Source organism: Planococcus chinensis (assembly GCF_020071995.1).
Classification (GTDB): domain Bacteria; phylum Bacillota; class Bacilli; order Bacillales_A; family Planococcaceae; genus Planococcus; species Planococcus chinensis_A.
Genome location: NZ_JABWTK010000005.1, coordinates 1 through 57671 on the forward strand (window position 1 = coordinate 1; position 57671 = coordinate 57671).

The 57671-nt window shown below is 47.1% G+C and carries 49 protein-coding genes, 1 tRNA gene, 2 rRNA genes and 1 riboswitch (1 of these 53 running past the window's edge); of the genes, 45 read left to right on the plus strand and 7 right to left on the minus strand.

Annotated elements, in window-relative coordinates; translation table 11 throughout:
• From HU147_RS09355 to tsaD, 7 genes are all read left to right on the plus strand, one after another.
• Positions 1 to 124 (plus strand): 23S ribosomal RNA (locus HU147_RS09355); the annotation flags it as partial.
• Between the two features lie 59 nt (positions 125 to 183).
• A 5S ribosomal RNA gene (gene rrf / locus HU147_RS09360) occupies positions 184 to 299 on the plus strand.
• An 11-nt stretch (positions 300 to 310) separates the two neighbouring features.
• Positions 311 to 383 (plus strand) — tRNA-Asp (locus HU147_RS09365).
• Positions 384 to 557: 174 nt separating this feature from the next.
• Entirely contained in the window at positions 558 to 1013 is a 456-nt protein-coding gene (tsaE, locus tag HU147_RS09370) for a tRNA (adenosine(37)-N6)-threonylcarbamoyltransferase complex ATPase subunit type 1 TsaE (protein ID WP_224075989.1), read from the plus strand.
• Entirely contained in the window at positions 1010 to 1705 is a 696-nt protein-coding gene (gene tsaB, locus HU147_RS09375) for a tRNA (adenosine(37)-N6)-threonylcarbamoyltransferase complex dimerization subunit type 1 TsaB (protein ID WP_224075990.1), read from the plus strand. The genes tsaE and tsaB overlap by 4 nt, the downstream gene beginning before the upstream one ends.
• Positions 1702 to 2157, plus strand: a complete 456-nt coding sequence (gene rimI / locus HU147_RS09380) for a ribosomal protein S18-alanine N-acetyltransferase (protein ID WP_224075991.1) — start codon at positions 1702 to 1704, stop codon at positions 2155 to 2157. The genes tsaB and rimI overlap by 4 nt, the downstream gene beginning before the upstream one ends.
• Complete coding sequence (tsaD, locus tag HU147_RS09385) at positions 2150 to 3169, plus strand: tRNA (adenosine(37)-N6)-threonylcarbamoyltransferase complex transferase subunit TsaD (RefSeq protein WP_224075992.1); 1020 nt, start codon at positions 2150 to 2152, stop codon at positions 3167 to 3169. The genes rimI and tsaD overlap by 8 nt, the downstream gene beginning before the upstream one ends.
• 410 nt (positions 3170 to 3579) lie before the next feature.
• Here the strand turns inward: tsaD and HU147_RS09390 are convergent, their stop codons facing one another.
• A complete protein-coding gene (locus HU147_RS09390; protein ID WP_224075993.1) occupies positions 3580 to 5520 on the minus strand; it encodes an ABC-F family ATP-binding cassette domain-containing protein in 1941 nt (646 codons plus the stop codon).
• Positions 5521 to 5696: 176 nt separating this feature from the next.
• Between HU147_RS09390 and HU147_RS09395 the strand changes: the two genes are divergently transcribed.
• Positions 5697 to 6329 carry a redox-sensing transcriptional repressor Rex gene (locus tag HU147_RS09395; RefSeq protein WP_036812144.1) on the plus strand — a complete coding sequence of 211 codons (633 nt, stop codon included), beginning with the start codon at positions 5697 to 5699 and terminating at the stop codon, positions 6327 to 6329.
• Positions 6330 to 6398: 69 nt separating this feature from the next.
• Here HU147_RS09395 and HU147_RS09400 read toward each other — a convergent pair whose 3' ends face one another.
• Complete coding sequence (locus HU147_RS09400; protein WP_224075994.1) at positions 6399 to 7184, minus strand: CPBP family intramembrane glutamic endopeptidase; 786 nt, start codon at positions 7182 to 7184, stop codon at positions 6399 to 6401.
• Positions 7185 to 7378: 194 nt separating this feature from the next.
• Here HU147_RS09400 and groES point away from each other — a divergent pair, with 194 nt between their 5' ends.
• The 11 genes from groES (at position 7379) to HU147_RS09455 (ending at position 20402) form a co-directional block, all read left to right on the plus strand.
• Positions 7379 to 7663, plus strand: coding sequence for a co-chaperone GroES (groES, locus tag HU147_RS09405; RefSeq protein WP_036812147.1), 285 nt, complete (start codon positions 7379 to 7381; stop codon positions 7661 to 7663).
• Between the two features lie 185 nt (positions 7664 to 7848).
• Positions 7849 to 9480 (plus strand): chaperonin GroEL, encoded by a 1632-nt coding sequence (gene groL, locus HU147_RS09410; protein WP_224075995.1) that lies wholly within the window; start codon positions 7849 to 7851, stop codon positions 9478 to 9480.
• A gap of 198 nt (positions 9481 to 9678) precedes the next feature.
• Entirely contained in the window at positions 9679 to 10032 is a 354-nt protein-coding gene (locus HU147_RS09415) for a YolD-like family protein (RefSeq protein ID WP_224075996.1), read from the plus strand.
• 563 nt (positions 10033 to 10595) lie between these two features.
• Entirely contained in the window at positions 10596 to 11570 is a 975-nt protein-coding gene (locus tag HU147_RS09420; RefSeq protein WP_224075997.1) for a tRNA dihydrouridine synthase, read from the plus strand.
• 414 nt (positions 11571 to 11984) lie between these two features.
• Positions 11985 to 14966, plus strand: a complete 2982-nt coding sequence (locus tag HU147_RS09425) for an FG-GAP repeat domain-containing protein (protein WP_224075998.1) — start codon at positions 11985 to 11987, stop codon at positions 14964 to 14966.
• A 2-nt stretch (positions 14967 to 14968) separates the two neighbouring features.
• Positions 14969 to 16501, plus strand: a complete 1533-nt coding sequence (locus HU147_RS09430) for an amino acid adenylation domain-containing protein (protein WP_224075999.1) — start codon at positions 14969 to 14971, stop codon at positions 16499 to 16501.
• A 34-nt stretch (positions 16502 to 16535) separates the two neighbouring features.
• Entirely contained in the window at positions 16536 to 16778 is a 243-nt protein-coding gene (locus tag HU147_RS09435; RefSeq protein ID WP_036812185.1) for an acyl carrier protein, read from the plus strand.
• Between the two features lie 14 nt (positions 16779 to 16792).
• Complete coding sequence (locus tag HU147_RS09440; RefSeq protein WP_224076000.1) at positions 16793 to 17272, plus strand: GNAT family N-acetyltransferase; 480 nt, start codon at positions 16793 to 16795, stop codon at positions 17270 to 17272.
• Between the two features lie 8 nt (positions 17273 to 17280).
• Positions 17281 to 18408: an MBOAT family O-acyltransferase gene (locus tag HU147_RS09445; protein ID WP_224076001.1), complete on the plus strand. Its 1128-nt coding sequence runs from the start codon at positions 17281 to 17283 to the stop codon at positions 18406 to 18408.
• 21 nt (positions 18409 to 18429) lie between these two features.
• The gene (locus HU147_RS09450) at positions 18430 to 19311 is read left to right on the plus strand and encodes a hypothetical protein (protein ID WP_224076002.1); all 882 of its coding nucleotides are present in this window, start codon (positions 18430 to 18432) and stop codon (positions 19309 to 19311) included.
• A gap of 323 nt (positions 19312 to 19634) precedes the next feature.
• The gene (locus HU147_RS09455; protein WP_224076003.1) at positions 19635 to 20402 is read left to right on the plus strand and encodes an aquaporin; all 768 of its coding nucleotides are present in this window, start codon (positions 19635 to 19637) and stop codon (positions 20400 to 20402) included.
• 51 nt (positions 20403 to 20453) lie between these two features.
• On the opposite strand, the gene HU147_RS09460 is transcribed toward HU147_RS09455, so the two are convergent.
• The gene (locus HU147_RS09460; protein ID WP_224076004.1) at positions 20454 to 21041 is read right to left on the minus strand and encodes a TetR/AcrR family transcriptional regulator; all 588 of its coding nucleotides are present in this window, start codon (positions 21039 to 21041) and stop codon (positions 20454 to 20456) included.
• A 129-nt stretch (positions 21042 to 21170) separates the two neighbouring features.
• Between HU147_RS09460 and HU147_RS09465 the strand changes: the two genes are divergently transcribed.
• The 11 genes from HU147_RS09465 to HU147_RS09515 all read left to right on the plus strand — a co-directional run bounded on the left by HU147_RS09465 (position 21171) and on the right by HU147_RS09515 (position 33002).
• Positions 21171 to 21566 (plus strand): MFS transporter permease, encoded by a 396-nt coding sequence (locus HU147_RS09465; protein WP_224076005.1) that lies wholly within the window; start codon positions 21171 to 21173, stop codon positions 21564 to 21566.
• Positions 21567 to 21686: 120 nt separating this feature from the next.
• Positions 21687 to 22547 (plus strand): glycerophosphodiester phosphodiesterase, encoded by an 861-nt coding sequence (locus tag HU147_RS09470; RefSeq protein ID WP_224076006.1) that lies wholly within the window; start codon positions 21687 to 21689, stop codon positions 22545 to 22547.
• Between the two features lie 182 nt (positions 22548 to 22729).
• Positions 22730 to 22939: a hypothetical protein gene (locus HU147_RS09475; RefSeq protein ID WP_036802011.1), complete on the plus strand. Its 210-nt coding sequence runs from the start codon at positions 22730 to 22732 to the stop codon at positions 22937 to 22939.
• Between the two features lie 313 nt (positions 22940 to 23252).
• A complete protein-coding gene (locus HU147_RS09480) occupies positions 23253 to 24386 on the plus strand; it encodes a sugar ABC transporter substrate-binding protein (protein ID WP_224076007.1) in 1134 nt (377 codons plus the stop codon).
• An 86-nt stretch (positions 24387 to 24472) separates the two neighbouring features.
• Entirely contained in the window at positions 24473 to 25993 is a 1521-nt protein-coding gene (locus HU147_RS09485) for a sugar ABC transporter ATP-binding protein (RefSeq protein WP_224076008.1), read from the plus strand.
• Positions 25994 to 26004: 11 nt separating this feature from the next.
• Entirely contained in the window at positions 26005 to 27180 is a 1176-nt protein-coding gene (locus HU147_RS09490; protein WP_224076009.1) for a sugar ABC transporter permease, read from the plus strand.
• Between the two features lie 127 nt (positions 27181 to 27307).
• Positions 27308 to 28288, plus strand: a complete 981-nt coding sequence (locus HU147_RS09495; RefSeq protein WP_224076010.1) for a sugar ABC transporter substrate-binding protein — start codon at positions 27308 to 27310, stop codon at positions 28286 to 28288.
• The gene (locus HU147_RS09500; protein ID WP_224076011.1) at positions 28285 to 29751 is read left to right on the plus strand and encodes a sensor histidine kinase; all 1467 of its coding nucleotides are present in this window, start codon (positions 28285 to 28287) and stop codon (positions 29749 to 29751) included. The genes HU147_RS09495 and HU147_RS09500 overlap by 4 nt, the downstream gene beginning before the upstream one ends.
• Positions 29726 to 31270: a response regulator gene (locus HU147_RS09505; RefSeq protein WP_224076012.1), complete on the plus strand. Its 1545-nt coding sequence runs from the start codon at positions 29726 to 29728 to the stop codon at positions 31268 to 31270. The genes HU147_RS09500 and HU147_RS09505 overlap by 26 nt, the downstream gene beginning before the upstream one ends.
• 13 nt (positions 31271 to 31283) lie before the next feature.
• A complete protein-coding gene (gene xylF / locus HU147_RS09510; RefSeq protein WP_224076013.1) occupies positions 31284 to 32357 on the plus strand; it encodes a D-xylose ABC transporter substrate-binding protein in 1074 nt (357 codons plus the stop codon).
• Between the two features lie 150 nt (positions 32358 to 32507).
• Complete coding sequence (locus tag HU147_RS09515; RefSeq protein WP_224076014.1) at positions 32508 to 33002, plus strand: DUF1456 family protein; 495 nt, start codon at positions 32508 to 32510, stop codon at positions 33000 to 33002.
• Positions 33003 to 33091: 89 nt separating this feature from the next.
• Here HU147_RS09515 and HU147_RS09520 read toward each other — a convergent pair whose 3' ends face one another.
• A complete protein-coding gene (locus HU147_RS09520; protein ID WP_224076015.1) occupies positions 33092 to 33898 on the minus strand; it encodes a YwqG family protein in 807 nt (268 codons plus the stop codon).
• Positions 33899 to 34074: 176 nt separating this feature from the next.
• Between HU147_RS09520 and HU147_RS09525 the strand changes: the two genes are divergently transcribed.
• The 5 genes from HU147_RS09525 to metH all read left to right on the plus strand — a co-directional run bounded on the left by HU147_RS09525 (position 34075) and on the right by metH (position 42023).
• On the plus strand, positions 34075 to 34677 hold the full coding sequence (locus HU147_RS09525) for a hypothetical protein (protein WP_224076016.1): 603 nt from the start codon (positions 34075 to 34077) through the stop codon (positions 34675 to 34677).
• The gene (locus tag HU147_RS09530) at positions 34674 to 35474 is read left to right on the plus strand and encodes a hypothetical protein (protein ID WP_224076017.1); all 801 of its coding nucleotides are present in this window, start codon (positions 34674 to 34676) and stop codon (positions 35472 to 35474) included. The genes HU147_RS09525 and HU147_RS09530 overlap by 4 nt, the downstream gene beginning before the upstream one ends.
• 57 nt (positions 35475 to 35531) lie before the next feature.
• Positions 35532 to 36392 carry a DUF6920 family protein gene (locus tag HU147_RS09535; RefSeq protein WP_224076018.1) on the plus strand — a complete coding sequence of 287 codons (861 nt, stop codon included), beginning with the start codon at positions 35532 to 35534 and terminating at the stop codon, positions 36390 to 36392.
• A gap of 171 nt (positions 36393 to 36563) precedes the next feature.
• Positions 36564 to 36670: riboswitch (SAM riboswitch) on the plus strand.
• A gap of 72 nt (positions 36671 to 36742) precedes the next feature.
• Positions 36743 to 38602, plus strand: coding sequence for a bifunctional homocysteine S-methyltransferase/methylenetetrahydrofolate reductase (locus HU147_RS09540; protein WP_224076019.1), 1860 nt, complete (start codon positions 36743 to 36745; stop codon positions 38600 to 38602).
• On the plus strand, positions 38583 to 42023 hold the full coding sequence (gene metH / locus HU147_RS09545; protein ID WP_224076020.1) for a methionine synthase: 3441 nt from the start codon (positions 38583 to 38585) through the stop codon (positions 42021 to 42023). Before HU147_RS09540 ends, metH begins: the two co-directional genes overlap by 20 nt.
• A 275-nt stretch (positions 42024 to 42298) precedes the next feature.
• Here metH and HU147_RS09550 read toward each other — a convergent pair whose 3' ends face one another.
• Together HU147_RS09550 and HU147_RS09555 are read right to left on the minus strand one after the other, a co-directional pair.
• On the minus strand, positions 42299 to 43909 hold the full coding sequence (locus tag HU147_RS09550) for a glycoside hydrolase family 43 protein (RefSeq protein WP_224076021.1): 1611 nt from the start codon (positions 43907 to 43909) through the stop codon (positions 42299 to 42301).
• Positions 43910 to 44149: 240 nt separating this feature from the next.
• A complete protein-coding gene (locus HU147_RS09555) occupies positions 44150 to 45340 on the minus strand; it encodes an ROK family protein (protein WP_224076022.1) in 1191 nt (396 codons plus the stop codon).
• Positions 45341 to 45603: 263 nt separating this feature from the next.
• Between HU147_RS09555 and HU147_RS09560 the strand changes: the two genes are divergently transcribed.
• The 3 genes from HU147_RS09560 to HU147_RS09570 all read left to right on the plus strand — a co-directional run bounded on the left by HU147_RS09560 (position 45604) and on the right by HU147_RS09570 (position 48718).
• Positions 45604 to 46899 carry an extracellular solute-binding protein gene (locus tag HU147_RS09560; RefSeq protein WP_224076023.1) on the plus strand — a complete coding sequence of 432 codons (1296 nt, stop codon included), beginning with the start codon at positions 45604 to 45606 and terminating at the stop codon, positions 46897 to 46899.
• A gap of 103 nt (positions 46900 to 47002) precedes the next feature.
• Positions 47003 to 47881, plus strand: a complete 879-nt coding sequence (locus tag HU147_RS09565) for a carbohydrate ABC transporter permease (RefSeq protein ID WP_224076024.1) — start codon at positions 47003 to 47005, stop codon at positions 47879 to 47881.
• Positions 47882 to 47896: 15 nt separating this feature from the next.
• Positions 47897 to 48718, plus strand: coding sequence for a carbohydrate ABC transporter permease (locus tag HU147_RS09570; protein ID WP_224076025.1), 822 nt, complete (start codon positions 47897 to 47899; stop codon positions 48716 to 48718).
• A gap of 58 nt (positions 48719 to 48776) precedes the next feature.
• Here the strand turns inward: HU147_RS09570 and HU147_RS09575 are convergent, their stop codons facing one another.
• Positions 48777 to 49406: a YesL family protein gene (locus tag HU147_RS09575; RefSeq protein ID WP_224076026.1), complete on the minus strand. Its 630-nt coding sequence runs from the start codon at positions 49404 to 49406 to the stop codon at positions 48777 to 48779.
• 273 nt (positions 49407 to 49679) lie between these two features.
• On the opposite strand from HU147_RS09575, the gene xylA reads away from it, so the two are divergent.
• The 7 genes from xylA to HU147_RS09610 all read left to right on the plus strand — a co-directional run.
• Complete coding sequence (gene xylA / locus HU147_RS09580) at positions 49680 to 51017, plus strand: xylose isomerase (protein WP_074509988.1); 1338 nt, start codon at positions 49680 to 49682, stop codon at positions 51015 to 51017.
• A 34-nt stretch (positions 51018 to 51051) separates the two neighbouring features.
• Positions 51052 to 52551: a xylulokinase gene (gene xylB, locus HU147_RS09585; RefSeq protein ID WP_224076027.1), complete on the plus strand. Its 1500-nt coding sequence runs from the start codon at positions 51052 to 51054 to the stop codon at positions 52549 to 52551.
• A 415-nt stretch (positions 52552 to 52966) separates the two neighbouring features.
• Positions 52967 to 53950: an aldo/keto reductase gene (locus HU147_RS09590; protein WP_224076028.1), complete on the plus strand. Its 984-nt coding sequence runs from the start codon at positions 52967 to 52969 to the stop codon at positions 53948 to 53950.
• Positions 53951 to 54131: 181 nt separating this feature from the next.
• Positions 54132 to 55229, plus strand: a complete 1098-nt coding sequence (locus tag HU147_RS09595) for an ABC transporter ATP-binding protein (RefSeq protein WP_224076029.1) — start codon at positions 54132 to 54134, stop codon at positions 55227 to 55229.
• Positions 55230 to 55345: 116 nt separating this feature from the next.
• Entirely contained in the window at positions 55346 to 56344 is a 999-nt protein-coding gene (locus HU147_RS09600) for a Gfo/Idh/MocA family protein (RefSeq protein ID WP_224076030.1), read from the plus strand.
• A 59-nt stretch (positions 56345 to 56403) separates the two neighbouring features.
• Positions 56404 to 57462: an aldose epimerase family protein gene (locus tag HU147_RS09605; RefSeq protein WP_224076031.1), complete on the plus strand. Its 1059-nt coding sequence runs from the start codon at positions 56404 to 56406 to the stop codon at positions 57460 to 57462.
• 103 nt (positions 57463 to 57565) lie between these two features.
• Positions 57566 to 57671, plus strand: the start of a protein-coding gene (locus HU147_RS09610; protein WP_224076032.1) for an LLM class flavin-dependent oxidoreductase. Its footprint extends 875 nt past the window's final position; only the first 106 of its 981 coding nucleotides appear in the window; its start codon is at positions 57566 to 57568; its stop codon lies off the right edge, out of view.

The window sequence follows — 57671 nt, forward strand, 5'->3', positions numbered from 1 at the left end:
AGATGAGATTTCCCATTGCGCAAGCAAGTAAGATCCCTCAAAGACGATGAGGTAGATAGGTTCGGGGTGGAAGCGCGGCGACGCGTGCAGCTGACGAATACTAATCGATCGAGGACTTAACCAACACAGTTGTTTTCACCTGTCGCATATCCAGTTTTGAGGGCGCAAGCACTCAAAAAATAGTCCAGTGACGATGGCAAAGAGGCCACACCCGTTCCCATCTCGAACACGGAAGTTAAGCTCTTTTGCGCCGATGGTAGTTGGGGGTTTCCCCCTGTGAGAGTAGGACGTCGCTGGTCTGTTTTTTTTTGGTCCCGTGGTGTAGCGGTTAACATGCCTGCCTGTCACGCAGGAGATCGCCGGTTCGATCCCGGTCGGGACCGTATTTCAAGAATAAACACAGCGATCCCGCTGTGTTTATTTTTTTTGTATTTCTATCGCTAATTAGAAAAGAATAATTGGTTCTTTTGCCAAATGGGCTTTTGAAGAAAGATATTTTGATTTACTGCTATTTCTTCGCTAAACTATGTTAAGACTCAAACGAGGTGACAGGCTAAATGATTTATACAATAGAAGTTAATTCTCCAGAAGAAACGGAAGAGTTTGCAGCCAAACTTGCGGGCTTTCTGCAGCCGCAGGACCTTTTAACATTGGAAGGAGACCTTGGCGCCGGCAAAACGACGTTCACGAAAGGGCTGGCCAAAGGGCTCGGAATTGCACGGATGGTGAATAGCCCGACGTTTACTATCTTGAAGCAATATGAAGGGGACTTGGATTTAAACCATTTTGATGTCTATCGTTTGGAAAACAGCGATGAAGACATCGGTTTTGAAGAACTCTTTGAAAGCGAGGCAGTTTCCGTGGTTGAATGGGCCTCCTTTATTGAAGAATACTTACCGAAAGAACGGCTGCAAATTGTCATTACCCGGCGTGCTGAAGAGAGCCGGAGCATTGAGCTTCATCCCGTGGGCAGCCGATATGAAACTTTGTGCAAGGAGCTAAACTTATCATGATTTATTTAGGCATCGATACATCAAATTCTCCATCGGCCATTGCGCTGATGTCAGGCGATACCGTTCTAATAGAGGAAATCACCAATTTAAAAATCAATCATTCACTAACGGCTATGCCGGCTATTGAAGAAATGATGAAAAAAGCCAAAGTCACTCCGAAAGATTTAACACATATTGCGGTGGCTGAAGGACCGGGTTCTTATACCGGCGTCCGCATTGGACTGACGATTGCCAAGACGCTTGCCTGGTCATTAAAATTGCCTTTGCATATGGTTTCAAGTTTAAAAGTACTGGCAGCAAACGGGCAGTATTTTGATGGGCTTATTTGCCCCGTTATGGATGCGCGTCGCGGCACTGCGTTTACTGGGTTATACGACGGAAAAACCCTGGAACCAGTCATTGAGGATCAGCACAGCAACTTTAAAGAGTTTTTAATGAAAGCTGAAGCATTGAATAAACCGATATTGTTTACGGGGGTTGATGTTTCCATCCACGAAGAAACCATCCGGGAAGTATTGGGCAGCCAGGCATTTTTCGCGGCGCCTCAGAACCGTTTGCCGCGTGCTTCGAATTTGATCATGCTGGCCAAAGATGTTCCGGCAGCAGATATCCACCACGCGGTTCCAGAATATCAGCGCATTACGGAAGCTGAAGCGAATTATATCAAAAGCCAGGAAGGGCAAAGCTCATGAGTGATGATGTGATTTTCCGCAAAATGACGGTAAAAGACATTGATGAAGTGTACGAAATTGAAAAACTTTCGTTTACCTTGCCTTGGACAAAAGAATCTTTTTATTATGAAATGCTGCATAACGAAAACGCTTATTACGTAGTTGCAGAAACCGAAAAAGGAATTGTCGGCTATTGCGGCATGTGGCTCATCCTAGACGAAAGCCATGTGACGAATATTGCGATTCTCCCGGATGAACGCGGCAAAAAACTGGGCGAACGCTTGATGCGGGCAGCCATAGATACTGCAAAAGCGCACGGAGCTGTACTGATGACTTTAGAAGCAAGAGTCAGCAATCATGTCGCGCAAAATCTGTACCGGAAATTAGGATTTCAAAATGGTGGCATCCGGAAACGGTATTATACCGATAACCTGGAAGATGCCATAGTGATGTGGGTGAATTTTAATGAGTAAAGATATTTATGTATTGGGAATTGAAACGAGCTGCGACGAAACCGCCGCTTCCATTGTGAAAAACGGACGGGAAATCGTTTCAAATGTTGTGGCTTCGCAAATCGAAAGCCATAAACGCTTCGGTGGAGTAGTGCCTGAAATCGCTTCACGCCATCACGTGGAACAGATTACACTGGTAATCGAAGAAGCGCTTCAGCGCGCCCAAATGGAGCCGCAAGAGCTGGATGCAGTCGCGGTAACCGAAGGACCGGGATTGGTTGGTGCCTTGTTGATCGGCGTTAATGCGGCAAAGGCATTTGCGTTTGCCAATAGCCTGCCGCTTGTTGGCGTCCATCATATTGCCGGGCATATTTATGCCAACCGCCTCGAGCAGGAAATGGAGTTTCCTTTGCTTGCTTTAGTGATTTCCGGTGGACATACGGAACTGGTCTATATGAAAGAACACGGCAGTTTTGAAGTGATTGGGGAAACGCGTGATGATGCAGCAGGGGAAGCGTATGACAAAGTGGCAAGAACCTTGAATCTGCCTTATCCAGGCGGGCCTCACATTGACCGCTTGGCGCACGCCAGCGACGGTGCGATTGATTTCCCGCGGGTATGGCTTGAAGAAGGATCGTATGATTTCAGTTTCAGCGGTTTGAAGTCTGCTGTGCTGAATTATATGCACAATGCCAAACAGCGCGGAGAAGTAGTGCCGCCTGAACACGTCGCTGCCGGGTTCCAAAACAGTGTCGTCGAAGTGGTAACAGCGAAAGCGCTGCGAGCTGCGGAGCAGTACAAGGTGCGCCAAGTCATCGCAGCGGGCGGCGTGGCAGCCAACAAAGGGCTCAGAACGTCTTTGTCTGCAGCGTTTGAACAGAAAGGCATTCCGTTCTTCATCCCGCCTCTTTCTTTATGTACGGACAACGCAGCCATGATTGCCGCAGCTGGTACCGTCATGTTCGAAAAAGGCATTACAGGGAATATGGCCATGAATGGCCGGCCAGGAATGGTCTTGTCTTCCTGGGGATAAATAATTTGTCCTTGAGAAAAGCCAACATGTATAAATAAACTATTAAAGTTCAAAAAAAGCTCAGTTGACTCCTGAAAAGGAATGGCAACTGGGCTTTTTTTCTGTTTTCAGATATTTCATTACACAAAAAATACGTTCTTTGTCAATAGAGAACATTTGTACTTATGCACAATTTGTGTATAACATGTTCATAACTTTCTGAAAAACAGCCTTAATTCTATATCTTGTGTACTAGTTACGGGAAAACTTTGTGGACAATAAATAAAATGCCTGTGGATAATGTGGAAAAGACTGTTGATAGTTGATTTAATAAGTAGAGGCTTGTGCGCAACTTTGTGGAAATAAAAATTTGCCAAAAAGGTATTGACCTATATATAGAAAAAGAAAAAACCGCATACAATAGTATGCGGTTAACTATGGACTTTTTCAAGCTTTTCTTGCAATTCGAGCCAAAATAACATTTTTTCTTCATGCGCTTCTTTGAGTCCGTCCAACTGGCTTTGGAGCGGCAAGACTTTCTCGTGGTCCTGGAAGATTTCAGGCTGGCACAGCAATTCTTCGACTTCGGCGATTTGCTGATCGAGCTGCTCCATTTCCTGTTCGGTTTCTTCAGATTGGCGCAGCAGCTGGCGTTCCAGTTTTTTAGCTTCTTTATTGATCTGGGAAGTGGTGGCAACGGGAACCGTTTTGGCGACGGTCGCTTTTTCAGCTTCTTCCAGTGCCTGCAGCTCTTCGGTCTCCAGTTTCTTTTCCACGTAATAGTCGTAGTTGCCCAAATACTCGGTCGTGCCGTCCCGGGTCAATTCCACCACTTTTGTTGAAAGGCGGTTCATAAAGTAACGGTCGTGGGAAACGAATAGGATCGTGCCCGGATAATCGAGCAAGGCATTTTCCAGCACTTCTTTGCTGTCGAGGTCCAAGTGGTTGGTCGGCTCATCCAAAAGCAGCACATTGGCTTTTTGCATCATCAGCTTAGCGAGTGCCACCCGGGCTTTTTCGCCGCCTGACAAGGTGGAAATTGGTTTTAGGACATCGTCCCCTGTAAAAAGGAAGCGGCCAAGAATGCCGCGGATGTCTTTTTCATTAACATGCGGGTAATCATCCCATAACTCATTCAGAACAAGCTTATTGCCTTTTAAGTTGGCTTGTTCTTGGTCGTAGTAGCCGAACTGGATGCCGGTGCCGTAATGGATGGTACCGGCAAGCGGCTCTAATTCTTTCATGATGGTTTTCAGCAAAGTCGATTTGCCGACACCGTTGGGCCCGACGAGCGCGAGGCTGTCCTGGCGGTACAATTTCAAGGCAATGTTTTGCGAAACGGGCTGGCCGCCATAGCCGATGGCGAGCGACTGGACATTCAGCACGTCGTTGCCGCTTTGCTTTGCAATGGTGAAACCGAAGCGGGCGGATTTCTCGTCGCCGTCCGGCGCATCCATCCAGTCGGTTTTCTCAAGTACCCGCCGGCGGCTTTGCGCCATTTTGGTGGTGGAAGCACGAACCAGGTTGCGCTGGACGTAATCTTCCAGTTTCGCTTTTTCGCTTTGCTGTTTCTCAAACTGCTTCAAGTCGAGTTCATATTGCTTTGCTTTTTCGTCGAGGTAGCGGCTGTAGTTGCCCGTATACTTTTTAACGCGGTGGCGCGATACTTCGTAGACAAGTGTTACGACTTGATCGAGGAAATAGCGGTCATGCGAAACGATGAGAATTGCACCCGGGTAGTTCTTCAGGTAATTCTCAAGCCAGCTCAGCGTTTCAATATCCAAGTGGTTGGTCGGCTCATCCAAAATCAGGAGCTGGGGTTTGCTGAGAAGCAGTTTCGCCAGCATCAGGCGTGTTTTCTGGCCGCCGGATAACGACACCACTTTTTTGTCGTAGTCTTCCGGATAGAATTTCATGCCGTGGAGAATGGCGCGTGTATCGGCTTCAAACTGATAGCCGCCGGCATCCTTGAAATCGTGCTGCAAAGTATCGTATTCTTTCATGACTTTTTCGTATTGGACGGCATCGTCGTAGACAGCTGGATCGGCCATTTGGGCTTCCAGTTCCCGAAGTTTTGCTTCCTGTTCACGGAAATGACTAAAAATCGTCATCATTTCGTCCCAGATGGTCGCTTCCGATTCGAGGTCGGTTTGCTGTTCCAAATAACCGATGGTCAGATCTTTCGGCATGATGATGTCGCCGCTGTCGTATGACATTTCACCGGAAATGATCTTCAGCAAAGTCGACTTTCCTGCGCCGTTGCGGCCCACGAGTGCAACGCGGTCGCGGTGTTGGACTTCCAATTTGACGCCGGCGAGAATCTCATCGGCGCCAAACGATTTATGGACTTGGTTAACTTGTAATACTATCATGTGGGTCACCTCTATTCCTCTTAAGTGTAGCCGATGGACGTATTGTTCGCAATCAAGCCAGCTTTACATATCGGGCCGCCTCAGGTAAGATAAAATCGATTTGATTCACTATCCATAGACGCAGGGGAAAAAGAATCCCCAGTGAATCGTTAGACGACCGCAGGAGGTAACGTTGCATGTTACACGAACCATCAAAAATTCCACAAGCCACAACGAAACGGTTGCCGCTTTATTACCGCTTCCTCCAGAATTTCGCGAATGCCGGACAAAAACGGATTTCTTCGCAGGAATTAAGTGAAGCAATGAAAATCGATTCGGCTACAATACGCCGTGACTTTTCCCATTTAGGCGCTTTGGGCAAAAAAGGGTACGGCTACGATGTTCAAGACCTATTGGCGTTTTTCCGCAAAACACTTGACCAGGACGAAGCGACCAATGTGGCGCTGATCGGCGTCGGGAATTTGGGAAGCGCATTTTTAAAGTATAATTTCCAGCGCAACCACAACACGAAAATCGTGTTGGCATTCGACTCGAATTCACCTCTTGAAGGGGAGAAAATCAGCGAAATCGATACTTTCCATCCCGACCGGATTGAAGAGAAAATCGAGGAATACGGGATCGAACTGGTGATTTTGACGGTTCCTTCGCGTTCGGCCCAGGAAGTTACGGACCGCCTGGCGAAAACGAATATCAAAGGCATCTTGAATTTTACGCCTGTCCGTATTTCGGTGCCGGACCATATCCGTGTGCAGACGATTGATTTATCGGTCGAACTGCAGACCTTGATCTACCAAATCAAACAGCATTGAAAAAACCTTCCGCCGAAAGTAGTTCGGGGAAGGTTTTTTTGTTGGCCGGCTGAAACAGCCAGTCCATTTTTATTGTAAATTTTCAAGCTGCTTCAGGAAGTTCTGGATCTTTTCCATATTCAATTGAAGAATCATTACAAACCCGTTGAGCATCACGTGTGCAATAATCGGCGTAATGATCCGCTTCGTTTTCTGGTAAAGAAAAGCGAGGACGAGTCCTGTCGAGAAGTAAATCAGCAAGTGGCTGAATTCCAGATGCACCGCGGCGAATACAAGTGCACTGACAGCGGTGGCGAGAAAGAAATTGGTGGTCTGGTTCAGCGACCCGAATATGACGCGGCGGAACACAAGCTCTTCCAGCACGGGACCGAAAAAGACGACGGCCAGGAGAGCCCATGGAACGACTTCAACCAATTTGGTGATGTTCGCGGTGTTTTCAGATCCCGGAGAAATTCCGAATAGCTGCACTTCAATCAATGCCGCAATGATTTGGGCAAAGTAGAGAAGGAAGAAACCAAGAACGCCCCAGCCGATTGCTCCGAGCAGGCTGGCTTTTTTGCCTTTCCAAATATTGAAGAACTGCTTGTCCGGTAGAATAAGGATCATGGCCGCAATAAACCCGATACCCATCGTCAAGACAACCAGCCAACCGGAAGTGCTGGCTGCCGCAGTCGCTTCGTCCATGCCTTGGCCGCGGAAATAATTAAGTGTCGGCGTTATAAATAAAATCGGTGCAAGCTGCACGAGGATAAAAATCAACAAAATATAGAGTGGCGTTTTTTTGCCTTTTCGGCTCGCTTTGACACTATAGCTGGAACGGCCTGTATCAGCTTTTGCTTTGAATTTCATTTTCATAAAGCGGATTTCCTTTCGTTTAACAGATTACTTTCATTGTAGAGGTTTCAAAACGGAACCGCAAAGAATAAAAAAAAGTGAATGTTTAGACTTGCAAACGGCAGGGGATTTTATTAAACTGAGAAGTGGGTTAGCACTCTAGGTGTTAGAGTGCTAATGTGGAATATTTAGATAATCTGAGGAGGGTGTTTCAATTGTTAAGACCATTAGGAGATCGCGTTATTATTGAGCTTATCGAAGCAGAAGAAAAGACTTCAAGCGGAATCGTATTGCCGGGTTCGGCACAGGAAAAACCGCAGGAAGGCAAAGTGATCGCTGTAGGTAATGGAGTTATCCGTGACAATGGGCAGCGCACTGAACTGGAAGTCCAAGAAGGCGACCGGATCATCTTCTCAAAATACGCAGGCACTGAACTTAAATATGAAGGCAAAGAATATTTGATCTTACGCGAAAACGATATTTTAGCGGTATTGGGCTAAAATTACAGCTTGATATTCCGTAAACCAGCTGCGCTTGCCGCGGGCGAGCGCCAAGCCGCTTCGTCGTTACGCTCCTGCAGGGTCTCAGCTTTCTCGCTATCCCGCAGGCGTCTCCGCTGGTTTACTCCATATCATTGCACAAAAATAAATAATAATGGTAATTAATATAGAGGAGGAAACTATTCATGGCTAAAGAAATTAAATTCAGCGAAGATGCACGCAGTTTGATGGCTGCTGGTGTTGATAAATTAGCAGATGCAGTAAAAGTGACGCTTGGGCCAAAAGGGCGCAACGTGGTACTTGAGAAGAAATTCGGTTCACCTCTTATCACCAACGACGGTGTAACGATTGCAAAAGAAATCGAGCTTGAAAACGCATTTGAAAACATGGGTGCGAAATTGGTGGCAGAAGTCGCTTCTAAAACGAACGACATCGCAGGTGACGGTACGACAACTGCAACGGTTCTGGCGCAAGCTATGATCCGTGAAGGCTTGAAGAACGTAACTGCAGGCGCTAACCCTGTCGGCATCCGCCGCGGGATTGAAATGGCTGTAGAAAGCGCTGTTGAAGGCTTGAAAGCTGTTTCCCAGCAAATCGAAGGCAAAGAATCGATTGCGCAAGTTGCAGCGATTTCTTCTGGAGACGCTGAAGTCGGAAACTTGATCGCTGAAGCAATGGAGCGCGTTGGCAACGATGGCGTTATCACTTTGGAAGAATCACGCGGCTTCACAACTGAACTGGATGTAGTCGAAGGGATGCAATTCGACCGCGGATACCAGTCTCCTTACATGGTAACAGATTCTGAGAAAATGGAAGCTGTCCTGGACAACCCATTCATCTTGGTAACAGATAAGAAAATCGGCAACATCCAGGAAATCCTTCCTGTGTTGGAGCAGGTTGTACAACAAAGCAAACCGCTATTGATCGTTGCGGAAGACGTTGAAGGCGAAGCACTTGCTACATTAGTAGTGAACAAATTGCGTGGAACATTCAATGCAGTGGCTGTTAAAGCTCCTGGATTCGGTGACCGCCGCAAAGCAATGCTTGAAGACATCGCAACATTGACTGGCGCTGAAGTGATCACGGAAGATCTTGGCCTTGAGCTGAAAACGACCAACATCACACAACTTGGCCGCGCTTCTAAAGTGGTTGTTTCGAAAGAAAACACAACCATTGTTGAAGGTGCCGGAGACCAAGCGAAAATCGTTGGCCGCGTATCGCAAATCCGCAGCCAATTGGAAGAAACAACTTCTGAATTCGACAAAGAGAAATTGCAGGAGCGTCTGGCAAAACTTGCTGGCGGTGTTGCAGTCATCAAAGTCGGAGCAGCTACTGAAACTGAGTTGAAAGAACGCAAACTTCGCATTGAAGATGCATTGAACGCAACTCGCGCAGCAGTTGAAGAAGGAATCGTTGCCGGCGGTGGTACAGCGCTTGTCAACGTATACAACAAAGTAGCTGAACTTCTTGAAACGCAAGAAGGCGACATTGCTACAGGCGTTAACATCGTTCTTCGTGCTTTGGAAGAGCCGGTTCGCCAAATCGCAACAAACGCAGGCCTTGAAGGATCGATCATCGTTCACCGCCTGAAATCAGAAGAAGTCGGCATCGGCTTCAACGCTGCTAACGGCCAATGGGTCAACATGCTTGCAGAAGGAATCGTTGACCCAACTAAAGTGACGCGTTCAGCACTTCAAAACGCAGCTTCTGTTGCAGCTATGTTCCTGACAACTGAAGCAGTTGTTGCAGATATCCCAGAACCAGCAGCACCAATGGGCGGAATGCCTGATATGGGCGGCATGGGCGGCATGATGTAATTCACATTCCGAAAACCTCGGCAAACCGAGGTTTTCGGTTTTTTTGTTTTGTGGAGCCACAAAAAATAAATGAAGTTCATCCTAAAAAGATAGCCAATAAAATGGCTGTCTTTTTATTTGTTTAAATAGGATTGTTAATGGAAAAGAGGTGGTATAGAATAAGAACAAGTGTTCTTATTTTGACAGGAGGTAATTAGTGTGGGAATTAAGAAGCAATTAAGAGGGATGGAAAACCATAGGAAGCTCAAGTGGCAAGGCATGTTGTTAAATGAACCTGTAAAGATGCGGCGAGAAGAAGTGGGAGAAGATAAACCGATGCCTCAACCAAAATTAGATGTATATGACCTGCAACTGATCCAGGAAGAATTGAAATTGGCCCTTAAACGCCGATGCAATGTCATTATCCATACGTGGAAGGACGGCAAAGTGACCAGGCATTATGGCACGATTTTAAGTATTGATCAGACTGCTAACATACTTACCTATGCAGATCCATTTAAGGACCGCACATTAAATCCGGCCGAGATTGTATCAGTGAATATCGTCGATTAAAGAGAATTCTTTGTACAGCTAATCAAGTAGGTATGGGGGAATGGCGGAAAAAGCGATGGCTTAATTTAAATTGCTGAGAAAGCGCAGCAATAATCTCGGAATGAATAAAATGACATTCCAGACGATGCTAAGAATGGCTTCAATAAATAACGTGAAACTAAATTCCGAAATTAATTCCACAAACCAATTGTCTCTTAGTTTTCTTTTCTTTTTCTTAACCTCCATAATTAGCACTCCATTTCCTTTATAAATTCTGCTGCAGCAAATCGCTTTATTAAGAGTACTTATCGTGAAATCCTATTTCTTCCAGTATACCTGATTTCGCAAAATCAGCGATATATAGAAAAGAAATTTTTTGCTTACTCAAACTGCTGCTATAAATCGATGGACAAATCGCGCCACTTTCCACAAACGCACGAGTCATGTAAACTAGTTAAAGTTAATGGGAAATAAAATGGCAGCACAACGAAAATTGATATTTTTATTTTGGAGATAGATATAGAGAAGATGATTGGATGAAGGGCTCATTCTTCGTCCCGCAACGAAAGGATTGGAAGGTAGAGATGAAAGAAAATTTTTGGCTCGATTTGCCGCGGCCGTTTTTTATTCTGGCGCCAATGGAAGAAGTCACGAATGTGGTGTTCCGCAAAGTGGTGGCGAAAGCGGCTCGGCCGGATGTGTTTTTTACGGAGTTTACGAATACGGAAAGCTACTGCAACCCGGACGGGGTTTTCAGTGAAGAAGGGCGCTTGACGTTTGAAGAAGATGAACAGCCAATTGTCGCGCATATATGGGGGAACATTCCTGAGCAATTCCGGGAGATGAGCATCGGAATGGCGAAGCGGGGCTTTAAAGGCATCGACATCAATATGGGCTGTCCGGTAGGGAACGTGGCTGCGAAAGGCAAAGGAAGCGGCATGATCCGCTATCCGGATAACGCAGCAGAAGTTATCCAAGCTGCCAAAGCGGGCGGCTTGCCGGTCAGTGTGAAGACACGGCTTGGCTATACGGATGTCGAGGAGTGGAAAGGCTGGCTGACCCATGTCTTGGAACAGGACATCGCCAATTTATCGATCCACCTGCGCACCAAGAAAGAAATGAGCGCTGTCCCGGCGCACTGGGAACTGATTCCGGAAATTAAGAAGCTCCGGGACGAAGTAGCGCCTCATACCTTATTGACGATTAACGGAGATATTCCGGATTACCAAACCGGTGTGGAACTTGCCGAAAAATACGGCATTGACGGTGTTATGATCGGCCGTGGGATTTTCCAGAATCCGTTCGCCTTTGAAAAAGAGCCGCGCGAGCACAGCTCTGAAGAAATGCTGGACCTGTTAAAGCTGCACCTGGATTTGCATGACAAATATTCCACTGAAAAAGAGCCTCTGCCGTTCCGGCCGCTGCGCCGTTTCTTCAAGATTTATGTCAGTGAAATACCGGATGCTGATGAACTGAAAACCCAATTATTAAAGACGGATTCGACGGATGAAGTGCGGGCATTGCTTCACGAGTTTGAGCAGCGAGTAGCAGTGGGCTGAAAAAAGCCCATCACCAAATCGCAGCAAAGCAGGTTTGGAAAGTGTTGTCGTAATTTATTCGCAAGGCGAGCTCTTGATAGTTAAGTTGTTATAATTCAAGCGCTTTATACGCTTACAACTTCACTCCTAATAAACGAAAATGGCATATTTATTTTTAGAAAAGGTCTTTCAGCAGTCGGCTAAACTGTTGAAAGGCCTTTTCTTTCGATTTCTTGGCATCCTGGACAGCGTTGCAATAAGATTGGAGAAGCCGTTCAACGGACGTTTCAATATTGTTAAGGATGCTTTTGGAAAATCTATTAGTTGAAATTTCATGGTATAGTAGTTCCTTGGTAGAACAGATTTGAGAAGCCGTTCAGTGTTAGAATAGATTGATGTGTTTTCAACGTAAACTTGATCATAGTGAGGTATAAAATGAATAAAAAAGCGAAAATACTGGTAGCAGCACTTGCGGTATTAGTTATAGCCGGCGCGAGTTATTTCCTATTTATTAAAGAACAAAACCATAAAAACGAACAAAGCGAAATCGTATCAGACAACAATGATTACAAATTGAATGGTGCTTTGGTATACAAGAAGGATTCTTTGGATTCGATTTCTCCAATCAAAGACCATTACGCACAGACCTTGGCGATCAATGCGAACGTCGAATACATCGATACGGATTCTTTAAATGAAGAAGCGATAATGGACAAAGATTTTATACATATGCACGATTCAATCGAGAAGGATTCCTTAGATTTGAACGTGATCGAAGAATACCTGGAGTCAGGTGGAGTGGTTCTTTTAAATTCGGATTCAACGAATGAATCGCTGAATAGTCTTGCCGGGATAAAAGGAATCAGTAAAACTTCCTTAAGTAAGGACAATGAAGTATCAATGGAAATACATGACGATCATATCGAAAGTCTTTCTGAGATAGGTTATCAATTCATCGAACACAACCTGGAGTGGGGAAATGAAGAATTAAGTTTTAATCAAATAGAAGTAAATGAAGCAGATATTTTATTGGAAATATCGGAAAAACCGATGGTTGTAAAAAAAGAGATAGGAAAAGGCAAAATACTCGTACTCTCCGATCTTTTTTTGGATTATGACAGCTATATCACGGGCTATGATTTTAAAGAAAGAGATGAAGACAATCCATACTACAGCTTTTTCAATTCCACTTTTAACCAAAAGACGGTTGATGGGCTTTTAGAGTACCTTTCCTTGGAAAAGTACGGCGTAGCCTTTCTGAAAACGCAAGGGCCTTATGGCAGACCGGGCCTTGCGTGGCAAAACCACTATGAAGTATCCGATTCGATTAAACACAAAGAGGCTGTGGAATGGGGAGAACTGCTTAAAGCAGAAAACCAGGTTCCCACCATATCACTGGTTCGAGGTGCATACAACTGGGGGGAATGGTATGGCTCTTTGTCTTACCACAAAAATACCGGCACAGATGCTAAGCCGGTTTTTGTCGGAGAAGAGCTCGACTCGTTTTATTCTTTTGGCACCAAGCTTAAAGATACGGAAGGCAGTCCTCTGACTTTTGGAAAGCTGGATACGTATAGAAGTTATTACGAGAAATTCGAAACGGATCATCGAACATATCCACAAATGATAGATGGGGATAATGACGGAGAGTATGATTTGATTGTGGGTACAGATTCAGGAGAAATTCTTTATTTCAAAAATGAAAACGCCAAGTTTCAGTTGGAAAAACCGCTCTATGAAGGACCGCTGGATTTAGGAACGAAGTTGTCGATCGGGCTGGAAACGGAAATGAGCTTGGAAGATGGCTTGTTCTTGGTTGGAAATCTGGAAGGCAGCATTTTCAAACTCACTGGATACAATGAAGTGAAGCATGCATTTATGGAAGCTTCCCCATTAGCGGATCGTAATGGTTTGCCGATTCAAACCGATTCAATGGCAGCACCAGCCGTCGGGGATCTTAATGACGATGGCCAGGCGGACATAGTGGTTGGAAATCGTTCGGGAAGCCTGGATATTTATTTGTCGACAGAAGACGGGTACGAACTGTCCGAAACCATCGATGAATCACTTGGGCAAAATTTAGCTCCTGGGGTAGGGGATTATAATTCGGATGGACAGAACGATATTTTAGTCGGAAATCACGACGGGGACATCCACATCCTGATCAATAATGGAGAAAGTGATTTCACTTATCAAGGGACCGTGGAAACCGAGCAGAAAAACATCTATGGCAAAAACACGATCTACACGGGCAAGAATACAGTTCCATTGATCGTTGATTTCAATAAAGACGGTGTCCAGGATATTGTGACCGGAGAACTGTCGTTTTCGTCGGTTGCAGATATCACTTCGGAGCAATTCCCGTACAAGAAAGAATTAAAGGAAACGGTCGATTATCTGCAAAGCAATCACCTGCCTATATTGCCTCATTTATATTCCCATAGTTACAAAGATGATGCGTTGGAGAAGGAAGAGTACGCAAGGCATAAAGAGGTTTTTGAGGAATTGGGCATTCCATGGGAGCATGTCGGCACCAATCAGCATACGTGGAGAGTAAACGTTGAGCATCCGGAACAAACATTCAACAATCAGATAGACGAAAACGTCTATTACAACTTCGGCTTCAAGACGCCGAATAATCCGGGGGACCCAAGTTTTGTCTTGAATTACTTATGGCCGAATCTATGGATGTATAAGAACGGAGAGGGCGGTTCTATGGCGCTGTCTACGCCTTCGCCCATGATTACGATGTTTCCTGGAGTCCATAGAGAGCTGGCATTGTATGATATGCCGATCATCTTCTTCGAGCACATTGAAAATAAGGTCTATGATCGGGAATTGGCTCCTCAGTTAAGAGCGATGATGGACGAAATCAATTATATTCGGGAGAACCATAATTATGTATTCTTGACCGAAGAACAAATGGCTCAGTCATTTATCAACAATATCGAAACGGATTACCAGATTTCCATCCAATCTGATAAAATAGTGTTAAATAGAGATACTTCTGATGTGCCGGAGGAATTGACAGGCTTATACAAAGAGGCTAATGGCGTAAAAGCGGTATTTTCGAAAAAAGCCACTCCCTTCTATTCGAACGAACTTATCCAATACACGGACGGCAATCAGCTGTTTATTGGATTCTTGACGGATACGGTTGAGTTATCCAAGTCGGAGAACGATCCTCATCCGTTCAACATCCTTTCTTCCAATAGTCCAGTAATTGTTGAAGGCGACGCCATCAAGATCAACAACTACGGCATGAAGCAAGTAGTCGTTGCGTCTGACAAGCCTTTGAGCATTAAAGGAGAAGAGCTGGATATCAAAGAAAAAAAGAACGATGCCAAACCATATACGTATGAAATAACCCATTGGGGCGAACCGGTTGATATTACGATAAGTGAGGAGGCCAACTAGGAATGGTCAGGAAGTCTGCAGTAGAATTATTGGAAAGAGCCAGTGCTCTTTATGGCAGCAATATCGGCTATGAAGATTATTCATCAAAAATAACTTTTGGGGAATTGAGGGAAACCGCAGTTGCGATAGGGACGAACCTGTTAGCGGCTATGCCAAAAACGCCTCATCATTCCATCAAGCCGATTATTGTATTAATGCCTAAAAGCGTTAAATGCATTATCAGCTACATGGGCATATTATATAGCGGGAATCCGTATGTTCCTTTAGACGCCAATATCCCTGCTGCCAGGTTGCAGAAAATCATTAACAACTTGAATCCGGAAGGGATAATTACGGAAGCGGAGTACGCCAAGGTACTGGATCAAGTGGACGTAAAAGGAGCGAAGGTCTATTATTACTCCGAAATTTCAAAGGGGCAGCCGGACGAAGATCTTATTCAGCAAACGATTTCTAAAGTGGTTGATACTGATCCCATTTACATCATGTATACCTCAGGCTCCACTGGCGAACCAAAAGGAGTTACGATCCCGCACCGGGGCGTACTGGATTATGCGGATTGGGTAGTAAATACATTTTCCTTAACTGAACAGACCATTATGGCCAATCAGGCGCCGTTCTACTTTGACAATTCCGTATTTGAAATTTATGGAGCGCTTTTGAGCGGCGGGAAAATGGTGTTAATCCCTGAACAATTGATGCTGTTCCCTGTTAAGCTGCCGGAGTTCCTGATAGAGAATAAAATCAACACCATCTTTTGGGTGCCAACAGTTTTGATAAATGTTGCAAACTCAGGAATACTGGAGACGACTAAGCTAGAGGAATTAAAAGTGGTAGCATTTTGCGGAGAAATCATGCCCAATAAACAACTGAATATATGGAGGAAGTCCAACCCGCATTGCCTCTATGCAAACTTATATGGCCCTACTGAAATTACGGATGTTTGTTCCTATTACATAGTGGATAAAGAATTTGAGGACTGGGAGCCGCTGCCGATCGGCAAAGCTTGTGAAAATATGCGAATTCTCATCCTGAATGGCAACGATGAAGCAGCAGAACCGGGAGAAACAGGCGAACTGTGTGTAATCGGCAGCGGTCTGGCTCTGGGCTACTGGGGCAACAAAGAACAGACCGATAAAGTATTTGTCCAAAATCCAATTAATACAAACTACAATGAGAATATGTACAGAACGGGTGACTTGGGATACATAAATGAGGATGGCCTGATTATGATCCAAGGCAGAATGGACAGCCAGATCAAGCACCGGGGAAACCGGATTGAATTAGGGGAAATTGAAAAAGCGGCTTCCTGCATAGAAGGTGTACGGAGAGCATGTGCGTTATTCGATTCTGAGCAAGAACAAATCGTATTGTATCTGGAAACGGATTTGAAAATGAATTCCAGAAAAGTAAATGTGGAATTGAGCAAATTAGTTCCGAAGTACATGTTGCCTCAAACACTTAAAGTATTTGAAAAGTTTCCGATGACGCCCAATGATAAGATTGACCGTAAGCAATTGCAAGCATTGAATAAGTAAGGTGCAAAATTTTAAAAACCATTTGGAGGTTACTATGGAAGTTAAAGAGATACTTAGAAACTATTTAAAAGAAGAATTTGAAATAGAAGATGATCCCGATTTTACAGACGATGCCCATCTTTTCGATATGGGTTTTCTTGATTCACTGGGAGCGACCCAAGTTATACTATTTATCGAAGAGGAATTCAATATCGAAATCACTCAAAAGGATTTGATCTTGCATCCTATGAATACTGTTGATGAAATAACGCTGGTAATTGAAGAGAAGTTGAATTAACAGGAGTGTTGGCAGTGAATGATTTAGTGCTGAGAGAAGCAACAGCAGAAGATATTAGCGCCTTAAAAAAACTGTATATAGATATGTACAGCTTTTTAGGCGAGTTTTCAATGCCTTACAGTATGGATGAAGATTCACTGGAAGACATTTTAAAGATCTTGGTAAAAGCCAAAACCACTTCCATCATAATCGGAGAGCTCGATGGAGTAGTGATTGGATTTATAACGGTTGAAATAACCAAGCTTGACCGCAAATTGAAATTGGAGCCGACCAATATTATTGGCTTCATCAAAGATCTATACATCATCCCGGATAAAAGGAAACTGGGATTAGCGAATAACTTCCTGCAGAAAGCCGAAGACCTGCTGTTGGAAATTGGCGCGACGGCAATCGAATGCAATGTACTGGTCGGCAATGATAACGCCATGAATTTCTGGGAGTCAAAAGGTTTTCAAAAAATGGCGCATGTAATGTATAAAAGAATACAAAATTAGGAGAGCTTATGTGGTTTTTAGATGTTAATATATTACTCCTACTCATAGCGGCGGGATTTGCTATTATGATTTTGCGGGTAATCAATCATAATAGCAGGTTCAAGCTGCCAATCAATCATATAATGGCCATTTCAACTTTGGTCATCTTATACAGCATAGATAAAAAGCTTTTGTTCTTTTACGTCGCTTATATTTTGATAACTTATGCGTTTAATATCATCTTACTGAAAGCGAAGAGATTCAAAAAAGTATTATTCTTTACCTTTTCCGTAGTGGCCATTTTGCCGTTCCTGTTTGGCCGGTTTGACAATATATTTCTTATACTGGGCATCGCCTATACCATTTTTAAAGCAATCGATTCTTTCTATCATACATATTATGGCGAACAAAAGATTGATTTCTTAACGTATGTGAACTTCATCCTCTTCCTGCCGGTTTTCACATCCGGCCCAATCCATAGGTACAGGGAGTTTGCAAGTTCGATGAAGGCCCCTATTAAACCTTCGGTTGAAAACATCTCGTATGCTGCAAGAAGGATCATTCGCGGTTTTTTCAAAAAAGTTGTTTTGGTGGCTCTTGTTACGATTCCTTTTGTGCATTTACAAGAACTGACCCCTACTTGGAGCATCAGTCTTCTCTTGATTGTCATGAGCTATTTGTTAATTTATTTGGACCTTTCCGGATACAGCGACATTGCCATTGGAATCGGTGCGCTTTGGGGCATAAAGGTTCCGGAGAACTTTAAAAAACCTTGGAATGCACCAACGATGAGCCAGTTTTGGCGATCCTGGCATGTGTCTTTAAGCGACAATATCCGGGAACATATTTATGTGGTCGTGGTCAAAAAGAAAATCACCAAGCTGCAAGGCGGCCTTATCGGCTTTTTGACCATGATCATCATGGCCATGTGGCATGGATTCAATCTTCCTTATCTCATTGCCGGAACGTATCTTGGGCTGATCCTCTTTATTGAAAATATTTTCTCTATCACCACTTTGAATAGAAGGACAGCCAATGCCGTGCATTTCCGCCTGAGATGCCTAACTACAAATTTTCTATTCGCTTTAAATTCACTTGTATTTACTCTGCCTCATGATAGGGTTCTACCTGTAATAAAGGGACTAGTCAGCTTTTAAAACTGTGAGGTTATTTGAAAAATGAAGAACAAACATCCACTTATATTTTTAATAGGAATTTTATCTTTTGTTATCATTTTAGAAACGCTCTTCCTGAAGACAGACCCAGTAAGGGAATTAAATGTATTTCTTAAAAATGATTTTGAGAAAGTCATGGCGAAGTATTCGGAAGAAGATTTTGATAAGGTGTTTTATGGGAATTCGGTTGTGATTTCAGGCTTTATTGATTCCCAAAGCAAAAGCGGCTACACCAATATCGGGATAGATTACGGCACAGTTGAAGATTTATATGAGATTTTGGATAGAGAGCTGATCGACGTAGGTTCGGAGCTGGTAATCGGCCTGAATTATTTCACGTTAATGGATACCTTGGATACAAACCCTACTTATCCATGGCATAAGGAAATCTATGAACCTTATTTGTATTTTAACCGCAACCGGGTCAATCCGGTGATTGTTGATGGCCTTTCCAATGTCCTGAAAGGCGAAGAGTTCATCCAGACTAGACACGAATCCCTTGAGAGAACGGTATACCGGGGAGTCCTGGATGAAAAAGAGCTTGGGGATAAAATCAAGGTTCAAAAAGAATTGTATTGGGATCAGGGTATTGAATATTATGATGATAATTTGAAAGCTTTGGAAAAAGTGATTGAGTTTGCCGAAGAAAATGATATTAGGTTAAGGTGCATCATACTGCCCTGGAATGATGTAATTGAAAAACCTGATACGACAGTGCTGGCCGAATCGAGCGCAGTGGAGATACTCCAGGCACATTCTGTAGAAGTATTGGATTTGTCGTATGCCACGCCAAAGGAATATTTTCATGATTTGGGGCATTTTAATTATGAGTATGGAGCTGTTAAGTTTACGGAGGAGATTGATTCATGGTTAATGGAACCTTAAAAACCTTATTCTTAATAGTCATTTACGTCATCATGTTTGAGCTGATCCTCTTGTTTTTCAACAATAGCGGGCCTTTTATTTATGAAGGGTTTTAAGGAGCGAACCACGGTGTTCCAAAGAACAGCAAACGTCAATAAATCAATATGAATATCCAGGCCACTCAAAAAATCAGTGAATTATTGAGTGGCCTTTTTCTATTCTGTTGCTTCTAAAAAAAAAGGAAACTTATGATTTGCAAAAGGAAGTTATGATATAATAATCCGAAAGTTCTGATAACTTATTTCTTTTTAGCTGTATATCCAATTATGGAAGGAGAGATTAGTATGAAAAAGTATTTAGCGGAATTTATCGGCACCTTTATCTTGGTGTTCCTCGGGACAGGCACCGCCGTCGTTTTAGGCGGCTACACAGGAGGGACCGATACCGGGTTTCTTGGAGTAGCGGCCATTGCCCTTGCTTTTGGTCTGTCGATTGTTGCAGCAGCTTATGCCATCGGCCATATTTCGGGGTGCCATGTGAACCCGGCGGTTTCGTTAGCTGTTTGGATGTCCGGGAATCTAACGGCTAAAGAATTTGGAGGCTATGTCATTGCCCAAATCGTCGGGGCATTTGCAGGAAGCGCGTTCCTTGCTTTCGTCATTGCCAATTCCACCGGCCTGGAAGGGTACGGGGCAAACGGCTACGGCGAATTGAGTGCAGTGGGCTTAAACCTGATCGGAGCGCTTGGCGTCGAAGTGATTCTTACCTTTATCTTTGTGTTGGCTATTCTGGGTGTAACATCGAGCAAGGCCACTTCGCACATGGGCGGAATTGTCATCGGATTAACGTTGACGCTGGTCCATATTATTGGCGTCCCGTTGACGGGTACATCGGTCAATCCGGCCAGAAGCCTGGCTCCGGCCGTTTTTGCTGGCGGAGATGCACTGGCGCAAGTATGGGTATTCCTATTAGCGCCTCTTGTCGGGGCAGCTCTTGCAGCCCTAGTGTTTAAATCGTTCTTTGTTGTAAAAGAAGAAACCGGCCTTGAAGTAGCAGGCGATGAACGGCTTGATAGGGCCCGTGATTCCCGTCATGACAAAACGCACAGATAAGAAAAAGACTGGTTCCTGTTTATAGGAACCAGTTTTTTTGATTCGGCAGAATCACAAATTCTTAATAAAGAAGATAATCTGGATGTACATTTCCGCCATTTCACTCGGCGTCTCCGCCAGACCGTTTTCGAGCCATTGTTCAATCAAGCCAAGGAAAGCGGATGTGGCGAACGAAGACAGGTAATCTTGCGGTACCGCCACGCCTTTGAAAAAGTTTTCGTTCTTCATCATTTTATCCATAAAGTGCTCGACGAAAAATTGCTTGAGCCGTTTGTGAAAACCGATGTGGTTGTTTTCCCCCAGGAAGACCTGGAAGCGTTCGGCGTTCAGCTGAATATACCGGAACACTTCCACAGCGTGCATCGAGATATTGCCTTTTTCTGCTTCTTCCAGCAGCACGTCCGGCTGAAGGCGTTCCAAATGCTTTTCGAGGTCCGAAAGAAGCCTTTCTTCCATTTGGTCCAGCAAATCGTATTTATCCAGGTAATGCAGGTAAAAAGTGCCTCTATTGATCTCCGCTGCCTCGGTGATATCCCGCACTGACACTTTCATAAAATTCTTTTCCTTTAAGAGCTGCAAGAAGCTTTGCTGGATTTTTTCTTTTGTCTTTTCAACCATTTCGTCGTAAATCGAAGCCATTCTCTTTTCCTCCAGACCATTGAACAATCGCGCCTATTCTGTTTATTGCTTTCATTATAGCAGGGGCATAAAATTAAACCATACCAATCAACAGTGTGTTGAGTGGAATCTACAGAATGGGTGATAAAGATGAAAAAATCACATCTAGCGATGATTATTGCGTTTTTGATTGGGATCGGGATGTTGGCCAAAGGTTTTATATTCAATGAAGACATTAAAATGTTCCTGCTGATTTTCTGGGGAATCGGGATGGCACTCGCTTTCTTGCGCCTCTTTGTAAATAATTCGATTAAGAAAATGAAAGGCAAAAGCTGGACAGTGAAAGTCGTGTTCTTTGCCGTATTGTTAGGGTTCGGTTTGCCGTTCCAGTCTTGGTTCAGAAATGAAGTCTTGTTTAAAATGGATTCGGATTATTTAGGGAGCAGTGTCCTCATGCTGATCGTCGGCATGGTGTTCATGACGTTTTTCGTTGGCTATGCAAAAGAGAAGTTCCAGTCCACAAACTTAGAGCCATCGAACAACTAATGGGGCGGTCGTAGGCATAAGATATTCCTGTATTTTCCTTTACATTTCTTAATGTTCTATTAATACCCACTCCATATTCGCTTCCTATAATAGGGGGGATACTAAATAAGGAGTGGTTGGATGAAACGGATTGTGACAATTTTAGCAGTGAGCCTTGCGGCGGCATCTTTCAGCGGACCTGTACTTGCGGCTGAACATGGAGAAGTGAGCAAAGTAATTTCAAAGCAGGAACAGCAAAAAATGGTCAACGTAGCACACCGCGGTGCTTCGGGGCATGCGCCTGAAAACACAATGGGCGCCTTCCAAAAAGGTTTTGAAATGAAGGCGGATTACATTGAAATCGATGTTCAAATGACCAAAGACGGCGAACTTGTCGTGATCCATGACACCACGGTTGACCGCACCACAAATGGAACGGGCAAAGTGAGCAGTTTAACGTTCGAGGAAATCAGGCAGTTGGATGCGGGCAGCTGGTTTAGTGAAGCTTATGCCGGTGAGAAGGTTCCGACATTTGAGGAAGTAATCGATGCGTTTCGCGGGAAAGTGGGCATTTTAATCGAGCTGAAATCGCCGGAACTTTATCCTGGAATGGAGAAGAAAATTGCGGATGCTTTGAAAGAGAGAAATATGCATAGATCGAATAACGGAAAAGTCATCCTGCAATCTTTTAACCATGAATCCATGAAAAAATCCAAAGAACTATTGCCGAATCTGCCTCACGGCGTTCTGGCAGGAGCAGGCTGGAAGAATGTAACGGAAGAACAACTGGCTCAGTTCGCCACGTATGCCGATTATTTCAATCCCACGATGAGCATCGTAACGGATGAGTTGGTCAGTGATGTCCATGAAGCGGGGATGAAGATTTATCCATATACTTCAAGAACCCAAGAACAGGCCTTGCGTCTATTCGACTTAAATGTAGATGGAATCATTACCGATTATACGGAACATGTATACTATCATCCTGTGAAAAATAACTAATGAATACCAGAAAGCATCGGTGCGGGAAGCCGGTGCTTTTTGCATCCAAAGAAGATGACTGCATAAGAGTTCTCCTTACATGCTCATCCGTGCTATAATGAAGAACTTAGGATGATGACGGCATTTGCTCGAATTGAACGGATGGCGAACCGCCTACCAATAAACCATAGAGGTGTAAGAAAATGAATAAACGATGGACGATCGATAAAATCAGAGAATTCACAGAGAAAAATTCAGACAGCAAATTATTGTCGACAGAATACCACGGGTTTTCCCAGAAGCTGCTGTTCAAATGTTCGTGCGGCAATAACTTTGAAAAAACCTTCACGAAATTCAACAAGAACAACCAGCGCAAATGCGACGTATGCCAGCCGCCAAAAGAAGCACGCTAAAAAATAAACGAAGCACCTATTTCCTTAACCGGAGATAGGTGCTGTTTTGTTTTTTACGGCGTATTGCAGTGCCGTAAACGGCAATTTGAAACTGTCCCTGTAAGGAGAAGAAAACAAATGAGGCGGCTGAACAGGAAAGGTCTTTGCCATGGAGATCAGTTGCTTTGCTGATCCTGCTCATCAAAAAGCAGAGAAAAGCTAAAAAATTACAGTTAATGTTAAAAGAGTACTGATGATAGCGCTTACATTTTCTGTTCTAAAATTTATACTGAACTTGTACTTAATTTATTGATAAAGGGAGAGGGGTTAGAAGATGAGAAGAAATTCTAAAGGCTTCTTGTTATTCGTGATTTTGGCCGTGTTCGCTTTGATTGCTGCTGGATGCAATAGCGGTGGAGGAGAAGAAGGTTCGGGGTCAGGTTCAAGTTCAGCCGTAGATATTGGCATTGTCTTGCCGACAAAAGATGAGCCGCGCTGGGTTCAGGACGAAGAGCGTTTTAAAGCAGCGTTAGCAGATTCGGATTATTCCACTGAAATCTTGTTCAGCCAAGGGTCTTCAGCAAAAGAGAAAGAAAACGTGGAAGCGTTATTGAACAAAGGCATCAAAGTCTTGATCATCACCCCGCATGACGGAGCAGCAGCAGCTGCCGCAGTGGAAGCTGCGAAACAGGACGATGTCACCGTGATCGCTTATGACCGTTTGATCACCGATACAGATGCTGTTGATTATTACGTCACATTCGATTCATTGGCAGTAGGGGCTGCGCAGGCACAGTATTTGGTGGATAACGCAGAAGGTTCGGGCGTACCGCTTTACTTGTATGCAGGGGCATCTTCTGACAACAACGCATTCTTGTTCTTCCAAGGCGCATGGGAAGTGCTGCAGCCGAAAATTGCAGATGGCACATTCAAAATTGCCAATTCCAGCCAAGCGGAAGCTTTGAAAGATACGAAGGAACTGAACCGCGACCAATTGAGCCAGATCATCGGCCAAGTTACAACCAACTGGGATCCGAACGAATCCAAAAACAAAGCACAGACGCATTTGACTTCTGTCGGCGACGACATGAAAGGCAATGTAGCCATCCTGGCACCGAATGACGGCACTGCCCGTTCGATTGCAGACGTATTTGCATCAGACACAGCCGTGACGGATTACTTGATCACCGGGCAGGATGCAGAGAAAGCATCAGTACAGTACATCATCGACGAAAAACAATCGATGACCGTATTCAAAGATGTCCGCACATTGGTGGAAGACGCAATGGGCATGGCAGTTGAAATCATGGACGGCAACACACCGGAAACTACAGGTTCTTACGACAACGGTATGACGGAAGTCAAAGCGAAGCAAACAGACGTAATCGTTGTGGACAAAGAAAACGTCAAAGCGGAATTGATCGATTCCGAGTATTACAAAGCGGATGAATTTACGGGCTTAGAGTAAAAATCACATAGGACGGAAGAAATAGTGGTAGAACCTTCTATCACTATTTCTCCATTCCTTGGTGTTTGCGCAAGGGAGGCGAAGAAATGAGCGACTATATTTTAGAAATGAAAAACATCTCGAAATCTTTTACCGGAGTGAAAGCCTTGTCGGATGTCAACTTCAAGGTAAAACGCGGAGAAATCCATTGCTTGATCGGAGAAAACGGCGCCGGCAAATCGACGCTGATGAAAGTCCTGAGCGGTGTTTATCCATACGGCACCTATGAGGGCGATATTGTCTTTGAAGGGAAAGTCCAGCAGTTCAATGAAATCAACGACAGCGTAAAAGCGGGAATCGGCATCATTTATCAGGAACTCGCGCTGTTTCCGGATTTGACGGTATACGAAAACATCTTCGCCGGCAATGAAATCCGAAAAGGCCCTTTTGTCGATTGGAATGAAACCATTGTCCAGTCATCCAAGCTGCTGCAGAAAGTGAAATTGAAAGTGGACCCGGAAACCTTGATCAAGGATTTAGGTGTAGGCAAACAGCAGCTGGTTGAAATTGCAAAATCGCTCAGCAAAGATGTGAAACTGTTGATTCTCGATGAACCGACAGCTGCTTTAAATGAAAACGACAGCGAAAACTTATTGGAGTTATTAAAAGAGTTGAAAAGCCAGGGAATCACCTGCATCATGATTTCCCATAAATTGAAGGAAGTCATCTCGATTGCCGACAAAGCGACCATTTTGCGCGATGGCAAAACCATCGTTACATTGGACGCCCATAAAGGGGAGCTGTCGGAGAGTGTCATCATCAAAAATATGGTAGGCCGTGAAATCGAAGACGTTTTTCCAAAGCGGACAGAAAAGAAAATCGGAGAGACGGTTCTCCAGTTGAAGGACTGGTCGGCATATGATCCGGAACTGGCACGGCAAGTTGTGAAACACGCCAATCTGGAAGTGAAAAAAGGGGAAATCATCGGCATCGCGGGATTGATGGGGTCGGGACGGACAGAGCTGGCACTCAGCATCTTCGGCAATCCAAAAAACTATAAACTGCAAGGCGAGCTTGAGGTTTTTGGAAAACAGCGAACGCTGAAACACACAAGCGACGCCATCAAGGCGGGGATTGCTTACGTAACCGAGGACCGGAAAGGAAACGGGCTGTTTTTGATCAAAGACATCAAAAGCAATGTCACCGCGGCGCATCTGAAAGGAATTTCAGCAAGAGGCGTCCTCAATTTGAACGAAGAAGTGAAAGTCGGGACAGATTACAAAAATTCGCTGCGGATCAAAGCCAATTCGCTTGAGCAGGCGGTTGGAAAGTTGAGCGGCGGCAACCAGCAAAAAGTATCGCTTGGCAAATGGCTGTTTACTGGACCTAAAATTTTGATTCTGGATGAACCGACGCGCGGAATCGATGTCGGGGCGAAATTCGAAATTTATACCATTATGAATGAGCTGATTAAAGAGGGATTGAGCATCATCATGATCTCCTCCGAATTGAATGAAATCATCGGCATGAGCGACCGCGTCTATGTCATGGCGGAAGGTGCCATAAAAGGTGAATTAACGATAGAAGAAACGACTCAGGAAGCCATTATGGAGCTTGCGACGCAATAGGGGGTAGAACAATGGGGTTTTTAGCAGAAGCAAAACATCTGATCAAAGCGAATATCCGCGATTACGGGATGTATATCGCCTTGCTTGTGATTATACTGACATTTACGTTTATGACAGACGGCTTGTTCATGTCTTCACGGAACATCAGCAATTTACTCGATTCAACAGGGTATATTGCGGTACTCGCAGTCGGCATGACTTTGGTTATCGTCATTCGGCACATTGACTTATCGGTCGGATTTTTAGCCGGATTTTTGGGCGCCATCGCTGCAATTTTTCTTTCGCAAATGGGCATGTCCGTTTTCCTGGTCATTCCGATCGTCTTGATTTTTGGCGTCCTCATCGGGTTATTCAACGGATTCCTGATCGCCAAAGTCGGCATTCCGGCGTTCGTGGCAACCTTAGCCGGGATGCTGTTTTTCCGGGGAGCCTTGCTGAATGTCACAGAAGGCACCGGGACAATCATCGTCAACAACGATGGCTTTAACGCACTTGGCAACGGCTTTATTCCATCGCTTATGGAAATCAACGGACTGCATCTATTGTCGCTTTTGATGGGGCTTGTCGGGATTTTGCTGTACATCTACAGCGAAATTTCAAACCGGCGGAACAAAGCGAAATATGGATTTGAAGTGGTTTCGTTTAAGATTTTCATCGTGAAACTCGTTTTTGTATCCTTTATTATCGGCTATATCACATGGATTCTTGCGGGATACAACGGCTTCTCCTGGACGGTGGTCATCATGCTGCTGGTCGTTGTCATTTATCATTTCCTGGCGACGAAAACAGTGCTTGGCCGCAATATTTATGCAGTCGGGAGCAATCCGGAAGCTGCCCATTTAAGCGGGATCAACGTCACGAAAATAACGCTCTTTGTTTTTGGATCGATGGGGATGCTTGCCGCCCTTTCCGGCATTCTGTTTACTTCCCGCTTGCAATCGGCAACGACGACTGCCGGGACGCTGTTCGAACTTGATGCCATCGCGGCTGCCTATGTCGGCGGGGTTTCGTCTGCGGGCGGTGTCGGGAAAGTGACCGGCGCGATTATCGGGGCCATCGTTATGGCTTCGCTGTCGAGCGGCATGAACTTGCTTGGAACCGGGATTTCGTATCAATACATGATCCGCGGCGGCGTTTTGGCTTTGGCTGTAATTTTTGATGTGATGACCCGGAAACAACGGGCGTAAACATTAAGTAAAACGGGCGTCTTCTTGCTTAAAGAAGGCGCTTTTTCTCTATATGAAAAGTGATTGTGAATTTTCTGTCAGATGATATGATGAAAGCAGTTAGGACATGGAAAAGGAGCTGCACAACATGAGAAAAAAAGTCGTCGTCATCCTTTGTGTGCTCTGTGCGGTTTTGGGATTTTTTACATTCATGTCAGCCGGAAAGGCATTCCGCTCCGACTGGCAATTGCCGTCGAGTGTCCCGGAAAATCAGGAAAAACCTCGCCTTGTCCTCGTTACCCAGGAAATGAAAACACCATTTTGGAATCAAGTGGCAGCAGGCGCTTCGAACGAAGCGGAAAAAGAGGGCGTCAGCCTCGAAGTATGGGGAAGCTACGGCAATGACCAGGACGAATTTTTAAAGCAAATTGAAATCGCGCTTCATTCCAAAGTGGACGGCGTCATTGTCCAAGGCCTGGATACCGAGGAATTCAAGGAACTGACGAAGATCAAAGCGGCTTCCTACGGCATTCCGGTTGTCGCGGTGGCGAATGACGTACCGGTTGCCGAAAGCCTGCGGAAAACCTATGTGGGATCGGACCAAGTAGAAGCAGGGAAACGGCTTGCGGAGGAACTGGTCCACGATATGGGCAGCGAAGGGCAGGTTGTTTTACTTGGCAATGCCGAACAAGCTTATAGTCAACAGCAGCGCCTGCAAGGGGTGAACGAATTTCTGAAGGCGTACCCTGGTATTGAAATAGTGCTGATGGAAAGCGGCGATTCCAACGAAGAAGTGATTGAAACGACGCAAAATGTGCTTAATCAGGTCCCGGGAGCCGATGCATTTATCGCGCTTAACGCCAACCATGTCGGGACAATGATGCAGGAAATCAGCAGGCGTGCAGCTCTTGAACGGTTCCATATTTATTCGTTTGACGACGGTGCGGACATTCCGGCGCTGCTTACGCAGGGCGGCTTGGATGCGGTGATTGGCCAGTCCCCTGAAAAAATGGGCAGCCTGAGCGTCGAATTGATCATGGAATGGCTGAACAACGAAACAGTTCCGCTGGATTCGGATGGCTATTTTACGGATATCCGCATTTTGGAAGGGGCGAAAAAACGCCCATGAATACAATACAAAAAAAGATATGGGTGCTGGCTTCGGTTGTTCTTGCCATCATGATCGCCATTTGGCTGACGCTGACGTTCTATAACCAGAAAATGCAGACACAATACAACGACATCCTGCAGCGCTATTTGCAGATGAATGAAGTGACCAGCTCAAGCCAGGACATTGTCGCCAATTTGAACCGGTATTTGCTGATTCCGACAGCGGGCAATGAGGCCGAGCTTGAAGAAAGCCGCGAACGGCTGCTGAGTGTCCAGTCGACTGTCTATGAGCTGCGCAATGTGGAAAACGAATTCATCTTGACCAATTACAGCCACTTGATCGACAGTTTTATTGAAACAGTGGACCGCTCGGTGATGTTCCAGGAACAGGGAGAAGCAGAATCCGCTTTGGCTGAATTTGCGGAGGCTTCGAACATCTCCCTGTATATTTCCGAAATGACTTTAAGCATTTTTGACACCGAATTAAAAACCTATGAACGCTTTTACCGGGGCATCATCAGCCAGTCGGAAGAGCTGGAGAAACTGGGTGTTTGGCTTTTGCTGCTGATTACCTTAGTGCTTGTGCTGTTTACGTATTTGTTTTCGCGCAGCATCACCAAACCGGTGCAGCAATTGACCAAAGCGGCCAACGAACTGGCAATCGGCCGATTCGACCGGCCCATCAAAGTGGATTCGAACGACGAGATTTCGTTTCTGGCCAAAACCTTTGACCATATGCGCAGCAACATCAATGCGCTGATCCTGGAAATTCAGAAAAAAGCCCAGCTTGAGCGGGAGTTGCAGGAAAGCAAAATGCTGCTGCAGGAAAGCCAGCTGCGTAATTTGCAAAACCAGATCAATCCGCATTTCCTGTTCAATACGCTGAACACGTTGTCCAAAAAGGCCTATCTCGACGGTGCGGAAGAAACGAGTGATTTGCTCGTCAGCGTGGCCGGCCTCTTGCGCTACAACTTAAAGCGGATGGACAAAGCAGTATCGCTTTACGAAGAAGTGTATGTGCTCCAGCAGTACATCGACATCCAGAAAGCCCGCTACAGCGACCGGCTGAAATTCCATGCAGACGTGCAAGAGTCCGCACTGGGGTTTCAAATTCCAGGGCTGACATTGCAGCCGCTGATTGAAAATGCGGTCATCCATGCCATCGAGCCGGAAGAAGACGGCGGCGAGATTTGGTTCCGCATCCAGGAAGTCGGAGATGAAGTATGGGTTGAAATCGAAGATAACGGGCCGGGCATTGATGAAGAAAAACAGCGGCAGCTTTTGGAGCAGGCCGTCATCTCGAAAGAAGGGCATTCAACCGGCATCGGATTCGCCAATGTACTGAAGCGGCTGAACCTTTTCTATGGACGGGAAAGCCTTGTTGAAATCGACAGTGAAATCGGCAAAGGGACGAAAATTACGTTGAAATTGCCAAAAGTAAAGGGGGTCCAAAATCATGGTCAAACTGCTCATAGTGGATGATGAGCCGATTGAACGCGACGGCATGCAGGCGATTCTACAAAAAAACTATCCGGATTTTGAATTCCGGCAGGCAAAGAACGGCAAGCTGGCCGTCGAAATCGCCGAAGACTGGAATCCGGATTGGATCTTCATGGACATCATGATGCCAGGGATGACAGGACTTGAAGCGATCGAACAAATCCAGCGGTCCAACGAAGAAGTCCAGTTCGTCATGGTGACGGCTTTTGACATGTTCGATTATGCGCGGCAAGCAATCAAACTCGGCGTAAAGGATTATTTGCTGAAGCCGAGCAAAGCAAGTGAAATTGTGGCGACCGTCGGTAAACTGCTCGAACAGCAGCGGCTAAAAGAACAGGAGTCAGCCATGCGGCGGCAGGAACAGGATGCCTTTCAGCGGGCACTTAGCATTGTCGAGACCGATGTCGTCACCCAACTGCTTTTTGACCATGTCCATGAAGTGCATATTGATATGCTGGTCGAAATGCTTGAAATCCAGTCGGAAAACGAACAGTTTGTGCTGACGGTGCTTATTCCGGAAGGGTGCGAAGAAGCGTATTCAAAAATTAAAGAAAACATACGGCAGCAAGGCAATGCGTGGGTAGGTGCCCTATATGGGCGCCAGCTGCCGATAATCGTCTTCCGCGAAGCCGGAACTTCATTTCGTTCCCAAGCCATCAAATTGGCAAAGGAAATCCTGGACATTTCGAAACAGCATAGCCAGGAAGGCTGGTTTGTCGGCATTGGCACAGAATGCAGTTCGCTTGAAGAAATCCGGAATTCATACCAGAAATCATTGATTGCAACGATGGATCTGGGCATTCCTTCAAAATACCGTTTTTATTCCGATGTGCCGGTGCTGGATAAAGAAAGTGATGCCGCATTTATCAAACAGCAGGAGAAAAAACTGTTCGATTACGTCCGGCAGGGGGAGTGGGAATGCATTGACCAGATTGTCCTGGATTTAATCCGGCGCTTTGAACAGCAGGAAGCGAACGTTCTTCTTGCCCAGCAGCGGGCGCTTGAAGTGCTGTGGATTGCGTCAAGAGTTATGGAAGAAATGGGCGTCGAGGCCGCAGCGCCGTATTATCCGGTGCAAGCGCAGGATTACCGGCAGCTCAGTGCCGAGACGCGGCAATTGCTTGAAGGGATGAAGCAATTGTATGAAGGCCATTGCGGCCGGCTGGAAGTGGATAAAATCCACCAGATCAAGCAATACATCCGGGAACATTCCCATGAAGACATTTCGCTCGACACCTTGGCAAGACGGGTCGACTTGAGCCCGATTTACATCAGCAAGATGTTCAAGGAAAAACTCGGCGTCAACTACATCGAGTTCCTGACGGCCTGCCGGATGGAGCGGGCGAAAAAGCTGCTGGCCGATCCGCAAAAGAGCCTGAAGGAAATCTCCATTGATGTAGGCTACCATGAACCGAATTACTTTAGCAAAGTGTTCAAAAAGATGTACGAAGTGTCGCCGAAAGAATACCGTAAGACGCTTTTGGGCATCAAGGAAGAGTAGGGAGGAAAATCCCATGAAGCAGATTCAGTCCCGAATTGCCGGGATGCTGGTGGCATTGATGGCGGCAGGGCTGTTTGCTGCCTGTGAAGGGCAGGATCCGGTAGCGCCGAAAGAAAAGGCCATTCCGCCGGAAACCGAACAGAACGAGCCCGTCAAAATCGGCTTTTCAATGGATACCTTAAAAGAGGAACGGTGGCTGAAAGACCGTGACTTGTTCCGGCAAGCGGCCGAGGAATTGGGCGCGGAAGTAGAGATAGCGGCGGCGAGCGGCGATGATGCACTGCAGATCGCCCAGGCGGAAGCGATGATCCAGGCAGGCATCGATGTGCTGGTGATTGTGCCGCATAACGCGGAAGCGACGGCAGCCATTGTCCACAAAGCCCACCAAGCCGGCATCAAAGTCATTGCCTATGACCGCTTGGTGAAAAATGCCGACGTTGACCTTTATGTGTCGTTCGACAATGAGCAGGTGGGCGAACTGCAGGCACGGGCCATTTTGGAAGCGGTGCCGAAAGGGAATTATGCCTATATCGGCGGCGCTCCGACCGACAACAATGTCCATCTGATCAAAAAAGGCGTATTGAATGTCCTTCAGCCGGCGATCGACCGGGGCGATATCAACATCGTCTACGATGAGTGGACCGAAGACTGGGCACCGGAAAATGCATTGAACAATATGGCCGAAGCGCTCCAAGCCAATGGCAATCAAATCGATGCGGTCATCGCGGCCAATGATGCAACAGCCGGCGGCGCCATCAAAGCGCTGGAAGCGCAAGGGATGAACGGGAAAATTCCGGTTGCGGGGCAGGACGCGGAACTCGCGGCAGCCCAGCGCATCGTTGCGGGCACCCAAACCATGACTGTGTATAAGCCGATCCAGAACTTGACTACCCAAGTGGCAGAGCTGGCTGTGCAGTTGGCGAACGGTGAAGAAATTATGACGTCCGTCAGCGTCAACAACGGGAAGACCGAAGTGCCGTCAATCTTGCTGGCGCCTACTGCAGTGGATGCCGGAAATCTGGCAGATACGGTCATTGCCGACGGTTTTCATTCCAAAGAAGAAGTGTATCAAGAAAAAAACGAATAAAAAAAGAGCCTTTCATCAGACAAGCAGTCTGATGAAAGGCTTTTTTATCCCATTGTAAAAATCCTTGAAGCTGCTCTTTATGCTATTATTAGGGGTGGATAATAACAAGCAGGCAATTGGAACGTAAGCAATAAGAGGAGGTTTTTTCAGATGGACAATAACGACTTACTGATCAGATTAAGGTACGCCCTTGATATAAAAAACAGTGATATGGTGGAAATCTTCAAGCTTGGCGGCATTGAATTTTCGAAAGAAGATGTATTAAAAGTACTGACAAAAACGCCGGAAGACGAGGATAGTAAAGGGAAAGAAGACCACATTCCTTTGGACAATGAAGCATTTGAATCCTTTTTGAACGGCTTGATCATTCACAAGCGAGGCAAACAGGAACCAAAACCGGGGCAGGCGGCACAGCCGCCGCTGTCAAACGAACCTTCCAACAACCTGTTATTGAAGAAAGTGAAAATCGCCTTGCAGCTGACAAGCGATGACATGCTCGACATATTGAAATTGGCAGGCGTTACGGTAACCAAAGGGGAAATGGGCGGGATCTTAAGAAAGCAGGGCCACAAAAACTACAGCATCTGCGGTGACCGCTATGCCCGCAATTTCTTGAAGGGGCTCGCCATCAAGTACAGAAAATAAACGAAACTCCGAATGGCTGCCAGACGGAGAACTGAAAAAAGGGTGCCGGATATCACATTCCGGCACCCTTTTTTGCAGTCTTGATCCGATTAGTAACAGTCCCAGTTGTACACTACATCCGAGAATTTTCGCTTTTTTAAATTTTCTTTGCTGATGAAAAAATTGCCGACGCCGGTATCTCCCCACGTCATGCCCGCTTCTTCATCCGTATCGACCTGAAGCAATAGGACATCGTAATCGGCATATTGCTCATTTCCTCTAAAGTCGACTTGGGCGAAAAAAGGATAGCCGCCGATCTTATGCCCTTCCCCGGAAAAATGCTCGGCATACATTTGCCAGAAAATAATAGATTGATTCCCTTCCACTTTCACTACTTCTTCATAGTCTATCCCTTTGAAAATAGCTTCAAAAGTCCGGTCGGTATTCGAGACAGCGTCCTGGTCTACGATAAAAGACAAAGCCGATTCTTTGTACGGCGGGAAATCATCTTCTTTCGGTTCCTCGAGAAATGAGAAATCTGTAACGAGCCCGTCTGCCGAAACGGGTTCTTCGTAAAAAACCATTCTGAAATTGCTTTGGTTGGTTTGGTCGTCAAAGTCCAGACCCATACCATCAGCATCCGGCGAAAGAAAGAATTGTAGGATGCCTTTCTCCGGCAAATCTTCCAGCACCAAAGGGAGTTCTTCAAAATTGATTTGAGCCAGCAACCTCATGGCGGCGCCGGACGCATCTTTTGGGAGCTCCGTCCCCTTTGGCAAATACGGAAGGCCGCCGAACTTGCTTTGATGCCAAGCGGTGGCTTGTGGTTTTGTCTGAATCCGGATTACCGGTTTGACAGTTGGTTCGAGTTTTTCTCGGAATCTTTCTAATTCTGGCGGCAAAGACAAACGTGGCATGGGCACTCTTCCTCTCAATTAGGCGTCGAATGGCATTTATTTCCCTGTTATAAATAAAAAAATATGGAAATTTACTATTACTTTAGTATAAGCTTTTAATTGACAGAAGTTTAGCGAAAATTGATCGAAGTGCCAATATAGTTGATAGCTGAGGCCGAGCAAAGGGGATAGACGGGATGAAATGGCTGCCTACGAGAAAAAACAAAGTAGAGGCTTTTTGGAAATGGTTTAAGGAGAACGAACGTGATTATTTTGGGCTGAATAGAGGCAATCAGGAAGAGCTGTTTGCTGTGCTGGAGCGAAAGCTGCAAAAAGTGAATAAACATCTGGTTTTTGAATTCAGTGTGGAGCCGCAAGGGGGCAAACGCGAGTTTACGATCAGCGCGGACGGCATGCTGGATGCGTTTGATGCGGTCTTTGATTTGCACGAAGCAGCGCCGGAACTTGAATTTTTTGACGTCGTGGCATTCCGGCAGCCTTCAGAAGAAGAGTTCAGCGTCGAGTTCGGAAGCCGGAAACTGACCTGGAACGACGTGTATTATACAGCTTTTCATGACGTTGAGCACGAAGAAGTCAGCATGACGCTTTACGTCAAGGGACTGACGAAAGACAACGAAGACGAATTGGCGCCAGCCCTCTTTATCTTATTGGACTCGGTGATCGGGGAATACAATATGGGCGTCCATGTCGGTAACATCGAATTCCGTCCATTTGAAGCACAAACGCAGGCGCAGCCTATCCAAACCGTCAAAGCATTCTTTCCGGTGGAAGCCTTATGAAAATGGACCGCTTGCCGCCAACTTTGCAGAAACTGAAAGATTTTGATAAAGAATTGGAGCGCCAGGGGAGTTCGCTGGATGAATGGATCGGCTTCAGCATTGTCGGAGACGAAAGCCGGTATGATTTGACTCCGCTTGATGTGATTCCATTTGCTTCAACATGGATGGATGGGAATCATTTCGGTTTGCTGACTGACTTCGGAACGGTTTCTGATCTGGAAGAAGCGCCTGTTGTCTGTGTGACGCCGATGAATTTTGGAGAACATATCAAAATTGTCGCACGCAACTTAAAAGAATTCCTGGATTTGATTTATACCGTAACCGATTCTATCGCCATCGCCAATTTCACTTATTTTCAGGACGAACAAGATTATAGAAAGCTCTTGAACAATCTTGGAAATGATGAAACATATGAAGAGCGTGTCGAGAAGCTGGAACGCATGAAAGCCGAGTTTGGTCTTCATGCCATCGAAGACGTCTACCGCTTTGTTGAAGTGGAGATAAAAGAAACCCGGCAACGGCAAATTGTGCTGCCGACGCTGGATGGCCTGGGAGTTGTCGCACAGAACAGCAAAGGTGATTTGCCTCTTTATCCCGTCCATGAAGATATGAAGATTGATATAGGCGATATGCGGAAGTTCCTGGAAGCCGCCCCTATGGAAAGCCGCCTGGCATTTATCCGCGATGCACAGTTTACAAATATTTTGGAAGAACCGGAAATCAAAAAGCTGGTGCTGGCGGAATTGAAACACATGAATATGCCCGATGAGCGAAAGCGATTAAATGACAGTTATTAAAGGAAATTCACCTCCGATGTCGTATAGACATAGTAACGCTAAACGGAGGTGTTTGTGATGAGAGTTGCCATACCGCTTGCAATCGTTGGACTTGCCGCCCTGTACAAAGGGGCTTTATGGAATTTTTCAAACCAAAGCAACAAACAAGTTCAGCAGCAGCTGGATGGAGTGCCGGATGCGCCGCCGGTGAAAATCACCGAGGACATGCTCAAGCCGCTTCCGCAATCTGTCCGGAACTGGTTGGTTGATGCCGGTGCCATTGGAGCAGACGAAATCCGCACAGTGACGTTGAAGCAAAGCGGCTGGATGCGCCTTAAGCCGGAGCAGGAAAAATGGACGAAGGCGGAAGCAGAACAAACCATTACGGCCAACCCACCGTCTTTTATCTGGACCGTCAAGACGAACATGGCGCCGTTTGGACAAGTTGTCGGCCGTGACCGTTTCGAATCGGGCAAAGCCGATATGGTGATCAAAGCAGCCGGCCTCCTGCCGATTGTCCAAGTCAGCAACAATGCCAAAACCGATGAATCGGCGCTGCAGCGCTTTTTGATGGAGATGGCGTGGTATCCGACAGCGGCGCTTAGTCCCTATGTGACCTGGGAAGAACTTGACGCTAATGCGGCAAGAGCCACGATGGTGTACCGCGGCGTTTCCGGATCTGCTGATTTTTATTTTTCCGAAGCCGGTGAAGTGCAAAAAGTGATTGCTTACCGCTACAAAGACAATGACAAATCTGCCTCTCGCTTGCCTTGTGTCGCTGAAATCAAAGAATTCCACAATGCCGGTGCGTATAAAATCCCTTCCAAGGTCGAAATCAGCTGGTATTTGGAAGAAGGAAAGTTCACTTGGTACAAATTCGAAGTGCATGGAGCAGAAATCGATCCGATCCGGGCAGTGCGCGATGCTGCTGTCACCTAAAGAAAAGCATGGAAATATCATTTGAAACAGAAAGTTCATTGTTTTTCGATAAATCAGCTTGACCTGTCCTTCTAATGCAGATAGGATAAGAAGATATATAGAGATACTTCACTAAGTGAAAGTGGAGTTATTTCTTCAGAGCATGAAACCGCATCATAATTGAATAGTGAATTCTTATCGAGAGAAGTCGAGGGACTGGCCCTATGACACTTCAGCAACCAGCCGCAAAGGCTAAGGTGCTAAATCCAGCAGGCATGACTTTGCCTGGCAGATGAAAAGGAACGAGTTTAGCGACTATGAAACCTTCTTTTTCAAGAAGGTTTTTTTGTATATATAGGAGGGCGAAGAAGATGGGTTTATTAGACGAGCTAAAGACGAGAATACTGACGGCGGACGGAGCGATGGGCACGCTTTTGTATTCTTACGGCATTGAATACTGCAACGAGGAATTGAACCTGCAGCGCCCGGAAATCATTGAAAAGATCCACCAGGAGTATATCCAGGCCGGAGCAGACATTATTCAAACCAATACTTACGGCGGCAATGCTTTGAAGCTTGCGCGCTACGGACTGGAGCACCAGGTCAAGGAAATCAACGAAGCGGCGATCCGCATCGCGAAGCGGGCAGCAGCGGATGGCGGCCAGTTCGTATTTGGAACAATCGGCGGCATCCGGGGCATCCGGAAGAGCGATGCGACACTGGAAGAAATCATTACGATGGTCGACCAGCAAGCCGGTTATTTACTATCGGGCAATCCTGATGCCTTGCTCCTTGAAACGTATTACGATTTTGAAGAACTGGCGGCAACCGTCACGCATTTGCGGAAAGCGACCGATGTGCCGTTGATTGCCCAAGTGTCGATGCACGAACCCGGGATTCTGCAGAACGGCATGGCGCTGAACGATGCACTGCACCAATTGGAAGCGCTCGGTGCAGACATCGTCGGCGTCAACTGCCGCTTAGGCCCGCATCACACCATCCAGGCACTCGAAGAAGTGGCGCTGCCGCAAAAAGCGTTCTTGTCAGCTTATCCGAACGCCAGCTTATTGGATCTAGAAAATGGGCGGGTGGTGTATGAATCGGAAGCCGATTATTTTGGGCGCGCCGGGCTCTTGCTGAGAGAAGAAGGGGCGCGCTTGATCGGCGGGTGCTGCGGCACGACGCCAAAACACATCGAAGCCTTGAAAAAACGCATCGGCCATTTAAAGCCGATTACGGAAAAAGAAGTGGTGAAGAAAAAGCCGATCATCATCCGCGAGGCGGAAGCGCTCGAAGAAGCACCGCTTCACGAGAAAGCGAAAACGGAACGCACGCTGATTGTGGAATTGGATACGCCGCGGCATTTGGATATCACGAAGTTTTTGGAAGGTTCGAAAGCGCTGAATGCAGCAGGCGTTGATGCGGTCACAATGGCGGACAATTCGCTGGCCTCACCCCGCGTCAGCAACCTGGCAATGGGCTCCATCTTGAAGCACCAGGAACAAATCCGGCCGCTTGCGCATATCACTTGCCGCGACCGGAACTTGATCGGTCTGCAGTCGCATTTGATGGGGCTTGATGCACTTGGCATCCATGATATCCTGGCAGTAACGGGAGATCCGACCAAAGTCGGCGATTTCCCCGGAGCGACTAGCGTCTACGATGTTTCCAGCATGGAATTGATCCAGCTGATCAAAAAGCTCAATGAAGGGATTTCGTTTTCCGGGAAGCTGCTGCGCAAAAAAGCGAACTTCTCGGTAGCGGCGGCATTCAATCCGAATGTCCGGGTGCTTGACCGGGCAGTGGCGCGGCTGGAGAAGAAAATCGAAAGCGGCGCGGATTATTTTATTTCGCAGCCGGTTTATACAAAAGAGAAAATCATTGAAATCTACGAAGCTACCAAGCATTTGGAGACGCCGATCTTCCTCGGGGTGATGCCATTGACCAGCATCCGCAGCGCGGAATTCCTGCATAACGAAGTGCCGGGCATCAAGCTGTCGGAAGATGCACTGGAGCGGATGCGTGCATGCGGCGACGACAAGGAGCGCGCTACGGCAGAAGGCATCCAGATCGCTAAGGAATTGATCGATACGGCAGCGGAGTTGTTCAACGGCATTTACGTGATCACGCCATTTTTCCGCTACGATATGTCTCTGGAATTGATCGATTATATCCGCCAACTTGATATACAGAAAGAGAGCGATAACAGCCATGTCAAAACAGCTAATTGAAAAGCAGCTCGAAAAAAGAATATTAATCATTGACGGTGCCATGGGGACGATGATCCAAAACGCCGATTTGTCGGCGGAAGACTTTGGCGGAGAGCAGCTGGACGGCTGCAATGAATACTTGAACATCGTCCGCCCGGATGTCATCGAAGGTGTCCACAATGCCTATTTGGAAGCGGGCGCCGATATTGTCTGTACGAATACATTCGGCGGCACGCCGGTCGTTCTTGATGAATACGGCCTCGGCAGCGAAGCGGCGGAAATCAACCGGCGCGCAGTGGAAATCGCGAAGCGCAGTACGGCCGCTTTTTCCACGCCGGACTGGCCGCGCTTTGTGGCAGGCGCCATCGGACCGACGACAAAAACTTTGTCGGTAACCGGCGGCATCACTTTCGACGAACTGCTGGATAATTTTTACGTGCAGGCTAAAGCGCTCGTTGAAGGCGGCGCGGATTTGATTTTACTCGAGACAAGCCAGGACATGCTCAATGTCAAAGCGGCGACGATCGGCATCAAACGTGCTTTTGAAGAAACCGGCATTGAACTGCCGATCATGATTTCCGGTACGATCGAACCGATGGGGACGACGCTTGCCGGCCAAAGCATCGAAGCGTTCTATATTTCGATTGAACACGTCAAACCCTTGTCGGTCGGCTTGAACTGCGCGACAGGTCCGGAATTCATGACCGACCACATCCGCTCGCTTGCAGAGCTTTCGGACGGCTACGTCAGCTGTTATCCGAATGCTGGCTTGCCGGACGAGGAAGGGCATTACCACGAGACGCCGGAGTCCTTGTCAAAAAAACTCCGCGGTTTTGCGGAAAAAGGCTGGATCAATGTGGTCGGCGGGTGCTGCGGGACGACGCCTGCCCATATTAAAGCCGTCCGGGAAGCGATGGAAGGCTTGGCGCCAAGAAAGCCGGAAGCAGTCGGCCATGGCCACGTGATTTCCGGCATCGAGCCGCTGCAATACGATGAAACGATGCGCCCGCTGTTTATCGGGGAGCGCACCAACGTCATCGGCTCCCGCAAATTCAAGCGCTTGATCATCGACGGACAGTTTGAGGAAGCTTCTGAAATTGCCCGGGCACAAGTGAAAAACGGGGCGCATGTTATCGACATTTGCCTTGCAAACCCGGACCGCGACGAGCTGGAAGACATGACGAATTTCATGAAAGAAGTCGTCAAAAAAGTGAAAGTGCCGCTCGTTATTGATTCCACCGATGAAGATGTGATCGAAGCGGCTTTGAAGTTTTCGCAAGGCAAAGCAATCATTAACTCGATCAACCTGGAAGACGGCGAAGAACGCTTTGATGCGGTCATGCCGATGGTGAAAAAATACGGCGCTGCCGTTGTGGTTGGGACGATTGATGAAGCAGGCATGGCCGTGACGCGCGAACGGAAACTGGAAATCGCGGAACTCTCGTATGATTTATTGACAGGTAAATGGGGGCTGGCGCCGGAAGATATCATTTTCGATCCGCTTGTGTTCCCGGTCGGCACGGGTGACCAGCAATACATCGGCTCGGCCGTGGAAACAATTGAAGGCATCCGCCTGATCAAGAAGAAGTTTCCGGAGTGCTTGACGGTTCTTGGCATCAGCAACGTGTCGTTCGGCTTGCCGCCGGTCGGCCGCGAAGTGCTGAATGCGGTGTATTTGTACCACTGCACGCAGGCAGGGCTGGATTACGCCATCGTCAATACCGAAAAACTGGAGCGCTACGCGTCGATTCCGGAAAAGGAAATCGCCATGGCCGACGAGCTGCTGTTTACGACGACCGACCAGACGCTGGCGGATTTTACCGATTTTTACCGCGACAAGAAAAAGGAAAAGACCGAAGACGACATTCCGAAGACGGTTCCGGAGCGCCTCGCCTATTATATTCTGGAAGGCACGAAAGAAGGGCTCATTCCGGATCTGGAACGGGCGCTCGAGATGTACGATACACCGCTTGATGTCATCAACGGACCGCTCATGGAAGGGATGGCTGAAGTGGGCCGTTTGTTCAATGACAATCAATTGATTGTCGCGGAAGTGCTGCAAAGTGCGGGCGTTATGAAAGCGGCTGTTTCGTTCCTGGAAGGCTTTATGGAGAAAAAAGAAGCAGACGATTCAGGCAAAGGCAAGATTGTACTGGCAACGGTAAAAGGCGACGTCCACGATATCGGCAAAAACCTGGTGGACATCATCCTCAGCAACAACGGCTTTAAAGTGATCGATGTCGGCATCAAAGTGACGCCGGCAACTTTGATCGACGTCATCCGGAAGGAAAAGCCGGATATGGTCGGCTTGTCGGGGCTGCTCGTCAAATCGGCGAAACAGATGGTCATCACGGCGCAGGACTTCAAGGAAGCGGGCATTGATGTGCCGATTCTGGTTGGCGGCGCAGCCTTGTCCCGCCGCTTCACAGAAACGAAAATTGCCGCGGAATACGACGGCCCGGTCATTTACGCGAAAGACGCGATGCAGGGCTTGGACTTGGCGAACCGTCTGCAAAGCGGCGCCGGAAAAGCGGTACTCCTGGAAGAACTCGATGCGCAGCAGGAAAAACGGAAAGCTTCGGAAGCGGCGAAAGCATCGAAACAGGCGGTGGCAGTAGCCGTCCGTCCGGTGAAGACGGTCCGGGAAGATGTGCCGGTCTACAAGCCGCACGATTTGCGCCGGCATGTGTTAAAGGATTATTCGGTGGCGCATTTGTATCCGTACGTCAACATGCGGACGTTGATCGGCCACCATCTCGGCTTGAAAGGATACAACGACAACACGCTCGCGAAGGGCGATCCACGTGCGGTGGAACTGCACGAGCTCGCAACCGGCTTTTTGCAGTCGGGGTTACTTAAGCCATCCGGCATGTATCAATTTTTCCCGGCCCAAAGCGACGGCGATGACGTCATCATTTACAGCCCGGTGGATGCCAAGACTGAAATCGAGCGCTTTACGTTCCCGCGCCAGTCGGTCGAACCGTTCCTGTGCCTCGCGGATTATTTGAAATCCGTCGACAGCGGCGAAATGGATTATGTGGCATTCATGCAAGTGACGGCAGGGCACGGCGTCCGGGATGAGGCGACGCGTTTGAAAGAAGCCGGCAAGTTCCTGGAAAGCCATGCCTTGCAGGCGACGGCGCTGGAACTGGCGGAAGGCTTCGCCGAGCGCATCCATCAGGAAATCCGCGACCAATGGGGCTTCCCGGATGCTACAGATTTCTCGATGCGCGACCGCTTTGCCGCGAAATACCAGGGACAGCGTTTTTCATTCGGCTACCCGGCCTGTCCGAATTTAGAAGACCAGGCGAAACTGTTCGGCTTGATCAAGCCGGAAGACATCGGCGTCCAGTTGACGGAAGAGTACATGATGGACCCGGAAGCTTCGGTGTCGGCGATTGTTTTTGCACATCCGGATGCGCGCTATTTTGTGGTGGATTGATTAAGAGGAAGACTTGCGGATCATATTTCCGAGAAACACCCAATTAAGTGAAAAAAGGGGGCTGTCTAAAAAGCCCAAAACGAAAGGCCAGAGGAGAAAAAGCAATGCTTTTCTCCTCTGGCCTTTTCCTTATTCTATAACGGCTGATGGGAATGGAGGCGGCGACTCCAGCGGGATAGCGAAGTGCCGAAATCCACTCGGACGCGAGTCCGAGTTAGTTCGGCGCAAGCCCGCGGAAAGCGTCCGCCGCAATGGACAGCAGCCTTATTGCATTCTTATTCGTTCGCTTTGTAGATAAAGTAATCAAAATCAGCTGGCAAGTTCTGGCCGGACGTATCCTGGCACTGCATGCCGACAAATGCGCCGGTAAAGAAGCCGCCGCCTTGGATGTAATCATCCGACAGCTTGTGCGAGCCGAACTTGATTGGAATCAAAGTCCAGTTCTCGCCGTCGAATGAATAGGAGTACTGATAGACATCAGCGTTGACGTCCACTTTCATATGCACATACTCCACTTCATCCGGGATAACGATTTCATTGCCTTGCAAAGGCTGGTCGAATGCAAAATTATCGCATACCATAATATCAAGGACGCGTCCTTTTTCTTCATGCCACGTAATCTGCAAAGCCGTCCAGTTTTCGGTGTTGTAGTAGTTGACGAGGCCTGCCGCCTGTTGGAATGTATCCGGGTTGAAGGCCACTTTCGTTTCCGCTGTAAAGTGGAAATGCTGCCAGCGTCTTGCGACAAAAGCTTGCGTGAATTTCGACGTCAGCGATTCTTTGCCGCGGATGCGCAGATGGCCCGGATTTTCTTTCAAGGACACGATGTTTTCGCCAAGCGGAATGCGCAAAGTCTGGAAATGCGGATTCAAGGTTTCTGAATCAAAATCGTCTTTCTCCGGGAAATCGGGTTCCCACTGGACTTCTTCAATCGCAGGGCCTTCGATTTCAAGTGAAGGGGCGTTGCCGCCGACCACATACGGCCAGTCGTTTTTCCATTCCACACGCTGAATCGCCGTTTCGCGCCCGAGTGGGCAGAAGCCGCGCGGATCGAGCAGGGCTTGGCCGGCTCTCGACAACGGGCGCCCCGTCAAATGCACCAGGAACCATTCGTCGGTATGTGTCTGGACAATTGATGCATGCCCGGATTTTTGCAGCGGGTTTCGCGGTGAGAAAAACGACGTGATCAATGGGTTTTCCGGATGCACTTCGTACGGTCCGCGCAAGTCTTTCGAGCGGGCAATCGTCGCCTGGTGATCATATTTCGTACCGCCTTCAGCCGTCAATAAATAATAATAGTCGCCGATTTTATAAAGGTGAGGAGCCTCAACAAGCGCCACATCGGTTCCTTTGAAAATGATTTCCGATTTGCCGACTAATCTTTGCTCTTCAACGCTGTATTCCTGCAGCGAAATACCGTAGAAATTGTGATGGCCCATGCGGTGGTCCCAATACATATTCACCAAGTACTTTTTGCCGGATTCATCGTGGAAAAGGGATGGGTCGAAGCCTGAGCTGTTCAAGTAAATTGGTTCTGACCACTCGCCGTCAATTGTGTCGCATGTAACGAGGTAATTGTGGCAGTCTTTCCACTGGCCTTCGGTCACTTTGACGTCGGTGAAAATCAGCCAGAACTGGCCGTCGCTGTAGGAAAGGGCAGGAGCCCATACGCCGCCGGAATTCGGGTTGCCCATCATGTTCAACTGGCTCAGACGGTTCAATGGACGTGAAATCAAGCGCCAGTTTTTCAAATCTTTTGAGTGGTAAATGCCGACACCGGGGAACCATTCAAATGTAGACACGGCAATGTAATAATCTTCTCCTACCCGGCAGATGCTTGGGTCCGGGTTGAATCCTGTTAAGATGGGATTTTGAATCGTTGTCATTTTTCGTCACCCTTTATGCAGTATTTTGGAAGCCCGCTCATTCCAATATGTAAGTGCTTACAACAATCAGCGGAAAAAGTACCCGAAAAAAAACTAACTCACGACTTCATCTTTCTTCCGGGCGCTAAAGCGTACCGAAAAGGAAAAGATGAATATCGAAAATTAGCAATTCTTCTAAGTTATATTCGATCATACACTACTTAGTCTAATGAGTAAACTAAGTAGTCTGAACCTTTTTTATTAACGCATGACCAGTTTTGGCTGCATGCAGACGCTTAAGAAGTTCTCGATGGAAAACGCGGCTACGCCAAGAGCGGTGGAAAGCGTGCTAAGTTCTGAAAAATTGATTTGCAGATCATTCTGCTGGAACCAGAGCGCCTGGTTCGCGACCCGGTTCGTCAAGGAGTTTTCCAGCCATTCTTTGGAGGATGCCATCCGGTTGCCGATGATCACTTGCTGCGGGTTGAATGTATTGATGATATTGTTGATGCCGACGCCTAAATAATCGCCGGTCTGTTCGAACAGTTCAATGGCTTGTTCATTGCCTTGTTCGGCAAGCTTTAAGAGGTCCGATAAATCGAAATCTGCTTGTTCCGGGCAGATGCCCAATTTTTCGGCACGGTCGATCAACGCTTGTTCTGAGGCAAACAGTTCCCAGCATCCTTGGTTGCCGCAGCGGCATTTCGGGCCATCTATCTGAATTGTCATATGGCCCATTTCGCCTGAAAATCCATTGGCCCCTTTATACAAAGAACCATTCAGGATCAACCCGACGCCAATGCCGATTCCGGCCGAAACGTAGATGATGTTTTCGCATTCTTTGCCGGCTCCGAATTTTTTCTCGCCGTAAGCGCCGGCATTCGCTTCGTTTTCGATGATGACTGGAAGATCGTATTTCTCTTCCAGCACGTTTTTCAAGTTCAGGTTTTTCCAGTTCAAGTTCGGCGCCAGAAGGATTTCGCCGCCTTTGTCGACAATTCCCGGTACGCCGACGCCTATGCCGACAATGCCATGCGGGCTATCGGGAGCGGCGGCCATCAGTTCTTCGATGGTTTCGAACAGCTTGGCTTCAATTGCTTCATAGGACATTTTCTTGTAGCGGGCTTCTTTTTGGCTGACGACATTTCCTTCAAGGTCTGAAAGAATGCCGAGCAGATAATTGACGCCGAGATCGATGCCGATGGTATAGCCCGCCGTCCCGTTGAACAGCAGCATGACAGGCCGTCTGCCGCCGCTTGACTCTCCGGGGCCGGACTCAAAGATCAAGTGATCCTCCAATAAATCGTTGACAAGGGAAGAGACGGTGCCTTTATTCAATCCGGTCTGGCTGGCAACGGCCGCCCTTGAAATCGGATAATCGTTTTTGATTTTGTCGAGCACCAAGGATTTATTTCCTTCTTTCACAACATGATGGTTCCAGGTTTGATTCATGCCTATTTTCATCTGACTCAACTCTTTCTTTAGTTGGTTTTTATGGATGATTCTTTAGTAAATATGTCTTCTTTTCGTGCAAGTGCTTGATTCTATTGATTAATTTAAATCTAACAAACCCGTCGTTATAAAGACAGTATAACCTTAAAATAAAACTTTGTTTATCCACTAGACTAACAAGCTTCCCTTTGCTATAATGAAAACGCATACAACAATTATTCAGAAAATTGTTGTAACAACAAACACGAGATGGGGGAGAAATAATGAAGTTTAAGAAACCGCTTACAATCGCTTTGTCCGCAGTTGTTTCTACAATGTTGTTGGCAGGATGTTCGTCCGACGAAAAAGAATCAGCAAATGCAAGTGGGGATACTGAAATAAAATTTATGCACCTATGGCCTGAGGGAAGTTCGAAAAAGCATTATGACGTTGTCAACAACATCATTGCTGATTACGAAAAAGAAAACGAGGGCGTTAATGTAGATTTGGAAGTATTGAGCAACGAACAATACAAAGATAAGCTTCGTGTTCTCTCCACATCGAAAGAATTGCCGGATGTCGGGCTTACATGGTCAGCAGGGTTCCTTGAGCCGTATGTTGGCGGAAATATGTTCGCACCGCTTGATGATGTAATCGAATCAGATTTGAAAGATGCGTTCGTTCCAGGGACTGCCGAAGCGTATGCTTTGGAGGGGAAAACTTATGGTCTTCCATTAGAACTGAACATTGTAACGCTTTACTATAACGATAAAATGTTCAAAGAGCACGGCCTTGAAGCTCCCAAAACATACGAAGAATTATTGAATGTCGTGAAAGAATTCCGTGCAGACGGCGTCCAGCCGATTGCTTTAGGAAACCGCGATTCATGGACAGGTTCTATGTGGTATATGTACTTGGCTGACCGCATCGCCGGTGCCGAAGGTTTGAACAAAGCCATCGACCGTTCTGGCAGCTTTGAAGATCCAGCGCTTGTGAAAGCTGCTGAAGAAGTGCAGACGCTTGTCGATGCAGGAGCATTCGTTGACGGCTTTAACGGCCTTGCCGATGAAGAAGCGAAGTCGATGTTCATGAGCGGCCAGGCGCCAATGTACTTGATCGCAACTTGGGATCTTCCGAACTACACGACAAACGAAGATGTACCGCAGGAATTCAGAGATTCCGTACAATACTTGAAATTCCCGACTGTTGAAGGTTCTGGCGACATGAACAGCTATGTTGGCGGACCAGGGGTTGGATTGTTCGTCGCTGAAGATTCGGATGTAAAAGAAGAAGCGAAAGACTTTGCTGCTTACTTTGTAAAAGAGTGGGGCGAAAAAGCGGTTACGGAAGCTGGCGTAATTCCGGCTACAAAAGTGGACGCTGAGTCACTTGACCTGCCGCAAATGTACACGGATATCTTGAACGAGCTTAACAATGCAAGCAACATCACATTGTTCGCAGATGTTCAAATGAGCCCGGGTGTAGCACAAACTCACTTGGATTCGATCCAGGCCTTGTTCGGGAAAGAAATGACGCCTGAAGAATTCGGAAAAGCTCACGAAGACGCTCTTTCAAAATAACAGACAATAATTTCATTTTGGCAAATAACAGCAAGGAAGAAGGGGACAGATCCTGAATGTTGGATTGTCCTCTTCTCCTTTCTAAGATATGGAGTTGAATGTGATGAACAAAGTCATGTCCAATAAATTATTTATCGGATTTTATATTGCGCCGGCTCTGTTGCTGATCACCGTATTGATCTTTATTCCTCTCGGCTTGTCCGGATACTACGGATTGATGGAATGGGACGGCATTGGCGCAAAGACATTTATCGGACTGGATAATTATATTGCAGGGATTCAGGACAAGCTGTTCTGGAACAGTGCATTGCACTCGTTTTTGCTGGCCCTTTTCTCAGCATTGAGCTTGGCCGTTTATTTGGTTGTATCGTTCATTTTGGCTTCGAAAATCAAAGGCGCGGATTTGCTGCGCAAAATCTATTTGATTCCGATGCTGTTATCCTCTGTAGCCATCGCCCAGCTTTGGGTGAAAGTCTATAACCCTTCGAACGGTATTTTAAATGCATTTCTTGTTCAGATTGGTGTGGAAAACCCGCCCGCTTGGCTGGCGAATCCATCCATTGTTCTCTTTGCGATTTTCGTGCCGATCCTTTGGCAATATGCCGGATTCTACATATTGATCTATTATGCGGCATTGAAAAATATTCCGGAGTCGCTCATTGAAGCGGCGCGCATTGACGGGGCAACGCCTTTCCAGATTGCTACGCGGATTAAACTGCCGTTGATCAAAGAAGTGGTCAGCGTCACCATCGTCCTTGCGATTGTCGGTTCATTGAAATACTTTGACTTGATTTATGTTATGACGGCCGGCGGACCGAACGGCGCCAGTGAGGTAATGGCGTCTTATATGTACAAACTGGCTTTCTCCAGCTATAACTTTGGATACGGCAGTGCCATCGGGTTCCTGCTTTTGATCATCACATTGATTGTGACGTTCATTATCCGAAAAGTAACCGAAACAAAAGAAAGAATCGAATATTAAGAGGAGGGCTATATAATGAAGCGCATCGGTTATTTACTTCTCTATTTGTCCCTGATTGTCGTAGCGTTATTCCAGATTCTCCCGCTTCTTTGGCTGTTTGTCTTCTCGTTGAAGAGCAACCAGGAAATTTTCGCCGGATCGCCGTTTTCTTTGCCGACGGAATTCCGGTGGGAAAACTACCAGAAAGTTTGGGAAGGCGGCATCAGTACGTATTTCTTCAACAGTGTGTGGATTACTGCGGCGGCTATTATCCTGACGGTGTTGTTTGCCAGCATGGCCACATTCGCAATTACGCGCATGAGATGGAAATTGAGCGGATTGGTGCTCGGCATGATCATGATCGGTTTGATGATTCCGATTCACTCGGCATTGATTCCGTTGTACAGCATGTTCTTGAGCGTCAACTTGATCGACAATCCGCTGGCAATCGTCCTGACGTATACGGCGTATAACCTGCCCATTACGATGATGATTCTGCTCGGCTTTTACTACACCTTGCCGCATGAAATCGAAGAAGCGGCAATCATTGACGGCTGTTCGGTGAACCGGATGTTCTTCCAGGTGATCCTGCCGATGACGACGCCGATCATGGCGACAACCGTTGTCATCAATATGATTTACAACTGGAACGAATTCGTTTTCGTCAATACGTTCATCAGTTCCGAGAAATACAAGACTTTGACAGTCGGCATCCAAAACTTCATCGGCCAGTACATGACCGATTGGGGCGCAATTGGTGCAACACTGATCATCAGTGTGCTGCCGATTATCGTAGCATTCATCTTCTTCAGCAATAAAGTCGTGGAAGGGATTTCTTCCAGCGCTGTGAAAGGTTGAACCCAACAAAAAAGCTTCACTCGATTCAGGAACCGATTCCTGTTGGGTGAAGCTTTTTTTATTCGCTGGATACTTGGCCGCTCCTTTGCTGGGCTTTATCAAAAGCATGAAGGCAGACCCACATCGTGATGAACGCATACAGGCTGCCGCCGAAAATAACCGCGAGCGCCGGCACCAGCTGCATGATGAAAAAGAGCGGCACGAGGCACAGCACAATGATCAAACTGTGGAGCGGATTGACGAGCATGATCAAAAATGCATTTTTGATCACTTTTCCTGGCTTCATATCAAAATGCACAAAAGTCGGGAAGAGGTAGAACAGGAACAAAAGAAACAGCAGCATAAAAGCGAACAATGGAATGTTCGTCCAGCCCAACCCGCTGCCTCCGTTCGCCTGGATGAACAGGATATCGAGGGCAACGAGAGCAGCGATGCTGGCGACAAACAGGCCGATGACATTGCTTTTCCAAAAATCTTTCCGGTAATAGTCCCAAAACGTTTTGAATACAGGTTCATCCGTATTGCCCCGCAGCCACTGCCGGGTGACGGCGAACATGGCTGTCGTGGCCGGGAAAAAACCAAGAACCACTGCGCCGAGCAAAGAAAACACAATCCACAATAAGTTCACGTAAGCAAACCGTGTAATCCATTCTGTAATGCTATAAATAAAACCTCTGGTAGAGTTCATGGGAAACCGCCTTTGTTTGGGTTGATTTATTTTATTATACAAGGAGCAACGGGGAAATACTCCTGCTGATGTTCTGCTGTGAGCACTTAAAGCAGCAGGTGTGGGCAATTGGAAGAACATCGGCGCTTTCTCTTTTCAATAAAAACTTTGTTCAATCAATAGACAAACTAATTGTATATTGTTATAATTGAAAATGAAAGCCTTTACATTTATTTTTCAATTTTATCTTTGAGCTAAGGGTACATAAATATAAAACATTGGAGGCAAAAAACTATGGCATATTTCCAGAATATTAACAAAATCAAATTCGAAGGTGCTTCTTCTACAAATCCATTTGCGTTTAAATTCTATAACCCGGAAGAAAAAGTCGGCGACAAAACGATGGAAGAAATCCTTCGTTATGCAGTTTCTTACTGGCACACATTCACAATGGACGGTTCGGATCCTTTCGGCGCCGGCACGATGAACCGCGCTTGGGACAAATATTCCGGTATGGATTTGGCGAAAGCACGCGTTGAGGCTTCTTTCGAGTTCTACAATAAACTGGACGTTCCGTTTTTCTGCTTCCATGACGTAGATATCGCGCCAGAAGGCAGCAACTTAAGAGAATCCAACCAAAACCTGGATGCCATCGTCGGCATGATCAAGGATTATATGAAAGACAGCAAAGCAAAATTGCTTTGGAATACAGCAAACAACTTCACGCACCCACGCTTTATTCACGGAGCAGCCACTTCAAGCAATGCAGATGTCTTTGCTTATTCGGCCGCGAAAGTGAAAAAAGGCTTGGAAATCGGGAAAGAGCTTGGCGCTGAAAACTATGTGTTCTGGGGCGGCCGCGAAGGCTACGAAACGCTTCTTAACACGAACATGAAATTGGAATTGGATAACTTGGCTCGCTTCTACCACATGGCAGCGGACTATGCGAAAGAAATCGGATTTGATGGCCAGTTCCTGATTGAACCGAAACCAAAAGAGCCGACAACTCACCAATACGATTACGATGTAGCAACTGCTCACGCATTCTTGCAAAACTACGGTCTTCAAGACCTGTTCAAATTCAATATCGAAGCGAACCACGCAACACTTGCAGGACATACATTCGAGCATGAACTTCATTATGCCCGCATCAACAACATGCTTGGTTCAGTCGATGCCAACCAAGGCGATCCGCTTCTTGGATGGGATACAGATGAGTTCCCGACAGACCTTTGGACAACGACGCTTGCAATGTACGAAATCCTTCAAAACGGCGGACTTGGCCGCGGCGGATTGAACTTCGATGCAAAAGTACGCCGTGGTTCATTTGAGCCGGAAGATTTGTTCCATGCCCATATCGCAGGAATGGATGCATTTGCAGTCGGTCTGCGCGTAGCACAGAACTTGATTGATGACAAAGTGTTGGAAAACATTCTTGATGAGCGCTACAGCACATACAAAGAAGGAATCGGCCTGGATATCGTTTCCGGCAACACGGATTTCCACAAACTTGAGCAGTACGCATTTGGCTTGACGGACATTAAACAAACTTCCGGACGCCTTGAGCAAATCAAAGCAACAATCAACCAGTACTTGCTGCAAGCTTTTGCAAAAACAGCAAGCTTCAAATAAGCAATAAGTTTGAACAGGCAGGAGAGCGGTCGCGATGAAATATGTTATTGGAGTAGATTTAGGAACCAGTGCAGTCAAGATTTTGCTTGTTGACCAACTTGGTGAAGTTGTCCGCAGCGTCTCAAAATCATTTGCACTGATCCAGGAAAAAACCGGTTACAGCGAACAAAACCCGCAGGACTGGGTTGAAGGAACAACCGCCGGATTGTTCGAACTGTTAAGCGGCTGGAACGGCAGCGCTGAAGACATCGAGGGCATCAGTTTTTCAGGGCAGATGCACGGGCTTGTGTTGCTGGATGAAAACAACGAAGTACTGCGCCCGGCCATTCTTTGGAATGATACACGGACGACGGCACAATGCCAGCAGATCTACGAGGCAGTCGGTGAGGAACGCTTGCTCGAAATCACCAAGAACCCGGCGCTTGAAGGCTTTACGCTGCCGAAACTGCTGTGGGTAAAAGAGTATGAGCCGGAAATTTACAGCCGGGCGAAAGCCTTCGTACTGCCGAAAGACTATTTGCGCTACAAGATGACCGGCCAGCTGCAGATGGAGTATTCCGATGCAGCCGGCACCCTCCTATTGGATGTCAGCAAGAAAGAATGGAGCACGGAAATCTGCAGCTTGCTCGGGATTGATCCATCGCTTTGCCCGCCGCTTGTTTATTCGCATGAAGAAGTCGGTACGGTTAAAATGGATTATGCAGAAATCACCGGATTAAGTCCTGCGACACGCGTTTTTGCCGGAGGAGCGGATAATGCCTGCGGCGCCATCGGTTCAGGAATTCTGGAAGACGGCAAAACCTTATGCAGCATCGGTACGTCTGGTGTAGTCCTGTCCTATGAAGCAAGCGACGACAAAGATTTTGAAGGCAAAGTCCATTACTTTAACCATGCGGCACCGGATGTTTTCTATACCATGGGTGTCACGCTTGCAGCCGGTTATAGCTTGACTTGGTTCAAAGATGTTTTTGCGGCGGATGAATCCTTTGAAGACTTGCTCGCCGACATCCATTCAGTTCCAGCAGGATCTAACGGGCTGTTGTTTACCCCGTATTTGGTGGGGGAACGCACGCCCCATGCAGATGCGGCTATCCGTGCAAGCTTTATCGGCATGGACGCTTCGCATCAACGGAAAGACTTTGCGCGTGCAGTACTTGAAGGCATCACGTTCTCGTTAAATGAATCTATTGATATTTTCCGCCGCAGCGGCAAAGAAATCGACACCATCGTCTCGATCGGCGGCGGAGCACGCAATGAAGACTGGCTCCAAATGCAAGCCGATATCTTCAATGCAAAAATCGTCAGACTCAATAGCGAACAAGGTCCAGGCATGGGAGCCGCAATGCTCGCAGCCTTTGGATGTGGATGGTTTGCAACATTGAAGGACTGTGCAGACCAGTTTTTGAAAGAAGACCGCCAGTTCCAGCCGATTCCATCCAACGTGGAAACGTATAAAAAACTGTTCGCCATTTATCAGGAAGTTTACGGCCAAACAAAAGAGCTGAATAAAAAACTTTTGGAGTTCCGTAAGTAGTCCATGAAAATAAGAGTCTCAACTTTCAGTTGAGGCTCTTATTTGTAAAGATAATCGCTATATATGTTGAATAAAATAATTATCCTTTTATACAACGCTTCGGTCGCTTTGGGCATGGCTCCCGCCATGAGCCGAAAAGATCACTCGTCTCATAGCTCCGCCTAGCCCCTGGACGCGCCGACGCTGAGAAAGCTTACTATAAGAAAGAGAATCATTTTGAGAGATTCTTGATTATCATTTACTTAGATATGGAGCAAAACAACGGAGACTCCTGCGGGATAGCGAAGTGCCGAACTAACTCGGGCAAAAAGCCCGAGTTAGTTCGGCGCAAGCCCGCGGAAAGCGTAGTTGTTTTGCGGAATATCGACAATACTATTTAATAAGGACAGAAATTAAGAAGTGGGAGTGTGGAGAAATGAATTATCGTCAGATTGGCAGCACCGATTTAAAGGTCAGTGAACTTAGTTTTGGCACATGGGCGATTGGAGGTTCGTGGGGAACCACCAATGACCAGGAGTCATTGAAAGCACTGGATTACGCAATGGGCGAGGGTGTTAACTTTTTCGATACGGCCGATGTATACGGCGATGGCCACAGCGAGGAACTTTTGGCCAAGGCGACCAAAGGCCGCCATTCTGAAATTCACATTGCCACGAAGTTTTGCCGGGCGGGAGACATCCACGATCCGAAAACCTATTCGCTGGAAAGCGTCACCAAATATTGCGAAGACAGCTTGAGACGGCTGGAGCGCGAGCAATTGGACTTATTCCAGATCCATTGCCCGCCGATTGAAATCCTGCAGGATGGCCAAGTGTTTGAAGTGCTTGACCGCTTGAAGGAACAAGGCAAAATCCGCTACTACGGCGTCAGCGTCGAGACCGTAGAAGAAGGTTTGCTGTGCCTGAACAATCCGAACGTCAGCAGTTTGCAGGTAATCTTTAATTTATTCCGCCAGAAACCGCTGGAAGAATTATTCCCGAAAGCCAAAGAACAAGGCGTTGGAATATTGGCGCGCGTGCCGTTGGCCAGTGGATTGCTGACTGGGAAATTCAAGGCGAATGCCGAGTTTGAAGCGGACGACCACCGCAATTTCAACCGCGACGGCGCCGCGTTCAATGTCGGAGAAACATTCGCAGGACTGGAATTCGCTAAAGGCGTTGACCTCAGCAACCAGCTAGGCTGGATTGCAGACGGCCGCGGCAACATGACCCGCGCTGCGTTGAAATGGATTTTGGAACAAGACGCTATTTCTTCAGTTATTCCAGGCTTCAAAACAGTCAAACAAGTAGAAGACAACTTAAAAGCACTCGATGCCAAGGACTTCACTGCAGAAGAGCTGGATAAACTGGCGAACTTCTACCAACAAGAAGTCCACCCAGCAATCCGAGGACCTTATTAATAGAAAAGCGGAAGCTCCTGGTTAGCCCCGACGAGCGCTGGAGGGCTTAGCGTGAATGGCGGTTTATGCCATTCGCAGTAAGACCGAAGCGACCTCGAGGGGCTAGGAGCTGCAGCTGGACAAGAAAAGCGGAAGCTATTCAGAAATATTACACAAGAAACGCAAAACGGGAGGGAATAGAATGGCAGACTTGCAATTGAAGAATGTGAAAAAGGTATACGACAAAGGGGTAGTTTCAGTAAAAGATTTCAACCTTGAAATCCGCGACAAAGAATTCCTGGTACTGGTCGGTCCGTCCGGCTGTGGGAAATCGACGACACTTCGCATGATTGCTGGGCTTGAAGATATCTCGGAAGGTGATTTGTTCATCGGCGGTAAACGTGTCAATGACCTGTCGCCGGCAGACCGCGATATCGCAATGGTGTTCCAGAACTATGCGCTTTACCCGCATATGAGCGTTTACGACAATATGGCGTTTGCGCTGAAGCTGCGCAAATTAAAAAAACCGGAAATCAAAGAACGTGTGGACAATGCGGCGAAGATTTTGGGCCTTGAAGAATATTTGACGCGCAAACCGAAAGCGCTTTCTGGCGGCCAGAGGCAGCGTGTCGCTTTGGGTCGCGCGATTGTCCGCGATGCCGAAGTGTTTTTGATGGATGAGCCGCTTTCCAACCTGGATGCCAAACTCCGTGTGCAAATGCGTGCAGAAATCCAGAAACTCCACAGACGCCTGCAGACAACTACAGTTTACGTGACGCATGACCAAACAGAAGCGATGACGATGGCGACGCGCCTTGTCGTAATGAAAGACGGCGTGATTCAGCAAGTGGGGACGCCGAAAGAAGTATACGATGAGCCGAACAATGTTTTTGTCGGCGGCTTTATCGGCTCGCCGGCGATGAACTTCCTGACCGGCAAACTGGAAGGCGAGCATTTTGTGATGGACACGGTAAAAGTCCGGGTTCCGGAAGCGAAAATGAGTTTATTGCGTGAACAGGGCTACATCGGAAAAGAAGTGATTCTGGGGATCCGGCCGGAAGATATCCATGATGAGCCGCTATTCCTCGATCACTCGCCGGGAACGAAAGTACGTGCATCGATTGAAGTGGCTGAATTGATGGGCTCGGAAATCATCCTTTATTCGAATGTCGCCGGACAGGACTTTATCGCGCGAATCGATGCCCGCTTCAATGTGGAAGCAGGACAGACGATCGACGTGGCGTTTGATTTGAATAAAGCGCATTTCTTTGATCAGGAAACGGAAGAACGCATTAAATAAAAGCTTGGCAAGGAGCGGTAGCTGTCTTGAAATTGAAACCGCTAAAGAGCTGAAAATAGCTCTTTGGCGGATTTTTTTGTTACGATGAATAAATCACAGCTGAAGGGAGATTCGAGATGGAAAAAGTTCGTTGGGGCATCATCAGTACAGCCAATATTGCACAGACGCAATTGATTCCGGCCATTTTCCGGTCAGACAATGCGGCAGCGGCAGCGATTGCAAGCCGCAGCAGCAAAGTCCATGGAATAGCGGCCGCCTTAAATATACCGAAAGCCTACGAAAGCTATGAAGAACTCTTGGACGATCCCGAAATTGACGCGGTTTATATTCCGCTTCCGAATCACTTACATAAAGAATGGGTTTTAAAAGCGGCCGCAAAAGGCAAGCACATCCTTTGCGAAAAACCGGCTGCCCTGAATGCGAAAGAAGCAGAGGAAATGATTCAAGTATGCCAGGCGTCGGGCGTCAAGTTCATGGAAGCATTTATGTACCAGCTGCATCCGCAGCACGCGCGCGTCAAAGAAATCATGGCTTCCGGCGAAATCGGCGACGTCAAACTGATCCGCTCCAGCCATTCGTTCTATCTGGAAAACCGTGAAAGTGATATCCGGATGGATAAATCGATGGGCGGCGGTTCCATCTACGACCTTGGCTGCTACTCAATTCAGGTCATCCGCCACCTGACCGACGCCGAACCAATAGAAGTGCAGGTGGTTTCCGAAAGAGATGCGGCTACAGGCGTTGATATGCTGTCCAGCGCTTACCTGGTGCTCGATAACGGCATGACTGCTATTTTTGATTGCAGTTTTGATATGGTGAGCCGCAACGAATACGAAGTGGTCGGCACAAAAGGAACCATCGAAGTGCCATACGCGTTCCGTCCGGACATCAATGCCGGCATGGGGCTGGTGATTGTCGAAGCCGACGGCGTGGTGCGGCAGGAGAAGATTTACGGCGATCTTTACCGCTTGGAAGTGGAGCATTTTTCTTCGGCGGTATTGGACGATTCAGCGCTTGCGATCATAGCTGAATCAACCATTCAAAATATGCGGGTCATCGATGCCTGCTATAAAGCGAGCGAAACCGGAGAGACGGTTTTGGTGGAAGTGGACTGAGTTTAAGTTCCGGAGAAGTTGAAAAAAGTTCAACGGACCATGAGAAGGGATTGAATGGAATGGAAGTGCAACAGCGTTTATTCGGCCATCTGGAGGGGCGTCCGGTGACTTTGATCACCGCTCAGAACGCCAATGGATTTCGGATGTCGTGCATCGATTGGGGCTGCATCATTACGGAAATACAAGCTCCGGACCAGAACGGCAAATTGGAAAATGTGGTCCTTGGTTTTGATACGCTTGAAGAGTACGGCGACAACCCGCATTTTTTAGGAGCCGTGGCGGGCCGTTTTGCCGGCAGGATCAAAGGCGGCGCTTTCAAGCTGGACGGCAAAGACTATCAGCTCGCAGCGAATGCCAACGGACACCATCTGCACGGCGGCACTAAAGGGTTCAGCCATGTATTGTGGGATTCGAATGTCATTCATAATGGAAATGAAGCCCGTATTGAATTTACATACTTGAGTCCGGACGGGGAAGAAGGCTATCCGGGGAACCTTGAACTGAAAGTGACTTATACGATTACTGACGATGCGAATGATCTGCTTATTAGTTATTCAGCTATTTCCGATCAAACCACTTTAGTGAATTTGACCAATCACAGTTACTTCAATTTGAGTGGCGATTTAAAAGAAGATGTCTTAAGCCATCGCCTGACGCTCGACAGCAGCGAGTTTCTGGAACTCGACGAAGAATTGATTCCGACTGGGGAAGCCATGCCGGTCGACCGTTCGGTGTTCGATTTCCGCGAAGGCCGGAACATCCACGACGGAACAGTATCGGGCGACCCGCAAAACCTTCAGGCCGGCTGCGGATACGACCATCCGTTTCTGCTCGACAGCAGCCAGCAGGAAGAAATTGTGCTTGAACACGGAGCGAGCGGCCGGAAGCTGACCGTCGAAACGACGGAACCGGCAGTCGTGCTTTACACGGGCAACGGTCTGGAAGGCCCCGACGTATACCGGGGAACGAAAGCCTGCAATTACTTGGGGCTATGCCTGGAAACACAAGGCTTGCCGGATTCGATCCACCATCCGCATTTTCCTTCTGCCGTATTGAAGGCAGGCGAACGCTACACGAGCGAAACCCGCTATTCGTTTGGCGTTATGAATGAATCGTAATTGGCTATAGTCAGCGCCGGCTCCCATTGCTTGGGAGTTGGCGCTTTTCTTTTGTTTTCGGTATGGTAAGAAGAGTAAAAAGATAAAGAAAAGGGGGAGTCCGATGTTTGCATTGAATATCCTGGACTACTCGCCGATCGATGAAGGGTCTTCGGCGCGCGAAGCCCTGCTTCAGACGACCGAACTGGCAAAGCTTGCCGAAAGCATGG

Bases quoted from the DNA above. Each gene is read 5' to 3' on its own strand.
- HU147_RS09600 (WP_224076030.1), top strand. From the start codon at position 55,346: ATGGAAAAAGTTCGTTGGGGCATCATCAGTACAGCCAATATTGCACAG.
- HU147_RS09470 (WP_224076006.1), top strand. From the start codon at position 21,687: ATGAAACGGATTGTGACAATTTTAGCAGTGAGCCTTGCGGCGGCATCT.
- HU147_RS09475 (WP_036802011.1), top strand. From the start codon at position 22,730: ATGAATAAACGATGGACGATCGATAAAATCAGAGAATTCACAGAGAAA.
- HU147_RS09570 (WP_224076025.1), top strand. From the start codon at position 47,897: ATGAAGCGCATCGGTTATTTACTTCTCTATTTGTCCCTGATTGTCGTA.
- HU147_RS09555 (WP_224076022.1), bottom strand. From the start codon at position 45,340: ATGAATCAAACCTGGAACCATCATGTTGTGAAAGAAGGAAATAAATCC.
- HU147_RS09435 (WP_036812185.1), top strand. From the start codon at position 16,536: ATGGAAGTTAAAGAGATACTTAGAAACTATTTAAAAGAAGAATTTGAA.
- HU147_RS09540 (WP_224076019.1), top strand. From the start codon at position 36,743: ATGGGTTTATTAGACGAGCTAAAGACGAGAATACTGACGGCGGACGGA.
- HU147_RS09525 (WP_224076016.1), top strand. From the start codon at position 34,075: ATGAAATGGCTGCCTACGAGAAAAAACAAAGTAGAGGCTTTTTGGAAA.
- HU147_RS09495 (WP_224076010.1), top strand. From the start codon at position 27,308: ATGAGAAAAAAAGTCGTCGTCATCCTTTGTGTGCTCTGTGCGGTTTTG.
- HU147_RS09485 (WP_224076008.1), top strand. From the start codon at position 24,473: ATGAGCGACTATATTTTAGAAATGAAAAACATCTCGAAATCTTTTACC.
- xylB (WP_224076027.1), top strand. From the start codon at position 51,052: ATGAAATATGTTATTGGAGTAGATTTAGGAACCAGTGCAGTCAAGATT.
- HU147_RS09500 (WP_224076011.1), top strand. From the start codon at position 28,285: ATGAATACAATACAAAAAAAGATATGGGTGCTGGCTTCGGTTGTTCTT.
- rimI (WP_224075991.1), top strand. From the start codon at position 1,702: ATGAGTGATGATGTGATTTTCCGCAAAATGACGGTAAAAGACATTGAT.
- HU147_RS09515 (WP_224076014.1), top strand. From the start codon at position 32,508: ATGGACAATAACGACTTACTGATCAGATTAAGGTACGCCCTTGATATA.
- xylF (WP_224076013.1), top strand. From the start codon at position 31,284: ATGAAGCAGATTCAGTCCCGAATTGCCGGGATGCTGGTGGCATTGATG.
- HU147_RS09565 (WP_224076024.1), top strand. From the start codon at position 47,003: ATGAACAAAGTCATGTCCAATAAATTATTTATCGGATTTTATATTGCG.
- HU147_RS09560 (WP_224076023.1), top strand. From the start codon at position 45,604: ATGAAGTTTAAGAAACCGCTTACAATCGCTTTGTCCGCAGTTGTTTCT.
- HU147_RS09460 (WP_224076004.1), bottom strand. From the start codon at position 21,041: ATGGCTTCGATTTACGACGAAATGGTTGAAAAGACAAAAGAAAAAATC.
- tsaD (WP_224075992.1), top strand. From the start codon at position 2,150: ATGAGTAAAGATATTTATGTATTGGGAATTGAAACGAGCTGCGACGAA.
- groL (WP_224075995.1), top strand. From the start codon at position 7,849: ATGGCTAAAGAAATTAAATTCAGCGAAGATGCACGCAGTTTGATGGCT.
- HU147_RS09430 (WP_224075999.1), top strand. From the start codon at position 14,969: ATGGTCAGGAAGTCTGCAGTAGAATTATTGGAAAGAGCCAGTGCTCTT.
- HU147_RS09425 (WP_224075998.1), top strand. From the start codon at position 11,985: ATGAATAAAAAAGCGAAAATACTGGTAGCAGCACTTGCGGTATTAGTT.
- HU147_RS09505 (WP_224076012.1), top strand. From the start codon at position 29,726: ATGGTCAAACTGCTCATAGTGGATGATGAGCCGATTGAACGCGACGGC.
- tsaE (WP_224075989.1), top strand. From the start codon at position 558: ATGATTTATACAATAGAAGTTAATTCTCCAGAAGAAACGGAAGAGTTT.
- HU147_RS09480 (WP_224076007.1), top strand. From the start codon at position 23,253: ATGAGAAGAAATTCTAAAGGCTTCTTGTTATTCGTGATTTTGGCCGTG.
- HU147_RS09590 (WP_224076028.1), top strand. From the start codon at position 52,967: ATGAATTATCGTCAGATTGGCAGCACCGATTTAAAGGTCAGTGAACTT.
- xylA (WP_074509988.1), top strand. From the start codon at position 49,680: ATGGCATATTTCCAGAATATTAACAAAATCAAATTCGAAGGTGCTTCT.
- HU147_RS09550 (WP_224076021.1), bottom strand. From the start codon at position 43,909: ATGACAACGATTCAAAATCCCATCTTAACAGGATTCAACCCGGACCCA.
- HU147_RS09465 (WP_224076005.1), top strand. From the start codon at position 21,171: ATGAAAAAATCACATCTAGCGATGATTATTGCGTTTTTGATTGGGATC.
- HU147_RS09450 (WP_224076002.1), top strand. From the start codon at position 18,430: ATGAAGAACAAACATCCACTTATATTTTTAATAGGAATTTTATCTTTT.
- HU147_RS09445 (WP_224076001.1), top strand. From the start codon at position 17,281: ATGTGGTTTTTAGATGTTAATATATTACTCCTACTCATAGCGGCGGGA.
- HU147_RS09455 (WP_224076003.1), top strand. From the start codon at position 19,635: ATGAAAAAGTATTTAGCGGAATTTATCGGCACCTTTATCTTGGTGTTC.
- HU147_RS09605 (WP_224076031.1), top strand. From the start codon at position 56,404: ATGGAAGTGCAACAGCGTTTATTCGGCCATCTGGAGGGGCGTCCGGTG.
- HU147_RS09530 (WP_224076017.1), top strand. From the start codon at position 34,674: ATGAAAATGGACCGCTTGCCGCCAACTTTGCAGAAACTGAAAGATTTT.
- HU147_RS09400 (WP_224075994.1), bottom strand. From the start codon at position 7,184: ATGAAAATGAAATTCAAAGCAAAAGCTGATACAGGCCGTTCCAGCTAT.
- HU147_RS09595 (WP_224076029.1), top strand. From the start codon at position 54,132: ATGGCAGACTTGCAATTGAAGAATGTGAAAAAGGTATACGACAAAGGG.
- metH (WP_224076020.1), top strand. From the start codon at position 38,583: ATGTCAAAACAGCTAATTGAAAAGCAGCTCGAAAAAAGAATATTAATC.
- HU147_RS09575 (WP_224076026.1), bottom strand. From the start codon at position 49,406: ATGAACTCTACCAGAGGTTTTATTTATAGCATTACAGAATGGATTACA.
- tsaB (WP_224075990.1), top strand. From the start codon at position 1,010: ATGATTTATTTAGGCATCGATACATCAAATTCTCCATCGGCCATTGCG.
- HU147_RS09490 (WP_224076009.1), top strand. From the start codon at position 26,005: ATGGGGTTTTTAGCAGAAGCAAAACATCTGATCAAAGCGAATATCCGC.
- HU147_RS09520 (WP_224076015.1), bottom strand. From the start codon at position 33,898: ATGCCACGTTTGTCTTTGCCGCCAGAATTAGAAAGATTCCGAGAAAAA.
- HU147_RS09420 (WP_224075997.1), top strand. From the start codon at position 10,596: ATGAAAGAAAATTTTTGGCTCGATTTGCCGCGGCCGTTTTTTATTCTG.
- HU147_RS09395 (WP_036812144.1), top strand. From the start codon at position 5,697: ATGTTACACGAACCATCAAAAATTCCACAAGCCACAACGAAACGGTTG.
- HU147_RS09535 (WP_224076018.1), top strand. From the start codon at position 35,532: ATGAGAGTTGCCATACCGCTTGCAATCGTTGGACTTGCCGCCCTGTAC.
- HU147_RS09390 (WP_224075993.1), bottom strand. From the start codon at position 5,520: ATGATAGTATTACAAGTTAACCAAGTCCATAAATCGTTTGGCGCCGAT.